General features: G+C 67.3%; 44 protein-coding genes and 1 tRNA gene. 26 read left to right on the top strand and 19 right to left on the bottom strand.

What is annotated here, in order from left to right:
* Positions 1–75: 75 nt before the first annotated feature.
* The 3 genes from INR38_RS25470 to gshA all read left to right on the top strand — a co-directional run bounded on the left by INR38_RS25470 (position 76) and on the right by gshA (position 3,785).
* Positions 76–501, top strand: a complete 426-nt coding sequence (locus INR38_RS25470) for a hypothetical protein (protein ID WP_207444193.1) — start codon at positions 76–78, stop codon at positions 499–501.
* 575 nt (positions 502–1,076) lie between these two features.
* Positions 1,077–1,985 (top strand): SDR family NAD(P)-dependent oxidoreductase, encoded by a 909-nt coding sequence (locus INR38_RS25465; RefSeq protein WP_013803405.1) that lies wholly within the window; start codon positions 1,077–1,079, stop codon positions 1,983–1,985.
* A gap of 270 nt (positions 1,986–2,255) precedes the next feature.
* Positions 2,256–3,785, top strand: coding sequence for a glutamate--cysteine ligase (gshA, locus tag INR38_RS25460; protein ID WP_043796415.1), 1,530 nt, complete (start codon positions 2,256–2,258; stop codon positions 3,783–3,785).
* Between the two features lie 7 nt (positions 3,786–3,792).
* Here the strand turns inward: gshA and INR38_RS25455 are convergent, their stop codons facing one another.
* Positions 3,793–4,005, bottom strand: a complete 213-nt coding sequence (locus INR38_RS25455) for an oxidoreductase-like domain-containing protein (protein ID WP_207444192.1) — start codon at positions 4,003–4,005, stop codon at positions 3,793–3,795.
* 2 nt (positions 4,006–4,007) lie between these two features.
* On the bottom strand, positions 4,008–4,250 hold the full coding sequence (locus tag INR38_RS25450; RefSeq protein ID WP_013803403.1) for a hypothetical protein: 243 nt from the start codon (positions 4,248–4,250) through the stop codon (positions 4,008–4,010).
* A gap of 167 nt (positions 4,251–4,417) precedes the next feature.
* On the opposite strand from INR38_RS25450, the gene ylqF reads away from it, so the two are divergent.
* Together ylqF and INR38_RS25440 are read left to right on the top strand one after the other, a co-directional pair.
* Entirely contained in the window at positions 4,418–5,371 is a 954-nt protein-coding gene (ylqF, locus tag INR38_RS25445) for a ribosome biogenesis GTPase YlqF (protein ID WP_012204393.1), read from the top strand.
* A 136-nt stretch (positions 5,372–5,507) separates the two neighbouring features.
* Positions 5,508–7,799 (top strand): GGDEF domain-containing phosphodiesterase, encoded by a 2,292-nt coding sequence (locus INR38_RS25440; protein ID WP_063326740.1) that lies wholly within the window; start codon positions 5,508–5,510, stop codon positions 7,797–7,799.
* A 70-nt stretch (positions 7,800–7,869) separates the two neighbouring features.
* On the opposite strand, the gene INR38_RS25435 is transcribed toward INR38_RS25440, so the two are convergent.
* On the bottom strand, positions 7,870–9,066 hold the full coding sequence (locus INR38_RS25435; protein ID WP_207444191.1) for a M20 aminoacylase family protein: 1,197 nt from the start codon (positions 9,064–9,066) through the stop codon (positions 7,870–7,872).
* A gap of 244 nt (positions 9,067–9,310) precedes the next feature.
* On the opposite strand from INR38_RS25435, the gene INR38_RS25430 reads away from it, so the two are divergent.
* The gene (locus INR38_RS25430; protein ID WP_207444190.1) at positions 9,311–10,303 is read left to right on the top strand and encodes a phosphoesterase; all 993 of its coding nucleotides are present in this window, start codon (positions 9,311–9,313) and stop codon (positions 10,301–10,303) included.
* Here INR38_RS25430 and INR38_RS25425 read toward each other — a convergent pair.
* Positions 10,243–11,112 (bottom strand): pseudouridine synthase, encoded by an 870-nt coding sequence (locus INR38_RS25425; protein WP_207444189.1) that lies wholly within the window; start codon positions 11,110–11,112, stop codon positions 10,243–10,245. The two genes, INR38_RS25430 and INR38_RS25425, sit on opposite strands and share 61 nt — an antisense overlap.
* Before the next feature lie 194 nt (positions 11,113–11,306).
* Between INR38_RS25425 and INR38_RS25420 the strand changes: the two genes are divergently transcribed.
* Positions 11,307–12,305, top strand: a complete 999-nt coding sequence (locus INR38_RS25420) for a diaminopimelate dehydrogenase (RefSeq protein WP_207444188.1) — start codon at positions 11,307–11,309, stop codon at positions 12,303–12,305.
* A 1-nt stretch (position 12,306) separates the two neighbouring features.
* On the opposite strand, the gene INR38_RS25415 is transcribed toward INR38_RS25420, so the two are convergent.
* A complete protein-coding gene (locus INR38_RS25415) occupies positions 12,307–13,680 on the bottom strand; it encodes an MFS transporter (RefSeq protein ID WP_013803397.1) in 1,374 nt (457 codons plus the stop codon).
* A 90-nt stretch (positions 13,681–13,770) separates the two neighbouring features.
* On the opposite strand from INR38_RS25415, the gene INR38_RS25410 reads away from it, so the two are divergent.
* On the top strand, positions 13,771–14,118 hold the full coding sequence (locus INR38_RS25410; protein ID WP_012204400.1) for a hypothetical protein: 348 nt from the start codon (positions 13,771–13,773) through the stop codon (positions 14,116–14,118).
* A 366-nt stretch (positions 14,119–14,484) separates the two neighbouring features.
* The gene (gene cls / locus INR38_RS25405) at positions 14,485–15,933 is read left to right on the top strand and encodes a cardiolipin synthase (RefSeq protein WP_099734231.1); all 1,449 of its coding nucleotides are present in this window, start codon (positions 14,485–14,487) and stop codon (positions 15,931–15,933) included.
* 61 nt (positions 15,934–15,994) lie between these two features.
* On the opposite strand, the gene INR38_RS25400 is transcribed toward cls, so the two are convergent.
* The gene (locus INR38_RS25400; RefSeq protein ID WP_207444187.1) at positions 15,995–16,837 is read right to left on the bottom strand and encodes an META and DUF4377 domain-containing protein; all 843 of its coding nucleotides are present in this window, start codon (positions 16,835–16,837) and stop codon (positions 15,995–15,997) included.
* Positions 16,838–17,169: 332 nt separating this feature from the next.
* Here INR38_RS25400 and INR38_RS25395 point away from each other — a divergent pair, with 332 nt between their 5' ends.
* Entirely contained in the window at positions 17,170–17,748 is a 579-nt protein-coding gene (locus INR38_RS25395) for a DUF2242 domain-containing protein (RefSeq protein ID WP_013803394.1), read from the top strand.
* 22 nt (positions 17,749–17,770) lie between these two features.
* On the opposite strand, the gene INR38_RS25390 is transcribed toward INR38_RS25395, so the two are convergent.
* The 5 genes from INR38_RS25390 to INR38_RS25370 form a co-directional block, all read right to left on the bottom strand.
* A complete protein-coding gene (locus INR38_RS25390; protein ID WP_225614333.1) occupies positions 17,771–18,568 on the bottom strand; it encodes a peptidoglycan DD-metalloendopeptidase family protein in 798 nt (265 codons plus the stop codon).
* Between the two features lie 194 nt (positions 18,569–18,762).
* Complete coding sequence (locus INR38_RS25385; protein ID WP_207444186.1) at positions 18,763–21,066, bottom strand: DUF3300 domain-containing protein; 2,304 nt, start codon at positions 21,064–21,066, stop codon at positions 18,763–18,765.
* 161 nt (positions 21,067–21,227) lie between these two features.
* Positions 21,228–21,545: a DUF2322 family protein gene (locus INR38_RS25380; protein ID WP_013803391.1), complete on the bottom strand. Its 318-nt coding sequence runs from the start codon at positions 21,543–21,545 to the stop codon at positions 21,228–21,230.
* A gap of 75 nt (positions 21,546–21,620) precedes the next feature.
* Positions 21,621–22,337: a class I SAM-dependent methyltransferase gene (locus INR38_RS25375; RefSeq protein ID WP_207444185.1), complete on the bottom strand. Its 717-nt coding sequence runs from the start codon at positions 22,335–22,337 to the stop codon at positions 21,621–21,623.
* Between the two features lie 129 nt (positions 22,338–22,466).
* Complete coding sequence (locus INR38_RS25370) at positions 22,467–24,275, bottom strand: glutamine--tRNA ligase/YqeY domain fusion protein (protein ID WP_207444184.1); 1,809 nt, start codon at positions 24,273–24,275, stop codon at positions 22,467–22,469.
* 230 nt (positions 24,276–24,505) lie between these two features.
* Between INR38_RS25370 and INR38_RS25365 the strand changes: the two genes are divergently transcribed.
* The 7 genes from INR38_RS25365 (at position 24,506) to INR38_RS25335 (ending at position 29,613) form a co-directional block, all read left to right on the top strand.
* The gene (locus INR38_RS25365; protein ID WP_065347359.1) at positions 24,506–24,871 is read left to right on the top strand and encodes a hypothetical protein; all 366 of its coding nucleotides are present in this window, start codon (positions 24,506–24,508) and stop codon (positions 24,869–24,871) included.
* Between the two features lie 130 nt (positions 24,872–25,001).
* Positions 25,002–25,445 (top strand): type II 3-dehydroquinate dehydratase, encoded by a 444-nt coding sequence (gene aroQ, locus INR38_RS25360; RefSeq protein ID WP_012204410.1) that lies wholly within the window; start codon positions 25,002–25,004, stop codon positions 25,443–25,445.
* Positions 25,442–26,326 (top strand): alpha/beta hydrolase, encoded by an 885-nt coding sequence (locus tag INR38_RS25355; RefSeq protein ID WP_207476004.1) that lies wholly within the window; start codon positions 25,442–25,444, stop codon positions 26,324–26,326. The genes aroQ and INR38_RS25355 overlap by 4 nt, the downstream gene beginning before the upstream one ends.
* Complete coding sequence (arfB, locus tag INR38_RS25350; RefSeq protein WP_017405644.1) at positions 26,319–26,729, top strand: alternative ribosome rescue aminoacyl-tRNA hydrolase ArfB; 411 nt, start codon at positions 26,319–26,321, stop codon at positions 26,727–26,729. The genes INR38_RS25355 and arfB overlap by 8 nt, the downstream gene beginning before the upstream one ends.
* 82 nt (positions 26,730–26,811) lie before the next feature.
* Complete coding sequence (locus INR38_RS25345; RefSeq protein WP_207444182.1) at positions 26,812–27,750, top strand: class III extradiol ring-cleavage dioxygenase; 939 nt, start codon at positions 26,812–26,814, stop codon at positions 27,748–27,750.
* Positions 27,751–27,845: 95 nt separating this feature from the next.
* The gene (locus tag INR38_RS25340; RefSeq protein ID WP_013803384.1) at positions 27,846–28,511 is read left to right on the top strand and encodes a phospholipase; all 666 of its coding nucleotides are present in this window, start codon (positions 27,846–27,848) and stop codon (positions 28,509–28,511) included.
* Between the two features lie 181 nt (positions 28,512–28,692).
* Complete coding sequence (locus INR38_RS25335) at positions 28,693–29,613, top strand: DUF3014 domain-containing protein (protein ID WP_207444181.1); 921 nt, start codon at positions 28,693–28,695, stop codon at positions 29,611–29,613.
* 13 nt (positions 29,614–29,626) lie between these two features.
* Here INR38_RS25335 and INR38_RS25330 read toward each other — a convergent pair whose 3' ends face one another.
* On the bottom strand, positions 29,627–30,097 hold the full coding sequence (locus tag INR38_RS25330) for an Lrp/AsnC family transcriptional regulator (RefSeq protein ID WP_207444180.1): 471 nt from the start codon (positions 30,095–30,097) through the stop codon (positions 29,627–29,629).
* A gap of 104 nt (positions 30,098–30,201) precedes the next feature.
* On the opposite strand from INR38_RS25330, the gene mdeB reads away from it, so the two are divergent.
* Positions 30,202–32,832, top strand: coding sequence for an alpha-ketoglutarate dehydrogenase (gene mdeB, locus INR38_RS25325; protein ID WP_207444179.1), 2,631 nt, complete (start codon positions 30,202–30,204; stop codon positions 32,830–32,832).
* 335 nt (positions 32,833–33,167) lie between these two features.
* Positions 33,168–35,348, top strand: a complete 2,181-nt coding sequence (locus tag INR38_RS25320; protein WP_207444178.1) for a c-type cytochrome — start codon at positions 33,168–33,170, stop codon at positions 35,346–35,348.
* A gap of 68 nt (positions 35,349–35,416) precedes the next feature.
* Here the strand turns inward: INR38_RS25320 and INR38_RS25315 are convergent, their stop codons facing one another.
* Complete coding sequence (locus tag INR38_RS25315) at positions 35,417–36,751, bottom strand: DUF2325 domain-containing protein (RefSeq protein WP_207444177.1); 1,335 nt, start codon at positions 36,749–36,751, stop codon at positions 35,417–35,419.
* A 123-nt stretch (positions 36,752–36,874) separates the two neighbouring features.
* Complete coding sequence (locus tag INR38_RS25310; RefSeq protein ID WP_242699187.1) at positions 36,875–37,630, bottom strand: sulfite exporter TauE/SafE family protein; 756 nt, start codon at positions 37,628–37,630, stop codon at positions 36,875–36,877.
* Positions 37,631–37,756: 126 nt separating this feature from the next.
* Here INR38_RS25310 and INR38_RS25305 point away from each other — a divergent pair, with 126 nt between their 5' ends.
* Positions 37,757–38,725 carry a LysR family transcriptional regulator gene (locus INR38_RS25305; RefSeq protein WP_043823792.1) on the top strand — a complete coding sequence of 323 codons (969 nt, stop codon included), beginning with the start codon at positions 37,757–37,759 and terminating at the stop codon, positions 38,723–38,725.
* On the opposite strand, the gene INR38_RS25300 is transcribed toward INR38_RS25305, so the two are convergent.
* The 5 genes from INR38_RS25300 to INR38_RS25280 all read right to left on the bottom strand — a co-directional run bounded on the left by INR38_RS25300 (position 38,716) and on the right by INR38_RS25280 (position 42,424).
* A complete protein-coding gene (locus INR38_RS25300) occupies positions 38,716–39,585 on the bottom strand; it encodes a M90 family metallopeptidase (RefSeq protein ID WP_207444175.1) in 870 nt (289 codons plus the stop codon). The two genes, INR38_RS25305 and INR38_RS25300, sit on opposite strands and share 10 nt — an antisense overlap.
* Positions 39,582–40,430 carry a UDP-2,3-diacylglucosamine diphosphatase gene (locus tag INR38_RS25295; RefSeq protein WP_207444174.1) on the bottom strand — a complete coding sequence of 283 codons (849 nt, stop codon included), beginning with the start codon at positions 40,428–40,430 and terminating at the stop codon, positions 39,582–39,584. The genes INR38_RS25300 and INR38_RS25295 overlap by 4 nt, the downstream gene beginning before the upstream one ends.
* A gap of 164 nt (positions 40,431–40,594) precedes the next feature.
* On the bottom strand, positions 40,595–41,101 hold the full coding sequence (locus INR38_RS25290; protein WP_063326722.1) for a peptidylprolyl isomerase: 507 nt from the start codon (positions 41,099–41,101) through the stop codon (positions 40,595–40,597).
* Positions 41,102–41,158: 57 nt separating this feature from the next.
* The gene (locus INR38_RS25285; RefSeq protein WP_013803375.1) at positions 41,159–41,746 is read right to left on the bottom strand and encodes a peptidylprolyl isomerase; all 588 of its coding nucleotides are present in this window, start codon (positions 41,744–41,746) and stop codon (positions 41,159–41,161) included.
* A gap of 144 nt (positions 41,747–41,890) precedes the next feature.
* Positions 41,891–42,424 carry a tetratricopeptide repeat protein gene (locus tag INR38_RS25280; RefSeq protein WP_013803374.1) on the bottom strand — a complete coding sequence of 178 codons (534 nt, stop codon included), beginning with the start codon at positions 42,422–42,424 and terminating at the stop codon, positions 41,891–41,893.
* A 204-nt stretch (positions 42,425–42,628) separates the two neighbouring features.
* On the opposite strand from INR38_RS25280, the gene cysS reads away from it, so the two are divergent.
* The 6 genes from cysS to INR38_RS25250 all read left to right on the top strand — a co-directional run bounded on the left by cysS (position 42,629) and on the right by INR38_RS25250 (position 48,670).
* Entirely contained in the window at positions 42,629–44,014 is a 1,386-nt protein-coding gene (gene cysS, locus INR38_RS25275) for a cysteine--tRNA ligase (RefSeq protein ID WP_013803373.1), read from the top strand.
* 49 nt (positions 44,015–44,063) lie between these two features.
* Positions 44,064–44,873 carry a DNA-3-methyladenine glycosylase gene (locus INR38_RS25270; protein WP_034391589.1) on the top strand — a complete coding sequence of 270 codons (810 nt, stop codon included), beginning with the start codon at positions 44,064–44,066 and terminating at the stop codon, positions 44,871–44,873.
* Between the two features lie 83 nt (positions 44,874–44,956).
* A complete protein-coding gene (locus INR38_RS25265; RefSeq protein WP_012204428.1) occupies positions 44,957–45,934 on the top strand; it encodes an acetyl-CoA carboxylase carboxyltransferase subunit alpha in 978 nt (325 codons plus the stop codon).
* A 186-nt stretch (positions 45,935–46,120) separates the two neighbouring features.
* Positions 46,121–47,080 carry a tRNA lysidine(34) synthetase TilS gene (tilS, locus tag INR38_RS25260; protein ID WP_207444173.1) on the top strand — a complete coding sequence of 320 codons (960 nt, stop codon included), beginning with the start codon at positions 46,121–46,123 and terminating at the stop codon, positions 47,078–47,080.
* A gap of 178 nt (positions 47,081–47,258) precedes the next feature.
* Complete coding sequence (locus INR38_RS25255; RefSeq protein ID WP_012204430.1) at positions 47,259–48,524, top strand: aspartate kinase; 1,266 nt, start codon at positions 47,259–47,261, stop codon at positions 48,522–48,524.
* A 53-nt stretch (positions 48,525–48,577) separates the two neighbouring features.
* Positions 48,578–48,670, top strand: a tRNA-Ser gene (locus tag INR38_RS25250).
* Positions 48,671–48,952 lie beyond the last annotated feature (282 nt).

Below are 48,952 nucleotides of genomic sequence, written 5' to 3'. Positions count from 1 at the left end.
TGGCGCCAGGGGGCTGGGTTGGGATGGGCCTCCCGGACAGCGGTCAGCGGTCGGCGGTGCGCTAGGCTTGGCGCCATGCATATCAAGCCCTACCTCCTGCCTGTGGTTGTTTTCCTGCTGGTCGGTCCCGGTGTGGGCGTGCTGACCGTGATGCTTCTGGGCGCGGACGGTGCGTCGATCCTGTCGGTGAACTGGCTGCTCGTCCTGTTTGGCTATGGCATCGGAGCTGTTCCTGCCGCTTTGGCGGGGGTGATCTATGTGGTCGGCTGGCCTCTCAGGGGCCTGCTCCAGGTACTGAGCACCAGGGAGTTCGGCGCCGTGCTGGGTGCGGTGAGCGGTGTCGCTGCGCTGGCGGCATGCTTTGCAGCGACCTCCGGCACGCCGTTTCCCAAATCCCTCAGCGTCTATGTCTTTCCCCTGGTTGCCGGTGCTGTCTGCGGGGCGCTTACAGCGCATGCGCGAGATGAGGCCTATGAGGGGAGCGGGTCGCAAGGCGTTTGAACGCGTCCGGGTGTGAAGCATAGGTTTGCCTGTTTTTTGAGCAATTGGCAGGCTTGTTTGACAAATCAATGACTTATGTTGCGAATTTGGCATTTTTGGCGGCTTGTCCACATGCTTGTCCAGTCCGAATGGGGGTAAATGCGTACATGCGGGTTGTGCGGTGGATAAGCGGGACACAGCCCGAAAATCCGGGGTCTTCTGCCTGTTTTTTAAGCGGATTGCATGTTTTCCTTTTGAATCAATGACTTGTGTGGCTTATCCCGCCCGATGTGAAAGTTGTTCACAAGATTGTTCAGGGTGAGACGGGATAAGTCGGGCAGACGACTTGTGGATTTGATTAAAAAATAGGCAAAAGAAAAAAATCCATTCAAAACAATCGCTTGGATCACCAGTCCCGGGCCAGCACATGGTTGTCCACAGGCTTGTCACGCAATGGTGGGGACAAGGCTGGCGGCCCTGGCACAGTCGCTTGGGCAACCGGAATGAAGGCGGCGTCCGTCTACATTGCTGGGTGACCGGCGCCTTGCCATCCGGCGGGCGGAGCCGGCATCCAATGCAACAAAGGGAGCATCTCCATGGCGATTGAGTTTGAGGGCCGCGTGGCCATCGTGACGGGGGCCGGCGGCGGCCTGGGGCGTCTGCATGCGCTGGCGCTGGCGGCGCGCGGCGCCAAGGTGCTGGTCAATGATCTGGGCGGCGCGGTGGATGGCAGCGGCGGCTCGGCCACGGCGGCCCAGGCCGTGGTGGACGAGATCCGCGCGGCAGGCGGCCAGGCGCTGGCCAACGGCGCATCGGTCACCGATTTCGCGGCCGTGCAGGCCATGGTGCAGCAGGCCGTCGATGCCTGGGGCCGCGTGGACATCCTGGTCAACAACGCCGGCATCCTGCGCGACAAGAGCTTCGCCAAGATGGACATGGATGATTTCCGCCTGGTGGTGGAAGTGCACCTGATGGGCGCCGCGCATTGCTGCAAGGCCGTGTGGCCGCACATGCAGGCGCAGAACTACGGGCGCATCGTGATGACCACCTCGTCCACGGGCCTGTACGGCAACTTCGGCCAGGCCAACTACGGCGCGGCCAAGCTGGCCCAGGTCGGCCTCATGCAGACGCTGGCGATCGAAGGCGCCAAGCACGGCATCCACGTGAATGCGCTGGCGCCCACGGCGGCCACCCGCATGACCGAAGGCCTGATGCCCGAGGCCGTGCTGGCCGCCCTCAAGCCCGAGGCCGTGGTGCCCGCCATGCTGGTGCTGGCCCACGAAAGTGCGCCCACACGTACCACGCTGTGCGCAGGCGCGGGCGGCTTCGAGGCGGCCTTCATCACGCTGACCGAAGGCGTGTATCTGGGCCAGGGCGATCAGGTGCCGGAGCAACTGGCTGCGCAACTGGCCCAGGTGCTGGACCGCAGCGGCGAACAGGTGCCCGCCAGCGGCGCCGCGCAGGGTACGCTGGAAGTGGGCAAGGCCATGGCCGCTGCCCGTTGATGAAGCGGGGGCCGGCAAGTGATTTCACCGCTGGCCGGCCAGCCCTTGCCCGGCGTCAAGGCAGGGCCGGCCGGGAGGGCGAAACTCTGACATATTCCTTTCGCTCGCGGCGGTGCCATGCGGGGCAACAGGCCAAAACGCGTGGTTAAGCGGACAGGCGCCATCGCGTTTCCTGCCGTTTCTCTATCATTCGGCGTCCGGGTCGGGTCCGCCGGGAATCCTGGTGGTTTCCGTGTGGGCCGGTGCCCATCAACGAATCGGTAAACAAGAATGAAAACATCGCAGGCATCCATGGCGGTTCCCGATCCCCAGCGGCTCAAGGGCATACGCCGTGGCATAGAAAAGGAGGGCCTGCGCGTGCTGCCTTCCGGCAGCCTGGCGCTGACGCCGCATCCCCTGGCACTGGGCTCGGCGCTCACGCATCCGCACATCACCACCGACTACAGCGAATCGCAGATCGAGCTGATCACGGGCGCGCGCCTGGGCGTGCAGGAATGCCTGGACGAGCTGGTGCAGATCCACCAGTTCGTGCTGCGCAGCCTGCGCGATGCGGGTGGCGAGATGCTGTGGTCGTCCAGCATGCCCTGCCAGCTGCCCACGGACGAGACGATTCCGCTGGCGCGCTATGGCTCCTCGCATTCGGGCCGATCCAAGAGCGTGTACCGCATGGGCCTGGGTCATCGCTATGGCCGGCGCATGCAGACGATTTCGGGCATCCACTACAACTGGTCGCTGCCCGGCGTGGCCAGCGAGCAGTATTTCTCGCTGATCCGCAATTTCCGGCGCCATGCCTTCGTGCTGCTGTATCTGTACGGCGCATCGCCCGCGCTGTGTCCCTGTTTCGTCGAGGGGCGCGAGCATGGCCTGAAGCCGCTGGGCAATACGGGCCAGGCGCTGTACCTGCCCCATGCCACCTCGCTGCGCATGGGCCGCCTGGGCTACCAGAGCGATGCGCAGGCCAGCATCAACGTCAGCTACAACGGCCTGGAAGGCTATGCGAATTCGCTGCATGAGGCGCTGACCCATCCCTACCCGGCCTACGAGATGCTGGGCGTGCGCAATCCGGGCGGCGACTACAACCAGCTGGGCACGGGTCTGCTGCAGATCGAGAACGAGTTCTACGGCACCATCCGCCCCAAGCGCACCGTCAGCCGTGGCGAGCGCCCGCTGCATGCCTTGCGCGAGCGCGGCGTGGAGTATGTGGAAGTGCGCCTGATGGACCTCGATCCCTTCGAGGATGTGGGCATTGCCGCCCCCACCATGCGCATGCTGGACGTGTTCCTGCTGCACTGCCTGAATGCCGACAGCCCGCCCGATACGCCGGCCGAGATCGCCGAACTCAAGCACAACCAGCACCTGACCGCCGAGCGTGGCCGCGAGCCCGGCCTGCAGCTGGTGCGCGCGGGCCGCGAGGTGCCGCTGCGCGACTGGGCCCATGAAGTGCTGGACCAGTGCCGCCCCTATGCCCAGGCGCTGGACAGCACGCACGGCACGCACGATTACAGTGCCGCGCTGGCCCAGGCGCTGGAGCGCCTGGAGCATCCCGAGCGCACGCCGTCGGCCCATGTGCTGGGCGAGCTGACGGGCGAGTACGGCAACAGCTTCTCGCGCTTCACGCTGGCCCGTTCCGAGCAGGCCCGCGATTCGCTGCTGGCCCTGCCCTGGAGCCAGGCGCAGCAGCAGCGCTTCGAGCAATGGTCGGCGCAGTCCGTGCAGGACCAGCGCGACATCGAGGCCGCGGACACGCTGTCCTTCGAGGAATGGCGCCTGCGCTACATGTCGCCCGAGAACCTGCGCTGACCGTGCCTCAGCCAGGTCCGCCGTTCAGGGCCTGGCCTGCATCCTCGCACCAGAACAGCACGGCGTCGTAGAAGCCTTCCCAGACGCAGCCGTTGCAGCCGCGGCCGCAGCAACTGGTGGGCTGGGGCGGCGCCGGGCGCAGTGCAATGCCTGCAGCCTGGGCGCGCTGCTGCCAAAGCCCGATCTGCGACAGCGCCTGCTCCAGCGGGCCCTGCACCATGCTCAGCGCCGCGCCTTGCTGCGGCGCACCGCAAACAGCACGATGAAGGCCGTGCCCAGCAGCAGGGCGAACCAGCCGACCAGGTACGACTGGGCCATCATCTGCACGATGCCCCCGGGTGCCATGAACTGCGGCGCCAGCAGAATCACCAGGCCGATCACGGCGCAGGTCACTCCCTTGATCAACAGTTCGATGTCGGCCTTGCGCGAGGCGGAGCGGGAAGAGGGGGTATCGGGCAAGGACATAGGCAGTGAGACGGGGCGTAAAAGCGGGGGACAATTGCGGCTTGCGCAAGAAAGAATGAAGCCTGCGGTTTGCGCTGGGGCGCAGCGCGCTGTTCCATCCTGTCTGCGCAAGCCATGAATTATCCTTGCGCCCCTGCCAGTTCCCCCGTTTCCCAGAAAGTAATCCCATGGCCATACAGTGGTTCCCCGGTCACATGAATCTCACGCGCAAGGTGATCACCGAGCGCGTCAAGGAAATCGATGTGGTCATCGAAGTGCTGGATGCGCGCCTGCCGGGGTCGAGCAGCAACCCTCTGCTGCAGGAGCTGACGGGCCACAAGCCGCGCCTGCAGGTGCTCAACAAGCAGGACCTGGCCGATGCCGCGCGCACGCCGCTGTGGCTGGACTGGTACAACGCCCAGAGCGACACGCGCGCCATTGCGCTGGACGCTTCCGAGCCCGCACCCACGCGCCGGCTGATCGAGGCCTGCAAGCTGCTGGCCCCCAACCGTGGCGGCATGGCCAAGCCCATGCGCGTGCTGATCTGCGGCATTCCCAACGTGGGCAAGTCCACGCTGATCAACTCCATGAGCGGCAAGCGGCAGGCCAAGACGGGGGACGAGGCCGGCATCACCAAGCTGGAGCAGCGCATCGTGCTGGCCGACGACTTCTACCTCTGGGACACGCCCGGCATGCTGTGGCCGCGCATCATCGTCGAGCAAAGCGGCTACAACCTGGCCGCCAGCGGCGCCGTGGGCCGCAACGCCTATGACGAGGAACTGGTGGCGCTGGAGCTGCTGGGCTATCTGCAGAAGAACTACGCGGACCTGCTGGAGGCGCGCTACAAGCTGGGCCTGGACAACGAACGCATTGCCGCCCTGCATGACGACGAGCTGCTGGACGCCATCGGCCGGCGCCGCGGCGCCATGATGAGCGGCGGACGTGTCAATCTGCAAAAAGCTGCCGAGCTGGTGCTCACGGATTTCCGCGGAGCGATCCTGGGCCGCATCACGCTGGAGACGCCCGACGAATACGCGCAGTGGCTGGCCGTGGGCCAGGAACGCGATGCCGAGCGCCAGGCGCGCAAGGACGCCAGCAAGGCGCGCAAGCGCCCCCCCCGCGAGCGCAAAAGCGCGCCCTGAGGCACCGCCGGCCGGCGTCGGCATACCCCGTTTGGTGCAAGAGGGCGTCCGACCGGGGCGGTGGCACAACCACCACAGCCGCAGGCGGCGCCGACCGCTAGCATGTTGAGTGTTCTTTCTCTGTTGGGGCTTTTTCATGCGGCGTCATCGAGTCGAGGCGGAAATCCATTTGTCCCTGCGCCGGGTCGTTCTGGTCGGCAGCCTATGGATCACCAGCCTCACCGTGCTCCTGGCCATGGCGCTGCTGACGCAGGACCCCGTTCCCTGGCCCAGCGTGCGGCTGAACCTGGTTGCCGCCGGCGTGAGCTTCGGCGCCGTGCTGCTGGGCTGGCGCCGGCACTGGAAGCTGGCCTCCAATCTTCTGGTCTGGGGCACCTGGGTGGCAGCCGTGACCGTGGTGGCTGCCACGGGCGGCGTGCAAAGCAGCTCGGTGCTGGCCTTTCCGGCCTTGCTCGTCATGTGCGCCTGGGTGCTGGGCGTGCGCACCACGCTGGCCATGCTGGTGCTGTCCGTGCTGGCCATGGCCGCGTTCTGGGTGGCGGGCCGCGAGGGGGTTGACTGGATAGGCCAGCGCGAGACCTCGCCCGTGTTCTCCATGCTGTACTTCGTGGGCATGCTGGGGCTGACGGGCACGGTCACGCTGATGGCAAGGCGCAGCCTGATCCGCCGTGCCCAGGAACTGCAGGACACGCTGGGCTCGCTGGAGCAGCACCAGGACGATCTGCGCAAGTTCTACCGCGCCGTGGAGCAGAACCCCGAAAGCATCGTCATCACCGACGTGCACCAGAACATCGTCTACGTGAACGAGGCCTTCTTGCAGCGAACCGGCTTTGCGCGCAACGAGGTCCTGGGCCAGCCCACGCACCGCTACTCCACCATGGGCCTGGACGCGCCTGCATGGGAAGAGGCCTTGCACCAGCTGGGCCGGGGCGCGCTGTGGCGCGGCCAGATGACCAACCGCACGCGCCAGGGCGAGGACCTGCCCGAGGCCGTGCTGGTGGCGCCCATACGCGCCTCGGACGGCAGCATCGTCAACTATGTGGAACTCAAGCAGGACCTGTCCGAGCGCATGCGCGCAGAACGCCAGATCCATGCACTGGCGCATTTCGACGCGCTCACCGGCCTGCCCAACCGCCTGTCGCTGACCCAGCGCCTGCGCGCGCTGGCGCGTGAATTCCGCGAGGGCGGCAAGGGCGGCGAGCCGCGCCACGGCCTGCTGCTGCTGGACATGGACCGCTTCACCGCCTTCAACGATGTGCGCGGCACGGTGCGTGGCGATGCGCTGCTGGGCGCGCTGGCGCTGCGCCTGGCCGATGCCCTGCCCGACGGCGTGCTGCTGGCCCGCATGGGCGCCGATGAATTTGCCGTGCTGCTGGAGAAGGCCGGCCAGGAGGCGGCCGAGGTCGATCAGCACATGCGCGCCCTGGCCCAGGTGCTGCAGGACGCGCTGGAGCGGCCGCTGTGGCTGGAGGAAACCGGCGAGGAAGTGCAGGCCAGCTGCAGCATTGGCGCGGCCAGCTTTGCCGCCTCGCGCACCGACAGCGGTGGCCACGATGTGCTGCGCCGCGCGGGCGTGGCCCTGCACCAGGCCAAGCAGGCCGGGCTGGGCCAGGTCGTCATCTTCCAGCCCGACATGGCCGAGGCCGTGGGCAAGCGCTTTCGCATCGAAAAGGACTTGCGCCGCGCCATTCCTGCCGGCGAGCTGCAGCCCTATCTGCAGTCCCAGGTGGACCACATGGGGCGCTGTGTGGGCGCCGAGGTGCTGGTGCGCTGGAATCATCCGCGCCTGGGCATGGTCGAGCCCGGTGATTTCATTCCCGTGGCCGAGGAATCTGACCTGATCGTGCAACTGGGCGACTGGATGCTGGAGCAGGCCTGCCGCATGCTGGTGCGGCCCGAGTTCGTGCAGCAGGGCTGGCGGCTGTCGGTCAACGTCAGCTGGCGGCAGTTCCGCCAGCCCGACGTGGTGGACAAGCTCAAGCGCACCCTGGCCGCAACCGGGGCCGACCCGCGCCGCCTCACGCTGGAGGTCACCGAAAGCGTGGTCATGCGCGATGTGGACGAGGCGCGCGAGCGCATGGCCGAGCTGCAGCTGCTGGGCGTGGAGATGGGGCTGGACGACTTCGGCACCGGCTATTCATCGCTGGCCTATCTGCAGCGGCTGCCGTTCCGTGAACTCAAGATCGACAAGTCCTTTGTGCAGGACTGCCATACCTCGCCAGGCAATGCCGCCATGGTCGAGGCCATCCTGCTGCTGGCCAGACGCCTGCGCCTGCGCGTGGTGGCCGAAGGAGTGGAGACCGAAGAGCAGGCCGGCACGCTGCGGGCCTGGAATCAGGACGTGCTGTTCCAGGGCTACCACTACGGCCGGCCCCTGCCGGCGGTCGAGTGGGTGGATCTGCAGTTGGGAGCGCCTGCCGGCGTGTGAAAGCCGGCGTGAGGGCAGGCACAAGGGCCTGCGTGTGAGGGCAGGCCCAAGAGCCTGCATGTGACGGCGTTCAGGTCCTGGACTGTTCCAGCCAGCGGCGCGCCAGCAGGTCCCAGAAGCGTGCGCCGCGCCCCAGGTTGTCGTCGTTGAAGTCGTAGCCGGGGTTGTGCAGGCCCACGCCGGGCTCGCCCGTGGCGGGGCCGTTGCCGATCCAGCCATAGGCGCCGGGCACGACCTCCAGCATGAAGCCGAAGTCCTCGGCCGTCATGGCCGGCAGGATGTCGGCGTGGGTGCGGTCCGCGCCCACCGCCTCGCGCATCACCTCGGCCATGAAGCGGGCCTCGTGCGCGTGGTTGGTGGTGTTGGGGTAGCCGGGCTTGAGAATGAACTCGGCGCGGCACAGATGGGCGGCCGCCACATGCTCGCTGATGCGCTGCATGCCTTCGATGAACATCTGCTGCGTCTCGGTCCTGAGGGCGCGCACCGTGCCGAAGATGCTGGCCTCGTCGGGAATGATGTTCTCCACCGTGCCGCTGGTGATCTTGCCCACGGTGAGCACGGCGCTGTCCAGCGGATCGGTGCTGCGCGACACCAGGGTCTGCAGCTGGCCGACGATGGCGCAGGCCACGGGAATCGGGTCCAGCGTGGTGTGGGGCATGGCCGCGTGGCCGCCCTTGCCATGCACGCGGATCTCGAAGCGCAGCGTGGAGGCCATGATGGGCCCCACGCGCACCGCCATCTCGCCGGCAGGCAGGGCAGGCCAGTTGTGCAGCGCGAACACGGCCTCGCAGGGGAAGCGGTCGAACAGGCCGTCCTCCATCATGGCCTTGGCGCCTGCGCCGCCTTCCTCGGCGGGCTGGAAGATCAGGTGCACCGATCCATCGAAATCCGGCTGCTGCGCCAGCAGCGTGGCCGCGCCCAGCAGCATGGTCGTGTGGCCGTCATGGCCGCAGGCATGCATGCAGCCCGGGTTCTGGCTGGCGTGGCCGAAGGCGTTGAGCTCCGTCACCGGCAGCGCATCCATGTCGGCCCGTATGCCGATGCTGCGGCCCGGGTTGGCGGCGCTGCGCCCCCGGCCGTGGATGCTTGCCACCACGCCGGTCCTGCCCAGCCCGCGGTGCACCTGCAGTCCCAGCGCCATCAGGTAGGCCGCCACCTTGTCGCCGGTGCGGTGCTCCTCGTAGCGCAACTCGGGGTTGGCATGCAGGTCGTGGCGGAACTTCAGCAGGGAGCCGAGGTGGGGGGTGATGTCGGGTGTGGATCGCATACAGGGGCCGCGGCGGCCTGCACGCCCAGCGGGTCCGCAGGCGGTCGCAGCAATTCAATGACAAGGCGGACATGATAGGTCCTGGGGTTTGCCTGCGGCGCCTGCTAGGGTGATAGGCCTTGTGCTGCCCAGGCTTTGCGCTACGCTTCTTGCGAGCAGCCCGCGCAATGCCCGGCTGCCCAGGGTGCCCGGGCGCTGGAGCAAGTGCAGGGGAATGGCGCCAGGACCGACAATCGCCCCCATCATGAAAAACACCATCCTGCCCTTGCAATTGTTCGTGCGCCCCGAGCATGACGATCCCCAGCCCCTGATCCTCTACCACGGCCGCCGCTGCCCGGACGGCTACGGCGCGGCGCTGGCGGCCTGGCTGTACTACGGCGGGCAGGCTGAATTCCGGGGCCTGGACCATGGCGAGATCCAGAAGGCCGACGACCTGGGCGAGCTGGCCGGCCGCGCCGTCTACGTGCTGGACTTCGCCTTCGAGCCCGAGCTCATGGCCGAGATCGAGTCGCGCGTGGCCAAGCTCGTGGTGCTGGACCACCACAAGAGCGCTGCCGAAAAGCTGAGCGGCTACCAGTGCCGCTGCGGCGTCGTGCACTTCGACATGAACAAGTCCGGCGCGCGCCTGGCCTGGGAGTTCTTCCAGGCCGACAAGCCCGTGCCCGGCCTGATCCGCTTCATCGAGGACCGCGACATCTGGAAGTGGGAATTCGCCGAGAGCGCGGGCTTTCTCGCGGCGCTGGACATGGAGCCGCGCAGCTTCGAGCGCTGGGCCGAGATCGCGGCCTTCACGCCCGAGCAGGAAGCCGCCTTCATGGCGCGCGGCGGCGCCATGGACGAAAAATTCCAGAAGCTGTGCGCCGACATTTCCGAGGCGGCCCAGCCCCTGGTCTTCAACGGCATGCAAGGGCTGATGGTCAACTGCCCCGGCATGTTCCACAGCCAGGTCGGCGACCTGCTGGCGCGCCAGAGCGGCAGCTTCGCGCTGATGTGGCATGCCAGCACCAAGGGCGTGAAGATCGGCCTGCGCTCGCGCTCGGATTTCAACTGCATTCCGCTGGCCGAGAGCTTTGGCGGCGGTGGCCATGCCCAGGCCTGCGGCTTCAAGATGGGCAACGAACGCCTGGTGGAGCTGCTGTCTGGCGTGCTCAAGGCCGATGCCTCGGCTGACTACGCCTACGTGGCAGCGCCGCTGATGGAGCAGCCTGAAACGGGCGCGCCTGCCGAAGCCGTCTGATCCGGCCGGGCCGTCGCCGGCAGGCCCGCACAGGCCTGCCAGCCGGGCAGGGCGCACAGCGCGCGCCAGTGCTGCACATCTGCCACATGGCCCAGTTGCTGCCAGTCGGCCTCGAAGCGCAGCGGCTCGCCCGTCATCGGGTGCGCCAGCTCCAGCGCATGGGCGTGCAGCCACAGCCGCTGCAGGCCCAGCCGCTCCGCCCACCAGCGGTTCAGCGGCCCCTTGCCATGCGTGGCGTCGCCAATGATGGGATGGGCCACATGCTTGAGATGGCGGCGTATCTGGTGGCGCCGGCCCGTGGCGGGCAGGGCCTCGACCAGCGAGACCCGCGTGGCCGCGTGGCGCGGGTCAAAGGCCTCGGGCCACTCCAGGCGCGCCAGGCAGCGCAGCGAAGTCTGTGCGGGCTGGGCTGGCGCGTCCTCGGGCGCATCGTCGGGCCTGAGCGCGTAGTCCACCTCCACCGCATCCGGCAGCCAGCCCCGCACCAGCGCCAGGTATTGCTTGCGCACTTCCTGCCCGGCAAAGGCCTGGCCCAGCCGCTGGGCGGCCTGGGCATGCAAGGCCATGACCAGCACGCCGCAGGTGCCCTTGTCCAGGCGGTGCGCGGGGTACACATGGCAGCCCAATTGGTCGCGCAGGGTCTGCAGCACAAAGCGCGTCTCGTGCGCGTCCAGTCCCGTGCGGTGCACCAGCCAGCCTGCGGGCTTGTAGACCGCCACCAGATGCTCGTCGCGCCAGAGGATGTGCAGCGGCGCGTCGTCGGGCTCTGGCGGCAGGGCCAGGGAGGGGATGGATGAAGGCTGGAACATGAGGGCGTGAGTGTAGGCTCTGTCCGCCCACCGCCAATGCAGGTCCCCGTGCACTACCCCCGTGCAGGGCAACGCAGTGCTGCCTGCCATTGCACGACTGGCGGCTTCAGGGCAATGCAAGATCGCGCCTGGTTCTGCGCCGCCGCGTGAACCGGAGTTTCTGAAACCCTCTCAAACGCAACGCACCACACCGCATGGACCATCGCAGCACCGCTCCCATCCGCATCGCCATCGTCGGCCACGGCAACCTGGGCCGTGGCGTGGAGGCGGCCATTGCCCGCAACCCCGACATGGTGCTGGCCGGCATCTACACCCGCCGTGATCCGGCACAGCTGTGTCCGCTGCAGCCCGGCACGCCCGTGCACGGCATGGACAGCCTGCTGGCCCATCGCGCCGGCATCGACGTGCTGGTGCTGTGCGGCGGCTCCAAGGACGACCTGCCGCAGCAGTCGCCCGCGCTGGCCGCGCATTTCAGCCTGGTGGACAGCTTCGACACCCATGCGCGCATTCCCGAGCATTTCGACCGGGTGGATGCCGCCGCCCGCGCAGCCGGCACCACGGCGCTGGTCTCGGCGGGCTGGGACCCGGGCATGTTCTCCCTGCAACGCCTCATGGGCGAGGCCCTGCTGCCCGATGGCGCCACCTACACCTTCTGGGGCAAGGGCCTGAGCCAGGGGCACTCGGACGCCATCCGCCGCATTCCCGGTGTGGCCGGCGGTGTGCAGTACACCATTCCCGTGGACGAGGCCGTGCAGCGCGTGCGCAGCGGCGTGCGGCCCGAACTGTCTGCGCGCGAGCGCCACCGGCGCGAGTGCTTTGTGGTGCTGGAGCAGGGGGCCGATGCCGATGGCGTGCGCCAGGCCATCGTCGGCATGCCGCATTACTTTGACGAATACGACACCACGGTGCATTTCATCAGCGCCGAGGAACTTGCCCGTGACCATGCGGCCATGCCGCATGGCGGATTCGTCATCCGCAGCGGCCGCAGCTCGCAGGGGCTGCACCACTCCATCGAATACCGCCTGCAGCTGGACAGCAATCCCGAATTCACGGCCAGCGTGCTCGTGGCCTATGCGCGCGCCGTGCACAGGCTGCAGCAGTCAGGGCAGACGGGCTGCAAGACCGTCTTTGACGTGGCGCCCGGCCTGCTGTCGCCCAGGAGTGCGGCCGAGCTGCGCGCCGCACTTCTCTAGCCTAGCCCTGGCCCACGCGGGCCGCGTCTTCCAGCCGGTCCACATCACGCAGCGGCTTGAACAGGGTCATCCAGCTGCCGACCACGCCCAGCGTGCACAGGCTGCCCACCACGGCAGCCGGCACGGCGCCCAGCCAGGCGGCGCTGGTGCCGGCGCGGAATTCGCCCAGCTCGTTGGACGAACCGATGAACAGCATGTTCACCGCATTCACGCGCCCGCGCATGGAGTCGGGCGTGGAAAACTGCACCAGGGCCGAGCGGATGTAGACACTCACCATGTCGGCCGCGCCGGCCAGCATCAGGGCGGCCATGGACAGCCAGAACCAGTGCGACAGCGCAAACACCAGGTTGGCCACGCCGAAGATGGCCACGGCGGCGAACATCACGCGGCCCACATGGCGCTGGATGGGACGGGCCGACAGCCACAGGCCCATGGCCACCTCGCCCACGGTCATGGACGAGCGCAGCAGGCCCAGGCCTTCGGGGCCGACCTTGAGCACCTCGTGCGCATACACGGGCAGCAGGGCCACCACGCCGCCCAGCAGCACGGCGAACAGGTCCAGCGAAATCGTGCCCAGGATGATGGGGCGCGTGCGGATGAAATGGATGCCTTCGCCAAAGCGCTGCCACAGCGAGCCGCCTGCCGGCGCCATGGCCCCGGCAAAGCGCACGGGCACCGTGCCCAGCAGCAGCACGGCCAGCACCAGGGAGACGCCGCAGACCGCATAGGTCAGCACGGCGCCTCCCCAGGCGTAGAGCACTCCGCCCAGCACAGGCGCCGCAATGGCGGCCGTGCGCATCAGCATGCTGTTGGTGGCCAGCGCCTGGGCCAGCTGCTCGCGCGGCACGATCTGCGGCAGCAGGCTTTGCAGGGCCGGCCCCGTGAAGGCGCGGCTGCAGCCGAACAGCACCAGCACGGCATAGATCCAGTGCACATCGTGCGCGGCCGCGCCCTCGTGCCAGGACAGCCACAGCAGCAGCAGGGAGCACAGGGCGGCCACGGTCCAGCTGCCCGACAGCAGGCGCTTGCGGCTCATGCGGTCGCTGAGGTCGCCCGCCGGAATCAGCAGCGCCAGCATGGGCAGGAACTGGGCCAGTCCCACGTAGGCCAGGGACATGGGGTCGCGCGTCAGGTCATACACCTGCCAGGCCACGACCACCGCCTGCATCTGCTGGGCGAACATGGACAGCATGCGCGCCATGACGAAGGGGACGAAGGCGCTGCTGCGCAGGCCGGCAGCGGGGCTGTCGGCCGATGAGGGGGGAAGCGGGGAGGAGGGCAAGATCGGATATCCGTGGAGGAGCACGCGCAGTATCTGCGAAATGCCGGCGCCTTGCTGGCCGTTGTGCCCGCTCCACGCTGCCGACGAAGGCATGCGGTCTGCTCCCACAAACACCCGCGGCGCGGCGCGAGAATATGCCATCACGGGTCAGGCCAGAACCCCGCATCAGAGGAGCAACACACCATGTCCATGTTGTCCATGCAATACGCCGGCACCTTGATCGGGCGCGAAGCGGTCATCGACTTCCCCGACAGCAAGGCTGATGTGCGGTACACGCCGCAAGGCCAGATGGTCTGGCATGTGGTCGATTCCCTGGGCCATGTATCCGATGGCTGCGAACGGCTCAGCTACCTGCAGGTCAGCGACAGCCTGCACTTCCTCAACTGGATCGAGAAAACGGGCTTCACCGTCAGCCAGGTCATCGACACGGCCCAGGGCACGGTGCAGGCTTTCTGGTCGTTTGCCGACCCGGCCAGCGAGGGCGGCCACCGCTCCTCCATGTTCGTCGAAGGCCGTTTCCGCTTCCGTTGAGGCGCCCGCCTGCACGGCGCAGCCCGGCCGCGTGAAACATTGCGGCAGCTGCGCGATCTGCCTGTTTTTTCAGCGCCTGCGGCAAACCCATGGCTGGCGCGGCAATGCAGGGTTGTCCCGAAGCTTGTCCACAGGCAGGCCCACAGTCGCTGGGCATAACCGTCACGCTGCGGTCATTTTCGTCATCCAGCGGAAAAGTTCCTGGAATGTGGGTGTGCACTATCGTTGAATCCCAGAATCGGCGGGTGCATGGAATTCCGGTTCATTGCCTGAGGCGAGGCCGGCTGTGCGCAGCTCGAGGTTTGCCGCCGTGAAACATCCCTTCCGCCCAATCCCGTCCGCAGGGCCCCCGGCTATGCTGGCTGCATGACCTGGCTGTTTCTTGCATTGCATCTGCTGCTCATTGCAGGCTTTGGCCTGCGCATCCTGCTGCGCGACGATGTGCGGCCCGACGTGCGCATGGGCTGGCTCACCGTCATCGTGCTGCTCCCCTATGCGAGCTGCGCGCTGTACTACCTGTTTGGCGAGGTGACGCTGCGCCGCCGAGGCCGGGCCCGGTACCGCAAGGTGCAGGACTTTGCGCCCGGCGCCCCGGTCACGGGCAGCGGCGTGCCGGTGGCGGGTATCGCGCCGCAATGGCAGGCGGCCTTTGGTTATGCGGCGTCCATCAACCGCTTTCCCGTACAGCCGGGCCATGCCGCGCAGCTCATGGCCGATGGTGCCCAGGCCCGCGCCCGCATGCTGGCCGACATGGAGGCCGCCCGTCACGAGATCAACGTGCTCTACTACATCTGGCTGGCCGATGACACGGGAACGGCCGTGGCCCAGGCGCTGGTGCGCGCGGCCCGGCGTGGCGTGGTCTGCCGCGCCATGGTGGACGGGCTGGGCTCGCGCGCGCTGCTGCGCTCCGACCTCTGGCAGCAGATGGCGCAGGCCGGCGTGCAACTGGCCGTTGCCCTGCCGGCCAGCCACCCGTTCAGGGTGATGTTCACCAGCCGGCTGGACCTGCGCAACCACCGCAAGATCACCGTGATCGATGGTGCCATCACCTATTGCGGCAGCCAGAACTGCGCGGACGAGGCCTTCGCCGTGAAGGCCCGCTACGCGCCCTGGGTCGATATCATGCTGCGCCTGCAAGGCCCGGTGGTGGCGCAGATGCAGCAGGTCTTTGCCAGCGACTGGGCGCAGGCGCGCAGCGCAGACCATGGACTGTCCATGCCCCTGGCCGCCCAACCCGAAGCGGGGCCGGCCGACATGCCCGCCGAAGGCTTTGCCGCCGTCGTCATTGCCGAAGGCCCGGCCGAGCGGCCGCGCTCCACCTCGCAGCTGGTGTCCACCCTGCTGGCCAGTGCGCGGCGCGAAGTGGTGATCTCCACACCCTATTTCATCCCCGATGCCACGGTGCTGGAGGCCCTGTGCGCCGCCGCCTGGCGCGGCGTGCAGGTCACGCTCATCCTGCCCGCGCGCAACGATTCCTGGATCGTGGGCGCGGCCAGCCGCAGCACCTACCGCTACCTGCTGCGGGCCGGCGTCATCCTCCATGAATTCCGCCCCGGCCTGCTGCATGCCAAGACCCTGTGCGTGGACGGGCAGGTGGCCCTTGTGGGCTCCACCAACCTGGACCTGCGCAGCTTCGACCTGAATTTCGAGAACAACGTGCTGCTGCAGGACGAGGCCGTGACCCGCGCCATCCGCCAGCGCCAGGGCGAGTACATCCGCCAGTCCGACCGCATCACCGCCGCCCAGGTCCACGCCTGGCACTGGGGCCGGCGCATCTGGAACAACCTGCTGGCAATGCTGAGCCCGGTGCTGTGAGCCTGCAAAGAAAAAGGCCTGCGCGATGCAGGCCTTCAGGGCTGTTGGGAGGCAGACGCGCTCAGCGGCCCACGCGCTCGCTCTCGACCACCATGTCCAGCACATAGGCATAGGCCGATGCGTCGGCGGGCACGTTCTGGCGCTTGTAGCGCTGGATGCGCAGCACGTTGCGGATGCCGGGTTCGTGCTTGTAGCCCTCGATCTCGCTGTAGAAGTTCTCCCACTCGCCTGTGGAGGTCTTCACGCCGTTGTCGCCGTAGCGGATCTCGCGCACGCGCAGGCACTGGAAGTCCTTGATCAGCGGGTGATTGCAGGCCGTGCGCTGGGGTGCCACTTCCAGGAAGATGCGCTCGCCGGCGCTGCCGTACTGGGTCTGGGCCGTGGGCGAGCCGTCGAACTGCCAGCGCGTGCCGTCGATGAAGGTGAGCGTCAGGCGCGCAGGCTGCTTGCCTTCGCCCAGTTGCACGGACCATTGCTTGGCCGTGGGCAGGATGCGGGCCACCTTTTGCTCCAGCGCCATCAGTTGGTCGTCATCGCAGGCCATCAGCGTGCTGGCGGCGCGTTGGGTGGCGATGCGGTTGCCTTCGGTGCGGTAGCCCGTGGTCACCACGTTGCACAGGTTCTTGACGGCCAGGCGCTGGTCGGCGAAATCCAGTTGCAGGGGCCGCTTGCGCGAGGCGGCGGTCAGGAACCAGCTCTGGTCTTCGGTGCCCTGGGGCGTGAAGGCCTGGCGAAGATTCCAGTGGTAGGCGGTCAGCGATTGGGCATCGCCGGGTGGGCCGGCAGGGGCCGACGCCTGGGTCTTGGCGCCTTCTTCGGCATTGCCACCCTTGTCGATATGGCTGCAGGCGCCGAGCCCCATGGTGACGATCACGGGCAGGCACCAGGTCCAGCTTGGCTTCATGTTGAATTCCTTGGTTGATGGGTACGGAGACAGGCTCAGGCGCGGCGGGCTGGTGGCAGCCCTGGCGCGGCATGTGCCGCGCCGGCCCTGGCCGAACCGGGGCACCATAACGCAGATGCGCGGCGGCGCCTGTCAGAACGGGGCGCTATTCACATTCCTTTGCATCTATTTGATGCAGGCGGAAAAAACGGATTGCTGCAAAGTTGCCGGCCGATGCGTTGCGCTCAGGTGAGAATAGGCGGCCAGCCGCCATGCCATCCGCAGGCTGCGGCGCCGGAGCAAGGAGCAGGTTCGTGTATCGACGTTGGAGTGCAGCAAACAGGGTGCGTGGCATGCGCTACGCGGGAGCTTTGGCCATCATTGCAATGCTTGCGGGCTGCGGCTCGACCATTCCCCAGCATGTGCCCGTGCAGGAGAGCTTCGGCTCCACCGAGACCTTCTCGCGCATGTTCGATGCCTCGCCGGCCCAGACCTGCGAGGCCGCGCGCCGTGCGCTGCTGAGCCAGGGCTACATCGCCATGGCGCGCACGGCCGAACTCATAGAGGGCAGCAAGAGCTTCCAGCCCGACCCCGAACTGAACCTGCAGATGAACATCCGCGTGGTCTGCGTGCCCGAGACGGCCGATGGCCAGGTCAGCATCGGCTTTGTCACGGCGCTGCAGGACCGCTATACCCTGAAGAAGAGCGCCAACTCGGCCAGCCTGGGCGTGGGTGCGCTGGGGTCGGTGTCGCTGCCGTTCTCCTCGGGCAGCGACTCCATGGTCAAGGTGGGCAGCGAGACGATTGCCAAGAGCGGTTTCTACGACAGTTTCTTCGAGCTGGTGTCGCGCTACCTGGCGCAGGACCGTGAATCCATCGCCGTGCCCACGCCCGTGGCGCCGCAGAACACCATTCCCTCAGCCAACCACTGACGCCGGCGGGCGCCGGCCCGGTTCACGCCGCCAGGAACAGCGCCGGGTCCACCATGGTGCGGTTGAGCATCACGCCCCAGTGCAGGTGCGGGCCGGTGACACGGCCCGTGGCGCCCACCTTGCAGAAGGCATCTCCCGTGTCCAGCTGATCGCCCAGCTTGCACTGCACGCTGCTCAGATGGCAGTACATGCTCAGCAGGCCGCCGCCGTGGTCCAGCCACACGGTGCCGCCGTTGAAGAAATAGTCGCCCACATCCACCACCTTGCCCGGCAGCGGCGCGACGACGTTGGTGCCCGTGGCTGCCGCGATGTCCATGCCGCTGTGCGGATTGCGTGGCTGGCCGTTGAACACGCGGCGCAGGCCGAAGCTGCTGCTGCGGCGGCCCGGCACGGGCTGGCGCATGCGCAGGTCGCCAGGGCGTGCAGGCGGCTCGGTGAACAGCGCCATGATGGTCTGCTGGTGGGCGCGCTCACGCTGGTAGCGGGCATCGTCCTCGGGTGACAGGTCCACGGTCTTGGGCGAGACCTTCAGGCGCTGCTCGGTGTATTTCTTGTCGCGCACTTCGTAGGGCAGGGTGCGCGGTGTGCCTTCGCCCTTCACCGTCACGCCATGCGTGCCGGGCGCCACCGACAGCGCAATGCCGACCACGGCCGTCCATTCGATCATGTCGCCCACCACCAGCACGGGCACGTCGCCGGCCAGCACCTGGGGCCGCTGGGCCGATGGCCCCAGCGACAGGCGGGCCACGCCACCGGGCACGCGGCTGTCATGCGGCCAGGGGGATTCCCCGGAGGCCGCAGCGGCCCAGGCCGGGACCATCAGGCCGGCGCCCGAGGCGCACAGGGATTGCACAAACAGTCGGCGGGAGCGGGAATTCGTCGTCGGTATCTGCATGAGGGAAGCGGGGGCTGTGGTCGAGCGCCCCATTGTCCGCCATGCCGGCCGCCAGCTTGCCATCGCCTCAACGCCATGACGCCATGACGCCATGGCATTCAAATGCGCTTGCGCGCCGCTCAACGGTCCCGGCGCTCGTCGCGCCCGCCGCGCCGCTCCTGTGGGCGGGCCGCGTTGGCCATGCGCTGCTGTTGCTGGCGTTGCTCCTGCTGCGCGCGGGCCTGCTGCTGCTGGGCACGCGCCTGTGCCTGGGCCTGCTGTGCTTGCTGGGCCTGCATGCGTTGCTGCTGGGCAGCCTCGAACTGCTGCTGTCTTTGCTGCTGCGCCTGCCGCTCCTGCATCTGGGCCTGTCTTTGCGCCTGCTGCTGGGCCTGTCTTTGCGCCTGCTGCTGGGCCTGTTGCTGGGCCTGCATCCTGGCCTGCATCTGCTCCTGTGCGCGTGCCTGCTGCTGCTGTTGTTGTTGCTGCATTTGCTGCTGGCGCGCCTGGTCCTGGGAGCGCTGCTGCAAGGCCTGGCGATCGCGCTCGGCCTGTTGGCGGGCCTGGGCTTGCGCCTGAACCTGGGCCTGGTCGCGGGCCTGATCCCGCATCTGCGCCTGGGCCTGCATCTGGGCCTGGCGCTGCTGTTGCTGGCGCGCCTGTTCCTCGCCGCGAAGGCGGGCGGCCTGCGTCTCCATTTGCTGCTGTTGCTGCTGGCGCTGGCGCGCTGCATCGGCTATGGAGCGGTCGCGGTCCTGCCTGTCCTGTGGCCTCATGCCCTGCTGCGTGGCTGCGGAAGACCAGGAAGGCACGCGGGAGTCGCGGCCCCTGTCACCCTGCATGGCTGCCGCAGGCAGTGCGGGCGCAGGTCGCTGCGCGGCGCCCGGTGGTGATGAGGGGGCCGATTGCGCAGACTGAGGGGACTGCGGCCACTTGCCGAACTGGCCCGGCTGCGAGGCCGGCACCGGGTTCATACGGGGCTGCAATGAGGCCTGGGGCCGGTCATCGGGCCTGAGGCCCGGGCGTCCGCGATCGGCGCCATCGTGCCGGGCAAAGCCCTGGGCGCCGCCGGGCGGCACCATGCCTTGGGCGGACGGGGGCGGGCCGCCCTGCGGCGGCCTCAGGCCCAGGCGTTGGGGCATGCCGGAGTGCGCTGCTGCGGCGGCGCCGGCCATGCCTGCGGCACCGGCCAGGGCCGCAGCGGCCATGCCGCCTGAACGTGGGTCACCAGAACGAGGGTCACCAGAACGAGGGTCACCGGAGCGCGGGTCGCCCGAGCGAGGATCACCGCCCTGCTGCGGGAAGTCAGGGCGGCGCGGCTCGAAGTGCGGGTTGTTCGCGATGTGGGTGACGTTGCCAACGTTGTTGATGTGCGTGTTGTGGATGTTCTGCACCACCGTGGTCGAGCGCGAGACGTAGGTGTTGTTGTTGTAGATCACGGCCGGGCGGCGCGAGGGCGGTGGCGGCGGTTCGTTGCGGTGCCAGCGGTAGCCGGGCTCGCCCCAGCGCATGCCCCAGGAGTTCCAGCCCCAGGGGCGGCGGTCCACGGACTCGGCCAGGATCACGCCTGCGCCGAAGCCGATCAGCCCCGCCACCACGGGCGCGGCCGAACTGCCCACATACACGGGTTGCGGCGCCACGATGGGGCGGTATCCGCCGTACATCGGCACCGGCTCGCCATAGACCACGCCCGGGTCGTACTGCGGCACATAGACGGTGTCAGGCTGGGCAGGTGCGATCTCGATGAGCTGCGGCGGCGTGTCGATCACCGGCACGGGCAGCATGGACGACAGCGGCTCGCCCACGGCTTGCGGTGCGGGCTGGGGCACGGGGGGCGGAGCATCGGCCGTGGCCACGGCCACCTTGAGCCGGCTGGAGTCCTTGAGCGTGCCGGCCTTGTAGGCGCGCTGACGCATCACCTGGATGGCGTTCATCACATCGGCCGGATCGTTGTAGTAGGCCTTGCCCAGGGCCGTGGTCCAGGGAACGTTGGATGACAGCTGTGCCAGCACATTGGGAAACTGCGCCAGCGACTTGACCGAAGGGTCCCAGTCCTGGCTGTTGACGGCGTTTTGCAGTTCCTCGGGCTTGAGGCCCGGGTTCTGTCCCATCCACACCTCGGCGGCGCCGACCTGGTCGGGATAGGTAGAGGCGGCCAGCACCTGGGCCACGAGCTTGTCGGGGTACAGCGCAATGGGCGCCACCATCTGGTAGAGCGTCTCGGCCGAAGGCGGCACATAGGCCACGGGCGTGGCGACGGGCTGGGCGCTTTCGGTGGCAGGCGGCAGCGGCGCGCTGGCGGCCTGCGGGGGCTTGTCCTGGGATTCGTTGCAGGCGCTCAGCGCCAGGGCGGCGGCCAGGCCCAGCACGCTCAGGCGCAGGGCGCCAGCGTGGGAAGTTGAGCGGGCCGTGGTGCGTGCTGTGGGCACGGCGGATTGCAGCATTGCGTTCTCCTGGACAGGAACGCCTTGCGCGCCGAAGCGGCAAGGCACATGTCATTTGAACGCCAAAGTGCGCGCTGCGTTGACACCGGCGTGTCAGCCGATGCCCCCAGTCCGCGCAACTTCTGTGACGCGGTGTTTACCCAGGCTGAATCAGGACGCGATCAGGCCGCGATCAGGCGGGCCTGGTAGCTCTCGGCACCCTTGGACCAGGCCAGCAGGCGGTCGATGTTGGGGTGCTTGCCAGGGAAGGCGATGGCGTCCTGCGTGTGCTCGGCATACCACTCCAGGCCCAGCTCGGCGGCGGCCGGCGTGATGCTGCCACCGTACAGCGCGGCCAGCGCGTGGTACACGGCCAGCGAGCCGGTCTGGCCGGGCTTGTTCTCGATGGTGGCCACGACCTGGCCCTGGGCATCGGCCAGCTGCAGCGCGGCGAGGTGGGTGACGGTGGGCAGTTGCTGAAGGCGTGCGGAGAAGTTCATGCTGAAAGGCAAATCAAAGGGGAAAGGGAGAAAGGGACGGGTCCACCGGCGCCGGGCGTTCTGGTGTTTCAGTGGTCAGGCCTTGAAGGCAATCCAGGCACACCAGAACAGGCTGGAGAAAAAGCGCTTGGGCTGCACGAAACCGGCCTGGGCCAGCATCTGCTCCACCACCTCCTCCGAGGCCGGTGGAACTGCGCCCTGCCGGATTTTGCCGAGTTTCGCATGGACAGCGGCCTCGTCCACGCCCGCCATGCGCCAGCGCATGGCCCAGGCTTCAAGGAACAGCGGCTCGCTGTCATATCGGTGGCGGTTGCAGGCCAGGATGAAGGGCGCCCCCGGCGCCAGTCGCGCCGACAGGGCCTGCAGCAGCTGCAGCTTGTCCGCGTCGTCAGGGACGTGGTGCAGCACGCCGATCAGCGTGGCCGCGTCGAACACCGTGCCGGCCGGCAGGTCCTGCACGGCGCAGGCAGCGGCCTGCACCTGGGCCGACAGCCCCGCCGCGGCGATGCGGTCCATGGTCTGGTCCAGCATGGGGGCCGAGGGGTCGGCAGCCGTGAATTTCCACTGCGGCCTGAGCCGCGCCGTGGCCAGGATTTCCTGGCCCGTGCCACCGGCGCCGCCAATCAGCACGGACTTCGGGCCGGCATCCAGGCTGGCGGCCAGCAGGCAGGCGGCCAGCTCGTGGCAGGCGTCGTAGCCGGCCAGTGCGATGCGGCTTTGCGTTTCGTACTCGGCCGCGCGGGAGGTGTCGAACTTGGCGGCGGAAGCCGCCTGTGGCAAGGCTTGGTTCATGGCCTGGCATTGTGCTGAGGCCACGGCCCCCGCAAAAGCGCCGATGTGCGATGGCCCACCCCTGCAAAGCAGGATGGTGGGCCATCTTCGGGGAGGAGCGGTGCAGGTGCCCGTCAGCGGGCCATGCGCCTACTTGCCCCAGGAGTCCTTGAGACCCGTTGCGCGGTTGAACACGGGCTTGCCCGGTGTGTGGTCCTTGCGGTCGGCCACGAAGTAGCCGAAGCGCTCGAACTGGAACTTGTCATCAGGCTGAGCGTTGGCCAGCGAAGGCTCCACATAGGCGGTCACCACCTTGAGGCTGTCCGGGTTGAGCAGCGTCAGGAAGTCCTTGCCGCCCGCATCGGGCTGCGGGTCGGTGAACAGGCGGTCGTACAGGCGCACCTCGGCCTGCACGCCGTCGGCCACGCCCACCCAGGTGATGGCGGCCTTGACCTTGACACTGTCCGCACCCGGCGTGCCGCTCTTGGTGTCGGGCACCACGGTGGCCAGCACCTTGGTGACGTTGCCCTCGGCATCCTTCTCGCAGCCCGTGCACTCGATCACGTAGCCGCCCTTCAGGCGCACCTTGTTGCCGGGGAACAGGCGCTTGTAGCCCTTGGGCGGCACTTCGGCGAAGTCCTCGCGCTCGATCCACACCTCGCGGCCCAGCGTGAAGCGGCGCACCGGCACCTGCTGGCCTTCGGCGGCGTGGGGCAGGGCGGGCAGCTCGCAGGCTTCCAGGTGCTCGGCGCTGCCGAAGACCTCAGCCCAGTTGGTCAGCTCCAGCTTGAGCGGGTCCAGGGCCACCATGCCGCGATGGGCCTGATTCTCCAGGTCCTCGCGCAGGCAGCCTTCCAGCGTGGAGTAGTCGATCCAGGCGTAGTCCTTGGTCACGCCGATGCGCTCGCAGAAGGCCTGGATGCTCTGGGGCGTGTAGCCACGGCGGCGCAGGCCGACGATGGTGGGCATGCGCGGATCGTCCCAGCCGCTGACGATGCCGTTGTCCACCAGATGCTTGAGCTTGCGCTTGCTGGTGATCACATAGGTCAGGTGCAGGCGCGAGAACTCGTACTGGCGCGGCTGCGGCGCGGCGATCAGGCCGCCTTCGCGCAGATGGTCCAGCAGCCAGTCGTAGAACGGGCGCTGGTCCTCGAACTCCAGCGTGCAGATGCTGTGGGTGATGTGCTCCAGCGCGTCCTCGATGGGATGGGCGAAGGTGTACATCGGGTAGATGCACCACTGGTTGCCGGTGTTGTGGTGCTCGGCATGGCGCACGCGGTAGATGGCGGGATCGCGCAGGTTGATGTTGGGCGATGCCATGTCGATCTTTGCGCGCAGCACGGCAGCGCCATCGGGCAGCATGCCGTCGCGCATTTCGCGAAAGCGCGCCAGGTTCTCGGCCACCGTGCGGCTGCGGAACGGGCTGTCCACGCCGGGGCGCGAGAAATCGCCGCGGTTGGCCTTCATGTCGTCGGCGCTTTGCTCGTCCACATAGGCCAGGCCCTGCTCGATCAGGTACTCGGCTGCGCGGTACATGAAGTCGAAGTAGTTGCTGGCGAAGTACAGGTTCTCGTGACCGTCGGCTTCCTTCCAGCCGAAGCCCAGCCAATGGACGGCATCGATGATGCTGTCCACGTACTCCTGGTCTTCCTTCTCGGGATTGGTGTCGTCGAAACGCAGGTGGCAGGCACCTTCGTAGTCGCGCGCCAGGCCGAAGTTCAGGCAGATGGCCTTGGCGTGACCCACGTGCAGGTAGCCGTTGGGCTCGGGCGGGAAGCGTGTGCGGATCTTCGCCACGTCCACCTGGCCCTGGTTGTGGTGGTCGCCATCACCGGGGCTTCCACCCCAGCGGCGCTGGGCGTGGGTACCGTTGGCCAGGTCGGCCTCGATGATTTGGCGCAAAAAGTTACTCGGTTTGACCGGATCTTTGGAGATGGGGGAGGCGTCAGCAGAGCTCATCGCAGCATTGTAGGCGCCCGCCTGCGGACCCGCTCCGGACGGCTTTCGGACAGCCGCGCCAGCCAAGGGTTGAGGCATTTGGAAACAAACTTGTAGAAAAGCCTGCCATCCGTTGACCCCTCTCGCGCGTTGAGAATGCAGGGCGTATGCCGTCCCCCTGTGCCAAAGTGCGGGAAGGCGGCACCAGCGGCAATGCCTGCCACGCCTGTCCAACTTCGAGGAGAGACACCATGACAACGACAGCTTCCCCGTGGGTTGCAAAAGCAGCAGCAGCCGGCCTGGCCCTGGCCGCCCTCATGGCTTCGGGCGCCGCCCAGGCCCGGGGCGATGTGCACTGGTCCATCAGCCTCAATTCGCCTGGCATGTATGGCCCGCCCGTCTATGTCGCGCCTGCCCCCGTCTATGTGGCACCGCCCCAGCCCATCTACTACGCTCCCCCGCCGCCGGTCTACTACGCGCCGCGCGCCGTCTACCGTGCTCCGCCCGTCGTGGTCGTTCCCGGCTACGGATACGGCTATGGTGGCGGCTACCGGGGTGGATACCGTGGCGAGTACCGCCATGGCCATGGCCACGGGCATGGCCACTGGCGCCGTTGATCTGAGCTGAACCGCGCTGAACCGACTCTTGCCGCCTCTTGGGGCGGCTTTTTCCGTGGCGCCTGCGCCAAGACCGGGCCGGGGATGGCCCGCATAATCCAGCCCGTTGGAAACCTGGAGTGTCCCCGCCGTGAAAACCGTCTATGTCCTCAATGGCCCGAACCTGAACCTGCTGGGCCTGCGTGAACCCGCCATATATGGCTCCCAGACCCTGGCCGATGTGCGTGCGCTGTGCGAAGCTGCCTGCGCGCGCTACGGGCTGGGGCTGGAGTTCCGCCAGAGCAACCACGAAGGCGAACTGGTGGACTGGGTCCACGAAGCCGGCCGCGTGCACGCCGAAGGCCGCCTGGCCGGCCTGATCTTCAACGCCGCCGCCTACACCCACACCAGCGTGGCCTTGCTGGATGCCGTCAAGGGCACGGGCGTGCCGCTGGTGGAGCTGCACATCAGCAACGTGCATGCGCGCGAGAGCTTCCGCCACCACTCCTACCTGTCGGCCGCCGCGCGCGCCGTGATGTGCGGCTTTGGCGTGGCCGGCTACGGCCTGGCCATTGACGCCGTGGCCCAGTGGTGAATACGCCCGCCGCCATTGAGCGCCTGCGCGCCCAGGCGCGGCGCCTGACCACGCCGCTGTCTGCCGCGCAGCCCGAAGACGGGTACATGGTCTGGCATGTCTGGGGCGAGGCACGCGCGGGCGAGCTGCCCATCGTCATGCTGCACGGCGGCAGCGGCAGCTGGACGCACTGGCTGCTCTGCATGGACGCGCTGCTGGCCCAGGGTCGCCAGCTGTGGATACCCGACCTGCCAGGCTTCGGCGATTCCGACGGCGTGCCGGGCGGCCAGGATGCCGACACCCTGGTCGAGCCGCTGCGCCAGGGCCTGCGGCAGCTGCTGGCCGATGGCGTTGCGCCCGCCGCCCCGCTGTGCGATCTGGTCGGCTTCTCTTTTGGCGGCATGACGGCCGGCATGCTGGCCGCCGCCGACGGCACGCTGGCCCGGCGCCTGGTGCTGGCCGGGGCGCCCGGCATGGGCGTGGGCAAGGGCCTGGCCGTGCGGCTCAAGGGCTGGCGCCACCTGGCCACGCCCGAGGCGCAGGCCGTGGCCCACCGCTACAACCTGCAGGCGCTGATGTTGCATGACGCCAGCCTCATCGACGAGGACACGCTGGCCCTGCATGTGCTCAACGTGGAGCGTGACCGCCTTCCGCGCCGCCGCCTCTCGCACACCGATGTGCTGGCGCGTGCCCTGCAGGCCGTGGACGGCCCTGTATGGGCCATCTATGGCGAGCACGACGCGCTCTACCCGGGCCCGATGATGCAGGAGCTGGCCCAGGCCTTTGCACGCCATGCGCGCGACTTCCGCGGCCTGGCGCTGGTGCCCGGCGCAGGCCACTGGGTCATGCATGAGCGTCCCGATGCCTTTGTGGCGGCATTGACCGCTGCGCTGGATGCCTGAGCGCATGCGGCCCATCGAGCTGCACGAGGTGCAGTGGACCGCCATGCGCGCCCAGGGCGCGGGCGGCCAGAACGTGAACAAGGTCTCCAGCGCCGTGCACCTGCGCTTTGACGTACGCGCCTCGCGCCTGCCCGAGGCCGTGCAGCAGCGCCTGCTGGCCCTGCGCGACGGCCGCATCACCAACGAGGGCGTGGTCGTCATCAAGGCACAGCAACACCGCACGCAGGAGCAGAACCTGCGCGCCGCGCTGCAGCGGCTCAACGTGCTGGTGGCTGCCGCCTATCCCGAGCCCATCCTGCGCCGCGCCACCCGGCCCACGCTGGGATCGCAGCGGCGCCGCCTGGAAAGCAAGAGCCGGCACGGCGCCACCAAGGCCCTGCGCGGGCGCCCGCGCGACGATTGATCCAGATTGACCCGGCCAGCGCAACAATGTGTGCTGCCGCTGGCGGCTTGGCGCGGCGCCCGGGCGTCCCTACATTAGGGGAATGCAAGACTCCCACGCTCCCCACTCTTCCCGGGTTTCCTCCGCTGCCGGTGCCCGGCTGCCCGTGCTCTATGTCTCCCACGGCTCGCCCATGTTCGCGCTGGAGCCGGGTGAAACCGGCCCTGTGCTCGCGCAATGGGGCAGGGCGCTGCGCCAGGCCCACGGCCGGCTGCGCGGCGTGGTCGTCATGTCGCCGCACTGGATGTCGCACGGCGTGGAAGTCATGACCGGCGCCACGCCCTCCACCTGGCATGACTTCGGCGGCTTTCCGCCCGCGCTCTACGAACTGCAGTACCCGGCCCCCGGCGCGCCGCAGCTGGCGCAGGAAGTCATGGACAGCCTGCAGGCCGCAGGCATTGCCGCCAGCGCCAACGCGCAGCGGCCCTTCGACCACGGCGCCTGGGTGCCGCTGATGCATTTGCTGCCGGATGCCGACCTGCCCGTGGTGCAGCTGTCCCTGCCCGCCTCGGCCGGGCCGGCCGAAACCCATGCGCTGGGCGCGGCCCTGGCGGGGCTGCGCGATGAGGGTGTGCTCATCGTTGGCTCCGGCAGCATGACGCACAACCTGGGCGAATTCCGGGGCGGCACGGGCGAGGCCACGGTGCGGGTGGACGACGCCGTGCAGGCCCTGCGCAGCCAGGATGGCCTGCAGGACGACCATGCCGTCGGCGGCTCCAGCGCCTCTTCGCCCTACGTGCAGGACTTCAGCCGCTGGATCGAATCGCGCCTGCAGGCGCAGGACCTGCCTGCGCTGCTGGACTACCGCGCCCGCGCGCCTTCGGCCCGGCGCGCCCATCCCAGCGAGGAGCACTTCATGCCGCTGTACTTCGCGCTGGGCGCGGCCGGCGCGACTGCGCGGCCACGGTATCTGAGCCGCGAGGTCATGTATTCCATCCTGGCCATGGATGCGATGGCCTTCGAGGACGCGCAGGCGGCATAACCTCCTGCTGCCGCGGACTTGGCGAGGCGCCACAATGGCGCGTTGCCCGGGACCACCCCGGTCCTGGAAATCGCTAAAAAACCAAGGAGTCCGTGATGATCGACCTGCCTCTGGTGGCGCTGGAGCGCCCCGCACAACCCGCACCGGGGCAGCAGCCCTGGCTGCTGGTGCTCATGCATGGCGTTGGCAGCAATGAGCAGGATCTGTTCGGCCTCGCATCGTTCGTGCCGCCGCAGTTCCACGTGCTCAGCCTGCGCGCTCCGTTTTCCATGGGTCCCTCAGCCCATGCCTGGTTCCAGTTCACGGTGGATGCCAACGGCACGCGCCACATCCACGCATCGCAGGAAGAGCACAGCCGCGCCCTGGTGGCCCAGACCGTGCAGCAGGCCGGAGCGCGGCTGGACATTCCTGCCCAGCGAACCGTGGCGGGCGGCTTCAGCCAGGGCGGCATCATGGCGCTCAGCCTGCTGCTGACCCAGCCCGCGCTGCTGCGCGCCGCCATGTGCTGGCACAGCCGCCTGCTGCCCGAGGCCTTGCCGCACCAGGCCCCTGATGCGGCCTTTGACGGCAAGTCGCTCTGGGTCAGCCACGGCACCTACGACAACGTCATTCCGCTGACCAGCGCCCACGCCATTCGCAGCCACGTGCAGCGCCTGCCGCTGCAACTGAGCTACCACGAGTACCCGAGCATGCACGAAATCCGCCCCGACGAGCTGCAGGCCGCCATGGCCTGGCTCCAGGATCTGGGCACGCAGGGCTGAGACGGCCGGGTAACGCCTTGTTGCCAGGCGCGCCCGGTGGCCTGCGCAGGCAGCGGGGCGGCTTATAAACACAAGGCAGGGGCCGGTGTCAGCAAAGCCGGGGAACCCTGGGTGTGCTTTGCTGTCGCACGTCCTGCGGCAACTGAGCTGCCAGCCCCCGCCCAAGCCAAAGGACCCATCCATGCCAGAACGCGATCCCCAAGACTTCCGCCCCCGCGCCAGATCCTCCGGCCCATCGGCTTTTGGCATCGCCGCAGTGGTGCTGGCGGCTGCTGCCCTGGGGGGCGCGGCCTGGTGGTACTGGTGGCGTCCCGCCCCCGTGCCCGAGGCGCCGCCGGAAGTGGCGCAGGCGCCCGCCCAGTCCACCCAGCCCTCCGAACCTGAACCCGTCCCCGCGCCCGAGCTGACCGAGCCCCAGAACCCTGTCGATGCGCTGGAGCAGCCCGCCTCCGGCCTGCCCGCGCTGCAGGACTCCGACGCCCATGTCACCCAGGCCCTCAACGGCCTGCTGGGCCGTGACAAGGCAGGCAGCTTTCTGCAGATGGACGGCTTTGTGCGCCGCGCCGTGGCCACCGTGGACAACCTGACCCGTTCCCAGGCCCCTGCACGGCTTTGGCCCGTGCACCCGGCGCCTCAGCGTTTCACGGTGGAGGGCGCGGCAGACGCTGGTGAGGCGCAGGCCATCGCCCCCGCCAACGCCGCACGCTACAAGGCCTTCGTGGCCTTTGCCGAGTCCATTCCCATGGACGGGGCCGTCAAGCTCTATGCCCGGCTGTATCCCCTGTTCCAGACCGCCTATGAAGACCTGGGCTATCCCAGCCGCTATTTCAACGATCGCCTCATTGCCGTCATAGACCACCTGCGCGCCGCGCCCGAGCCCGCAGGCCCGGTGCAGGTACGGCTGACCAAGGTGGAGGGCGAGGTGCCCTCCATCCAGCCCTGGGTGCGCTACGAATACGCCGACCCTGAGCTGCAGGCCCTGTCCAGCGGCCAGAAGATGCTGGTGCGCGTGGGCCTGGACAACGAGCGCCGCCTCAAGGCCGTGCTGGGCGAGCTGCGCCGCCGCATCGCCACCGGCGAGATGGCCAAGCCTGCGGGCTGAGTCGGGGTCCGGATCAACCCGCCGCAGGCAGGGGCAGGGCGGTCTTGTACCGCACCTGCTTGAGCGTGAAGCTGGAGCGGATCTTCTCTATTCCCGGAATCGGAGTGAGCTGCTCCACGATGAAGCGCTCCAGCGCGCCGATGTCGGCCAGCGCCACGCGGATCAGGTAGTCGGCGTCGCCGCTCATCAGGTAGCACTCCATGACCTCGTCGTGCTCGGCAATGCGGCGCTCGAAGTCGGCCAGCGATTCCTTGGCCTGGGACTTCAGGCTGATGTTGATGAACACATTCAGCCCCAGCCCCAGCGCCGACGCATTGGCCAGCGCCACATAGCGCGCGATCACGCCGGCCTTCTCCAGTGCCTTGACGCGCGACAGGCATGGCGAAGGCGACAGATGCACGCGCCGCGCCAGTTCCACGTTGGACAGCGAGCCGTCCGTTTGCAACTCGGCCAGAATGCGCAAGTCGATGGTGTCCAGTTTCATGTGCCGGATTTTATGTAGATACCGGCATGAAATGCTGGAATATGGCGTTTTCCTTATCCATGAACGGCTGCTCATGCCGGCCTGTCAGTCCTAAAGTGGCGGACATGAACGCACCCACGCCACTGGCCGCGCTGGCCGATATCGATACCGATCCCCAGGAAACCGCCGAATGGCGCGAGGCCTTTCTGGCCCTGGTCGCCACAGAAGGTCCGCAGCGCGCGCGCTTCGTGCTGGAAGAGCTGGCGCGCATGGCGCGCGAGCAGCGCCTGGGCTGGCAGCCTGACCTGAACACGCCCTATGTGAACAGCGTGGCGGCGCAGCAGCAGCCGGTGTTTCCGGGCGACCTGGCCATCGAGGAGCGGCTGGCGTCCATCATGCGCTGGAACGCGCTGGCCATGGTGGTGCGCGCCAACCAGGCCTATGGCGAGCTGGGCGGCCATATTGCCAGCTATGCCAGCGCGGCCGACCTGTTCGAGACCGGGTTCAATCATTTCTTCCATGCCCGGGAGGGACTTGAGCCGGGCCAGCACCGGGGCGACCTGGTGTTCTTCCAGCCGCACAGCGCGCCCGGCGTGTATGCGCGGGCCTTCCTGGAAGGGCGGCTGACCGAGCAGGACCTGCAGCACTACCGGCAGGAGATCAGCGCGCCGGCTGCAGGCGCGCAGGGCCTGTCCAGCTATCCGCATCCCTGGCTGATGCCCGATTTCTGGCAGTTCCCGACGGGCTCCATGGGCATTGGCCCCATCAGCAGCATCTACCACGCGCGCTTCATGCGCTATCTCACCCACCGCCGCCTGCTGGACTGCCAGGAGCGCAAGGTCTGGGGCGTGTTTGGCGACGGCGAGATGGACGAGCCCGAAAGCATGAGCGCCCTCACGCTGGCCGCGCGCGAGGGGCTGGACAACCTGGTCTGGGTGGTCAACTGCAATCTGCAGCGTCTGGACGGCCCGGTGCGCGGCAACGGCCGCATCGTCGATGAGCTGGAGCGGCTGTTTGCCGGCGCGGGCTGGAACGTGGTCAAGCTGCTGTGGGGCAGCGACTGGGACGGGCTGTTTGCGCGCGACCTCACCGGCACCCTGGCACGCACGCTGGGCGGCACGGTGGACGGGCAGATGCAGACCTTCGCCGCCAAGGACGGACGCTACAACCGCGAGCATTTCTTCGGACAGAACCCCGAGCTTGCCGCCCTGGCCCAGGGTCTGACGGACGAGCAGATCGACCGCTTGAAGCGCGGCGGCCATGACCTGGTGAAGATCCATGCGGCCTATGCAGCGGCTGCCGCCCATCGCGGCCAGCCCACGGTGATCCTTGCCCATACCAAGAAGGGCTACGGCATGGGATCGGCCGGGCAGGGCAAGATGACCACGCACAGCCAGAAGAAGCTGGACGAGTCCGACCTGATCGAGTTTCGCAACCGCTTCAACCTGCCGCTCAGTGACGAGCAGGCCAAGGGCCTGGCCTTCCACAAGCCTGCCGATGACAGCGCCGAGATGCAGTACCTGCGCGAGCGCCGAACGGCCCTGGGCGGCGCACTGCCGCGCCGTGAAACCGTGTGCGACCGCGTGCCCGTGCCCGCCCTGGAGCAGTACGCGCAGTTCGCGCTGGCGCCTGCCGGCAAGGAGATGAGCACCACCATGGCCTTCGTGCGCATGCTGGGCGGCCTGCTCAAGGACGCGCAGCTGGGTCCGCGCATCGTGCCCATCGTGGCGGACGAGGCGCGCACCTTCGGCATGGCCAACCTGTTCAAGCAGGTGGGCATCTACAGCAGCCTGGGGCAGCGCTACGCGCCCGAAGACATCGGCTCGGTGCTGTCCTACCGCGAGGCGCTGGACGGCCAGATCCTGGAGGAGGGCATCAGCGAGGCCGGCGCCATCGCCAGCTGGACGGCGGCGGCCACCAGCTACAGCGTGCACGGCCTGGCCATGCTGCCGTTCTACATCTACTACTCCATGTTCGGCTTCCAGCGCGTGGGCGACGCCATCTGGGCGGCGGCCGACCAGCGGGCGCGCGGCTTTCTGCTGGGCGCCACCTCGGGCCGCACCACGCTGGGCGGAGAAGGCCTGCAGCACCAGGACGGCTCCAGCCATCTGGTGGCGGCCACCATTCCCAACTGCAAGGCCTGGGACCCCGCGCATGCGGGCGAACTGGCCGTGATCCTGGATGCCGGCATGCGCGAGATGCTGGTCGAGCAGCGCGACGTTTTCTACTACATCACCCTGATGAACGAGAACTACGCCCAGCCCGACCTGCCACCGGGCGCGGCCGAAGGCGTGCTGCGCGGCGGCTATGTGTTCAGCCGCTTTGGCGATGCGGGCCGTGCCACGCAGCATGTCACCTTGCTGGGATCGGGCGCCATCCTCACCGAAGTGCTCAAGGCCGCCGAGCAATTGGCCAGCGAGGGCATGGCCGCCACCGTGGTCAGCGTGACCAGCTGGAGCGAACTGGCGCGCGATGGCGTGGCCTGCGAGCAGCGCATGCTGGCAGGTGAGGCGCCTGGCCAGCCCTGGATCGCCCAACTGCTGGACGGCACGCAGGGCCCGGTGATTGCCGCCACCGACTATGTGCGCGCCGTGCCCGAGACCGTGCGCGCCTTCCTGCCCGCAGGCAGGCGATTCCTCACCCTGGGCACGGACGGCTTTGGCCGAAGTGACACGCGTGCCGCTTTGCGCGGCCACTTTGGCGTGGATGCGCACAGCGTGGCGCAGGCGGCGCGCCGCTGCAGCCAGGCAGCCTGAGCCCGGCGGGCGAGCCGCCACCCCATACACTGACGGATACACCGACGGTGAAATCAGCGGCCCCTTGCGGGCCGCTTTTTCGTGCGCACCCGAGAAGGCTGCGCGCGCTTTTTCCCTGCATTGATTAAGCCCGCGTTAAATGCGCTATTGGCTTATCGTTTTCGTCGGCTTGCATGGAAAAAATAGGGAGATACCACTAGAATTCGTATATATAAGAAGATATTGCGCAAAGAGATGATCATTTGCTGCAATGGCTGCAGGCATTGGGTTGAATATCTCGTCAATATCCATTTTTGCCTCTTTCAATAATAATTCATTTCAGTGGATCGAAGACGATGAAACTCTCGCTCAAGCAAGGCCTGCTGTGCGTGGCCGCGCTCTCGGCCGCCGCCTGGCAACTGGCCATTTCGGCGCCGGCGCCCGGAGTGGACCATGCGCTAATGCCACAAATCATTGACGACCTGCCTGCCGATTACGCAGCGGACCTGACGGCGGAGCAAAGAACCCTGGTCGATCGCGGCCGATATATCGCACGCCTGGGCGATTGCGTTGCCTGCCACACCGGCAATAAATCCCAGCCCATGGGTGGTGGGCTGGCGCTGGAGACGCCATTCGGCAAGATCTATTCCACCAATATCTCGCCCGACGCCGATACGGGCATGGGCAAATACAGCTTCGAGCAGTTCGACCGCGCCATGCGCAAGGGCGTGGCAGTCGATGGCCGCAACATGTACCCGGCCATGCCCTATCCCTCCTACGCCAAGATGACAGCCGAGGACATGCAGGCCCTGTACGCCTATCTGCTGCAGGGCGTGGCGCCCGTGAAGGCGGCCAACAAGGAGTCCGACCTGGGCTTTCCCTTCAACCAGCGCTGGGGCCTGGCGCTGTGGAACTGGGTGTTTCTGGATGACACGCCCTTCCAGCCCCAACCGCAGCAAACTGCCCAGTGGAACCGGGGTGCCTACCTGGTACAGGGCCTGGGCCACTGCGGCGCCTGCCATACGCCGCGCGGCGTGGGCTTCCAGGAAAAGACCATGACCGGCGAGGGCAGCAAGGGCGAGTATTTCCTGGCCGGCGAGACCGTGGAGAACTGGCGCGCGCTGAGCCTGCGCAATCTGTGGACACCCGAGGAAACCGCCCAGTTGCTCAAGACCGGGCGCAACAGCCACGGCACGGTCTCCGGCAACATGGTCGATGTGGTGCAGCACAGCACGCAGTACATGAGCGATGAGGACCTGCTGGCCATTGGCACCTATCTAAAGTCACTGCCCGCAGGCAAGAACGATCTGCCCATGCAGGTGGCCCAGGGGCCGGGGCCGGTCATTGCTCCGCATACGGCGCCGCAGGCCTCCGGGCATGCGCCGTCCCCCGCCTCGGCGGTGTCTTCCGACGTGCCTGCCGATCTCTACGCCAGCCGGGGCGGCCTGGGCTATCTGCAGTTCTGCGCCGACTGCCACCGTGCCGATGGCGGTGGCGTGAAGGACGTGTTCCCGCCACTGGCCGGCAATTTCTCGCTGCAGTCGCAGGACCCGTCCACGCTGATCCATCTGATGCTGGTGGGCTGGAAGGCTCCCGTCACGCAAAGCCATGCGCGGCCGCTGACCATGCCGGCCTTCGCACAGCTCAAGGATGCGGAGATTGCCGACATCCTCAACTTCGCCCGCAAGAGCTGGGGCCGTGCCGATGCGCGCGAGATCCATGCCAGGGAGGTGCAATCCATGCGCAAGCAGCTCGATGCCAAGGGCGAAAGCGCACGCCCCTTCGAGACGCCGCGCCTGGCCGCCATGCTGGACGAATCCAACGCGAAGCAACTGGTCTACGGCGCCCGCCTGAACATAGAGACGCGTGACCTGCTGCCCAGGAATGTGGGCAATGCGCTGAACTGCGCCAGCTGCCACCTGAACGCGGGCACGGTGGCCGATGGTTCGCCCTACATCGGTGTCTCGGCCTTCTTCCCCGGCTATGCGCCGCGCGCGGGCCGCGTCATCACGCTGGAGGACCGCATCAATGGCTGCTTCCTGCGCTCCATGAACGGCAAGCCTCTGCCGCTGGAGTCCGACGAGATCAAGGCCATGGTGGCCTACTTCGACTGGATGCGCCGCGAAACCAAACCCGAAGACAAGGTCGAAGGCCGGGGCGTGGGCAAGATCAGCCAGTCCATCGTGCCCAACGTGGACAACGGCAAGAAGGTCTATGCGGCCCAGTGCGCGGTCTGCCATGGCGGCGAGGGCGAGGGCGTGAAGAATGCCAAGGGCCAGTGGGTCTATCCGCCGCTGTGGGGTGATGAGTCCTTCAACATCGGCGCGGGCATGGCGCGCACCTACACGGCAGCGGCCTTCGTCAAGCGCAACATGCCCATCGCCTTCCATGGCAACTTCCCGCTGGGCCAGGGCGGCCTCAGCGACCAGGAGGCCGTGGACGTGGCCGAGTACTTCAGCCACCAGCCGCGCCCGGACTTTGCCAACAAGCACAAGGACTGGCCCAAGGACAAGAAGCCGGCCGATGCGCGGTACTGAGGTGCTGAGGTACTGATGGAATCCTGAAAACACAAGGCCCGGCGCTGGGCCCGCGCCACCCGGCGCCATCAACCGTGGCGCAGGCAAAAGTGTGATGCGCTGGCGGTGCGGGTTCCCGCGTTGGGCGGTGCCAACTCGCGCGCCACGGTGGCCGCGAAGCTGGCCAGGCTGGCCGTGCGCAGCGCGATGAAGGGCACGCCATGCCGCTCGCTGAGGCGCTTGAGGTTGACCACGGAATCATGGTCCACGCAGTCCACGGGGAACACCACCAGGTCGACGCGGGGCAGCTGCGCGGCCAGCAGGCCCTTGCGCGTCTCCAGTCCGCCGTCGTGGTGCAGGAATTCGCCGCCATGGCGTTGCACATGGTCGCGTATGGCAGGGGTGGAGCTGGGGCGCCCGCCCACGTAGAGCAGCTTGCGGCCCTGCAGCGCCTGCTGCTGCGCGGCATCAGGGGCCTGGGGCCGGGTGGCGGCGCGATGCAGTTCCTTTTCGGCGGCGGCCAGTTCCTCGGCCAGCCATTGCACGCGCTGCTGCAATTGCTCGGCCATCTGCTGCAGGCGGCCAGCCTCGGCCCAGGCCTGTTCGGCAGCGCGTTCTGCACGCTCGCGCCGTTCGGTGTGCATGCCCACCAGGGCGCCGGCATCGGCGGGGCGGGTCTCGCCTCCAGGGGCTGTCCCTGCCCTGAGTTGCGACAGGCGGGCTTCGAAGTCCAGGGACTGCTGGCGCAGCTGGCCGGCCAGCGCATCACGTTCGAGCTGGGATTGGTGGTGGCGCTGGCGTTCGCGTTCCAGCTTGTCCTGCAGTTCCAGGTTTTCCTTTTCCAGTGCCACGAAGCGCTTGAGTTCATGCCGGTTGGCCGATCCCATCAGGTGCGACAGCATGTGCACCTCGCCAAAGGCCATTTGCCGCAGCGCAAAGCTGGTGCACTTGTGCGTGAGCAGGGCCCAGTAGGCGCCCGGAATCTCGCCCTGCTGCCAGGCCTGCTTCCACGCGGCCTCCAGTGCAGCCTCGTCCTGGGCGGCGGCAAAGCCCTTGATCACTGCGGCATGGCGCTGGTCCAGCGCCTTGTGGATGGCCTTGGACAGGTCGCCGTTCTCATGCACCAGGCCCACGGCCTGATGGTGCAGTTCCAGGTCGGTCTTGCCCTTGATATCCATGTGCCGGCCCATCAGCTTGCGCAGCTCGGCCGGGCTCAGGCAGGTGCCTATCACCGAGCAGTGCAGGTGCGTGTCCAGCTGGTAGAGCCGGGTGCGCGCCTGGGCGGGCGCTGCGCCGCCATGCTCTTCGTGGACACGGTCGTGCCCGCAGCACTGGCCGTCCCCGGACTGCAACGCGCCTGCCGACACGGCGGCGCCCAGGGCGGCCATGCCGCCTGCGCTGAGTTTGAAGGGGGGCGTCAACATCGGAAGGCCTCTCATGGAAGGGCTGGTGCAGTTCGTAATATACGATGAAGCATAGCGAAGCGTGTGCCAGAGGTTCACATAGTTGACTGCCGTTGGCCGATGGAGTGTGGGCGCGCGGCGCGCTCAGGCCGCGCGCTGCAAGAGTACGGGCACGGAAGACGCCAGCAGCGCCACGCCGGACAGGCACAGCAGGCCCAGCACGATCTGCCGGAACCGTGCCTCGCTGATACCGATATAGAGCCTGGAGCCCAGCAGCGATGGAATGAGCATGGCCGGCGCCACGATGGCGAACAGCGGCAGCATGCTGCGCGTGACCATGCCGGTGCCCAGGTAGGTGGCCATGGTCACGGCCAGCATGGACAGGTTGAAGTTCTGGATGACGGAGCGCTGCTCATCCTTGGGGTAGCCGCGCAGCGTGCACCACAGCGTGGGCAGCGTGCCCGTGAAGCCGCCCAGTCCGCCCATCACGCCGCCCGCCAGGCCCACGGCACCATCGGCCAGGCGGCCGCCGCGCGCCAGCCTGGGCAGCCGGGCCGACAGCAGCATCACCGGGCACCACAGCACCAGCATGCCGCCCAGCAGGGCCTTGAACCAGGCCATGTCCAGGTGCGGCAGCAGCAAGACGCCCAGCGGAATGCCGGCAAGACCGCCCAGGATGAAGGGCAGCAGCTTTGCCAGCGCAAACCCGCGCCGCACGGTGATGGCCGACAGCACCTGGCCCAGCAGCGAGCCGAAGACGGTGAGCACGGCCGCATCGCGCGGCTCCAGCACCCAGGCCCAGAACGACATGGCCACCATGCCGAAGGCAAAGCCCGACAGGCCCTGCACGAATCCGGCCGCCGCCGCGCCCAGCGCGATGATGAAAAACATGCCATCCATGGTCTGCCTGGTCCTTTCGTTTTGGGTGTGCAAGACGCAGGAATTCTGGAACGCATGCATAAGCAGAAATTCGTTTGTTTTTATTGTTCAATATGGTTTTGCTTATGACGCGCCACGCCTGAATCCATGCCGCAAAACCGCACTGCATCGTCCGCTGCCCAACTGGCCCACCGCATGGCCACGCGCCTGAAGATGAAGCATTTGCTGCTGCTGCGCTCCATCAGCGAGCTGGGCACGCTGACCCGCGTGGCCGAGCGCATGGCCACCAGCCAGCCCGCCGTGACCCAGGCCCTGGCCGAGCTGGAGTCATTGTTCGGCGCGCCGCTGTTCCTGCGTTCTGCGCGCGGCATGGAGCCTACGGAGCTGGGCGCGCTGGTGCTGGCGCGCGCCCGGGGCATGCTGGCCGATCTGGACCATTGGGCACACGATATCGAGGCCGTGGGGCAGCAGCGTGCGGCGCACCTGCAGGTGGGTGTCATCCCCTTTCTGCCGGCGCGCATGCTGGCCGATGCCATCGGCAGGACGCGGCCACAAGGCCGGCGCATCACGGTCACGCTGCATGAGGACACCAGCGACCGCCTGCTGCAAAAGTTGCGTGCACATGAGCTGGACTGCGTGATTGGCCGCGCCTCGGCCGTGCTGGACATGAGCGGCATACGGCACAGCGTGCTTTATGAGCAGGAGCCTCGCCTGATCGCCCACCGCAGCCTGGCCACGCGGCTGGGGCGCCGGCCTCTGCAGTGGGCCGAGCTCACGGGGCTTGACTGGGTGCTGGGCCAGCGCCGCACGCCCATGCGCGAGCAGATCACCGACTTTTTTCTGCGCGCGGGCGTGGAGCCGCCGCCGCCGTTTGTGGAAACACTCTCGGCCAAGGTGATCGGCGAGCTGGTGGCGGCCAATGAGCGGGCCGTGTCCATCGTGCCGGCCGACATTGCCGAGGAACTGGTGCGCATCGCGGGCGTGGGCATTGTGCGCCACCGTTTTGGCTGGACCCTTCCGCCCATCACCCTGTTCGAGCGCAAGGCGGGCGGGCAGTACGAGGAGCAGCGCCTGTTCGCCCAGGCCCTGAAGGAGGTTTGCTCCGATCAGGATTGACTGGTGGCCGGCTTGAAGAGCGCAGCCAGCAGCGGCGCCAACGTGGGAAATTCCAGGGCAAAGCGGGCGCGGTCCACGAAGAAGGCCTCGCAGGCCACGGCGAAGAATTCGGCGGGCGCCGTGGCGCCATAGCCGTCCAGCCAGGGCCATTCGCCACCAAAGCGCTCGGCGATGGTGATCTGCTCACGGAAGGCGTCGTAGGCCGGTGCCCAGGCGGCCTGCCATATCTCGCGGGCCTGGCGCGCGGAGCTGCTGCCCATGAAGCCCGGCGGCAGGGGCGGGCAGCCGTCGGCACCGCCGTTGCGCATGTCGATCTTGTGGGCGAATTCATGGATCACCACGTTGGCTACCTGGCCGCCGTGACCGTGGTGGCTGGCATGCGGCCCGCGGCCTGCGCCAATGGCCTGCCAACTGAGCATGACGGGGCCGCCATGCATGGCCTCGCCCATGATCACTTCGTCGTAGTCGTGGATGACGCCGGCCTCGTCCATGCTCTGGCGCCGCGCCACGGCATCGCCCGGGTGCACCACGATGCCGACAAAGTCGTCATACCAGGACAGCGCGCCCTGCGGCTCGCCCCAGTGCAGCAGGGGCAGGCAGGCCTGGGCGGCAATCTCCAGCGCCATGGCATCGCTCACTTGCAGGCCGTGCGCGCCGTGGAAGCGCTTGCGCTGCAGGAAGACGGAGGCCAGGGCGCGCAGCTTGGATTGCTCCTCCAGCGTCAGCGACGCGAGAAAAGGGTAGGCGGCCAGCGTGGACAGCCACAGCGGCGCGGGAATCTCGGGCACCGGCGACACCGTGGAGCGTGCGCGGCGGCCCAGTCTGCGGACCCAGCGGCCCAGGTGTTGCCAAAGGCTCATGGCGGGCTGGCCTGTTCAAGAACATCGGCCAGCGGCAGGCGCTGCAGGCCCATGCCGCGCTCCCAGCGCAGCACCTCGGCGCGGGGTACGGGCGCCGCCAGATCCCAGTCGCTGAGCACGATACGCCGCAGGCCATCGCCCAGGTCATGGTCGGCCGGGCGGTGCGTGTGGCCGTGGATCAGGGTGGCGGCACCTGCGGCATGCAGCCAGCTGCGCGTGGCCTGCGCGTCAAGGTCAGCATAGGTGGGCATGGCGGCGCCATGGCCGTCCGATTCCCGCTTGCGCGATTCGCTCTCCTGCCGAATGCCGCGTGCCTGGTCGCGGCGCACCTGCAGCGGCTGGGCCAGGAAGCCGGCCTGCCAGGCCGCCGAGCGGGCCATGGCGCGAAAGCGCTGGTAGTCCACATCGTCCAGGCACAGGGCATCGCCATGGCTGAGCAGGATGCGCTGGTCGCCGCAGTCAAGCACGGTGGGATCGGTCAGCGTGGTCGTGCCGCACAGCGCATCGAACTGCGCGCCGGTCAGGAAGTCGCGGTTGCCCTGCATGAAGAACAGCGGCGTGCGGGTGGCCGCCGCGCGCATGGCGGTGGCGCATTCGGCCTCGAAGCTGCCCGGCTCCAGCAGGGCGTCGTCACCGACCCAGACCTCGAACAGGTCGCCCAGCAGAAAGACGGCATCGGCCCGCGTGGCGGCCAGGTAGTTCCGGAAGGCCTGCACGGTGGCGGGCTCGCTGACCTGCAGGTGCAGGTCCGAGATGAACTCCAGCGTGCGCCAGCCCGCAGGCAGTGTCCACTCGGCCGCAATGGGCGGCTCGGGAAGAGGGCGGGGCGCGGCGGTCTGGGCCATGGGACGGGGCACCCGGCAAGGGCGCTGCATGAAGGGCTGTAGGAGCCTTGGGACGGCTCTGAAGCGGGTCTGTTGTCCATGCGCACGGCCTGGTGCCATGCGCATGGACAACAGGGCGGCCGGACCCGAAAGGGCACGGCCGCCTCGTGTGCGCAAGCGCCTGATTACAGGGCCACGGCCTTTTCGATGATCACGTCATCCTTGGGCACGTCCTGGTGACCGCCGTTGCGGCCGGTCTTCACGCCACGCAGCTTGTCCACGATCTCGGTGCCCTTGATCACCTTGCCGAACACGGCATAGCCCCAGCCCTGTGCGCTGGGCGAGGTGTGGTTCAGGAAGCCGTTGTCGGCCACGTTGATGAAGAACTGGGCGGTGGCCGAGTGCGGGTCGCCGGTACGGGCCATGGCCAGGGTGTACTTATCGTTCTTCAGGCCGTTCTTGGCCTCGTTCTCGATGGGAGCGTCCGTTTCCTTTTGCTTCATGCCGGGCTCGAAGCCGCCGCCCTGGATCATGAAGCCATCGATGATGCGATGGAAGATGGTGTTGTTGTAGTGGCCCTTGTTCACATAGGCCAGGAAGTTCTCTGCGCTCTTCGGGGCCTTGGCGGCGTCGAGTTCGATGGTGATGACGCCGTGGCCGGCGATGTGGAGTTCGACTTGGGGATTGCTCATGGCGATTCCTTGTTGGATGGAGGGGAAGGGCGTGCCACGCAAGGCGCGGCGCGCGGTTTACTTGACTTCGGTGGCCGAGAGGATGGTCACCGGCTTGGTGGGTACATTCTGGTGCATGCCCTGGTTGCCCGTGGCCACCGTGCGGATTTTGTCCACCACATCCATGCCCTGGACCACGCGGCCGAAGACGGCGTAGCCATGTCCGTCAGGCTTGGGCGCGTTGAGCATGTCGTTGTTCACCACGTTGATGAAGAACTGCGAGGTGGCCGAGTTGGGATTGCCCGTGCGCGCCATGGCGATGGTGCCCCGGTCATTCTTGAGGCCGTTGTCCGCTTCCAGCGGAATCGGCGCGCGCGTGGGCTTTTCCTTGAGGCTGGCGTCCATGCCGCCGCCCTGGATCATGAAGCCGTCCATCACGCGGTGGAACACCGTGCCGTCATAGTGCTTGTCGCGCACGTACTGCATGAAGTTGGCCACGGTCTTGGGTGCCTTGGCTTCGTTCAGCTCCAGCACGATGTCGCCCATGCTGGTCTTGATCTGCACCTTGGGCGTGGCGTTCTGCGCCATGGCGGGCAGGGCGGTGAAAAGGGAAGCGGCCAGGGCCATGCCGGCCAGGGAAAGCGACGCGATGCGGCGTGTGGTCATGCGAATCTCCTGTGAAAGCCAAAGGGCTGGGGGATGGAGTGGGGAAAACCGGGCAGGTTCCTGCGGGTACGCGCCAGGCATGGCAAGACCCGATCGACCGCCGCACGCGCGCTGGCACAAGGGCTGCGCGCGTGGGCCGGGGGCCTACTTGGCGGCGGTGACGGGCGCCAGCAGGTCGCGCAGCAGCTTGAGCTTGGGGCGCACGCTGGCCGCGCGGCCATCCAGGCCTTGCGCCTTGGAGTAGGCCTCGTAGGCCAGGCGGGCATGAATGTCGCCCAGGTTCTCGTAGGCGACGCCGTAGTTGGGGTTGTTGCGCACGGCGGATTCGAGCGCGGAGCGCGCCTTGTCAAGCTGGTTCTGGCCGGCATAGATGACCGCCAGATTGTTGTAGGGCTCGGGCAGCTCGGGGTAGTCCTCGATGAGCTGATTCAGCGCGGCGATGGCCTCGTCTGTCTTGCCGCTGTCGGTCAGTGCAACCGCCTTGAGAAAGCGCATCTGCGGGTCGCGTGCGTTCTTGGCCAGATAGGCATCGGCGCGTGCCAGCGCCTGGGTGCTCTTGCCGTTGCGCAGCAACTGATTCACTTCCGTATAGTCGTCGGCGTGGGCGTGGCCTGTTGCGAGCAGGGCCGCCAGTGCCGCGAGGCGCAGGGCGGAGCGAAACGAGTTGCGTAGAGGCATGTAGGTGCTTTCGGGGCCTCGGGGGAATGCCCCGCGGCGCGGGCTTATACTGCGGTCAATTGTAGCTGAGGGGTGTGCTGGGTCACACGGGCTCTGCGCCTGCCGCTCCTGCTCCCTGCTGAGCATGCCTGCATCGGCGCCAAGGGTCCGGCGGCGCGTGGGACGCGCCCCCTACAGCGACCCTTTCTCCCCTGATAAACATCCATGAGTTTGCGTATCTACAACACGCTGTCGCGTGCATTGGAAGCGTTTTCGCCAATCGAACCGGGCCATGTGCGCATGTATGTGTGCGGCATGACCGTGTACGACCTGTGTCACCTGGGACACGCACGCTCCATGGTCGCTTTCGATGTGGTGCAGCGCTGGCTGCGTGCCAGCGGCCATCGCGTGACCTATGTGCGCAACATCACCGACATCGATGACAAGATCATCCGTCGCGCCGTCGAGAACGGCGAGACCATCCGCTCGCTGACCGACCGCATGATCGACGCCCTGCACCAGGACGCCGACGCCCTGGGCATCGAGCGCCCCACGCATGAGCCGCGCGCCACCGAATACGTGCCGCAGATGCTGTCCATGATCGGCCGCCTGCAGGACAAGGGCCTGGCCTATCAGGGCACGGATGGCGACGTGAACTTCGCCGTGCGCAAATTCCCCGGCTACGGCAAGCTGTCGGGCAAGTCGCTGGACGAATTGCAGGCCGGCGAACGCGTGGCCGTGCAGGACGGCAAGCAGGATCCGCTGGACTTCGTGCTGTGGAAAAGCGCCAAGCCCGCCGAGCCGGAAGAGGTCAAGTGGGCCAGCCCCTGGGGCGTGGGCCGTCCCGGCTGGCACATCGAGTGCTCGGCCATGGGCTGCGAGATGCTGGGCGAGAGCTTCGACATCCACGGCGGCGGTGCCGACCTGCAGTTCCCGCACCACGAAAACGAGATCGCCCAGAGCGAAGGCGCGACCGGCAAGCCGTTCTCGCAGGTCTGGATGCACAACGGCTTCATCAACGTGGACAACGAGAAGATGTCCAAGTCGCTGGGCAACTTCTTCACCATCCGCGACGTGCTCAAGGAGTACGACGCCGAGACCGTGCGCTTCTTCGTCGTGCGCAGCCACTACCGCAGCCCGCTGAACTACAGCGACGTGCACCTGAACGACGCACGCGGCGCGCTCAAGCGCCTGTACACGGCGCTGAGCCTGGTCGCGCCCGCCGAGGTTGCCATCGACTGGAATCATCCCGCTGCCGCACGCTTCAAGGCGGCCATGGACGAGGACTTCGGCACGCCCGAGGCCGTGGCCGTGCTGTTCGAGCTGGCTGCCGAAGTCAACCGCAGCAAGAGTGCCGAGACGGCGGGCCTGCTCAAGGCATTGGCCGGCTGCCTGGGGCTGCTGCAGGGCGACCCGCAGGCTTTCCTGCAGGCGGGCACTTCGGAGATGGATGCCGGCGCCATCGAGGCACAGATTGCCGCGCGCGCAGCCGCCAAGGCGGCCAAGGACTGGGCCGAGGCCGACCGCATCCGCAAGGCGCTGCTGGAACAGGGCATCGTGCTCAAGGACTCCCCCGCTGGCACGACCTGGGAGGCAGCCGCAAAGGGCTGATCCGTATGCCTTGCCAGATGTGCCGCGCCAGGTGCGGGGAGGTGCTTTGATGGCCTCCGCCAAACCCCTGGACACCATGGATTTCGAGCAGTTGCCGTTGGTGGCCGATCTGCCCGTGCCCGAACAGCAACCGGCCCCGCTGCCGATGGTGACGCTGGGCGCGCGCGCAGGTTCGGCGCCTGCGGCAGCCGCTGCCGCTGCCTCCGCTCCCAAGGCCAAGATATCCCTGCCCGCACCGCCCGAGGGCGCCCCGGCTTACTGGGCCGAGGCCTGTCGCCAGCTGGTGCGGCGCGATCGCGTGATGAAGCGCCTGATCCCGCGCTTTGCCCACCTGGCCTTGCAGCCCGGCGGCGATGCCTTCGCCACGCTGGCGCGCTCCATCGTGGGCCAGCAGATCTCGATGAAGGCTGCGCAGACGCTGTGGAACAAGTTCGCGCGCCTGCCCGCCCGCATGGCGCCTGACCTGGTGCTCAAGCTCAAGGTGGACGACATGCGCGCCGTGGGCCTGTCTGCCCGCAAGGTGGACTACCTGGTGGACCTGGCCATGCACTTCACCGAGCACCGCCTGCACCAGGACGACTGGCAGGGCATGAGTGACGAAGCCATCGTGGCCGAGCTCATGTCCATCCGCGGCGTGGGCCGCTGGACCGCCGAGATGTTCCTCATCTTCTACCTGCAGCGGCCCAATGTGCTGCCGCTGGACGATGCAGGCCTGATCTCGGGCATCAGCCAGAACTATTTTTCAGGCGACCCCGTCAGCCGCAGCGAGGCGCGTGAGGTTGCCGAGGCCTGGAAGCCGTGGTGCACCGTGGCGACTTGGTATATTTGGCGCTCGCTCGAACCGCAGCCTGCAGCCTGAAGACAAACCGATCACACCCGATCAACCCCCGTTTTCCGGCCGGAACGCATGCACCGTGCCTGGCTGGGACAAGGAGAAACAAGTTGGCGAAAAAGAACTTTCTGGATTTTGAGCAGCCCATCGCCGAGCTCGAATCCAAAATCGAGGAACTGCGCTACGTGCAGACCGAAAGCGCAGTCGATATCTCGGAAGAGATCGAGCAGCTCAGCAAAAAAAGCCTGCAGCTGACCAAGGACATCTACAGCGACCTCTCGCCCTGGCAGATCACCAAGATCGCGCGCCATACCGAGCGTCCCTACACGCTGGACTATGTGCGCGACTGCTTCACCGACTTCATCGAGATGCACGGCGACCGGCACTTCGCCGACGACCAGTCCATCGTGGGCGGGCTGGCGCGCTTCAATGGCATTTCCTGCATGGTCATCGGCCACCAGAAGGGCCGCGACACCAAGGAGCGCACGCTGCGCAACTTCGGCATGACGCGCCCCGAGGGCTACCGCAAGGCCCTGCGCCTCATGAAGACGGCCGAAAAGTTCGGCCTGCCGGTCTTCACCTTCGTGGACACGCCTGGCGCCTTCCCCGGCATCGAAGCCGAAGAGCGCGGCCAGTCCGAAGCCATCGGCCGCAACATCTACGAAATGGCCCAGCTGCAGACCCCCATCATCACCACCGTCATCGGTGAAGGTGGATCGGGCGGCGCCCTGGCCATTGCTGTCGCCGACCAGGTGCTGATGCTGCAGTACGCCGTCTACTCCGTGATCAGCCCGGAAGGCTGCGCCTCCATCCTCTGGAAGACCGGCGAAAAGGCCCAGGACGCGGCCGATGCCATGGGCATCACGGCTCACCGCCTCAAGGCCCTGGGCCTGGTGGACAAGATCGTCAACGAGCCCGTGGGCGGCGCCCACCGCGACCCCAAGCAAATGGCCGCCTTCCTCAAGCGCGCGCTGGGCGATGCCTATCGCCAGCTGGCGGACCTCAAGCCCAAGGAACTGCAGGACCGCCGTTACGAGCGCCTGCAAAGCTACGGACGCTTCGCCGATACCAAGGCCGACAACCGCTGAAGGTCTGCGCCACGCTCTGGCACACTGAACGGCTCCCCCTGGGAGCCGTTTTCTTTTTGCGCCGGGACTCGGCCTGAGTCCTGACATACCTGATCCAAGCCTGTGGAAATTCCGATCACCGACCCGCTGCGCAATGTTCCGGAAGCCGCGCCAGATGGTGCACCAGGTGCTGCACCGAGTGCCGCTTTGGACGCCGCCATCCATCGCTTTGCGCCGCAACTGCCGCTGGCCGTGGCCTTCAGCGGCGGTGCGGACTCCACGGCGCTGCTGCTGGCCTGCGCCGAGCGCTGGCCGGGCCAGGTCGTGGCCATCCATGTGCACCACGGTCTGCAGTCGGCGGCCGATGCCTTTGTCGGCCAGTGCGAGAAAGTCTGCGCGCAGCATGCCGTTCCTTTGAAGATTCGCCGCGTGGACGCACGCCACGCGCCGGGCCAGAGTCCTGAGGACGCCGCACGCCAGCTGCGTTACGCAACGCTGATAGAGGCCGCCCGCGAACCCTGGCCTGTGCAGGGCGCCAGCGGAGAGCCCTTGCCGCCCGTTCGCAGCATGGCGCTGGCGCAACATGCGGACGACCAGGTCGAGACGCTGCTGCTGGCCCTGTCTCGCGGCGCCGGTGTGGCCGGGTTGGCTGCCATGCCGGCGCAGTGGAGCAGGGCGGATCTCGAATGGCATCGTCCGCTGCTTGATCTGCCCGGCCAAGTCCTGCGTGACTGGCTTGCGGCGCGTGGCAAGGCGTGGGTGGAAGACCCGACCAATGCCGACGCACGCTATACGCGCAATCGCATCCGCGCCCAGTTGCTGCCCGCGCTGCAGCAGGCCTTTCCCCAGTTTCGCGCCACGTTCGCGCGCAGCAGCCGGCATTGCGCCGAGGCGGCCGAGCTTCTGCAGGAGATGGCGCAGGCCGATCTGGCGGCCATCGGCACCCCCCCCGGCATCACCGCCTTGCAGGCGCTGAGCCCCGCGCGCCAGGCCAATGTGCTGCGCCACTGGCTGCGCAGTGTGCATGCCACCACGCCCAGTGCCGCGCAGCTCGATCAGCTGCTCGCGCAGATCGGCGTTTGCCTTACGCGAGGCCACCGCATCCATCTCAAGATGGGGCGGGGTTTTGTGCGGCGCCTGGGGTCGGTGCTCGATTGGTACAATTGACGAGTTTTGGTCCAACTTTGTACGAAAACCGGCGGCGCGCCAAAACCAAACGGCTTGCGCAAGACGGATCCGGGCGGACATTTCGCTTCATGCGCAGTCCTCTCGAACATCCTGGCTTGCACAGGCATCCCTCTGTCGTACAGCGCCGTGGCAAGCAGTTTCGTCACCCTGATATCCAATGGCACTGATCGTTCATAAATACGGCGGCACCTCGATGGGCTCGACAGAGCGCATCCGCAACGTTGCCAAGCGCGTGGCCAAGTGGGCTCGTGCCGGTCACCAGATGGTGGTCGTCCCCAGCGCCATGAGTGGCGAAACCAACCGTCTGCTGGGTCTGGCCAGCGAGCTGGCTCCCGGCTCGGCCAAAACGGCGTACTACCGTGAACTCGACATGCTGGCCTCCACGGGCGAGCAGGCGTCGTCGGCACTGCTGGCCATTGCGCTGCAGGCCGAAGGCGTGGAAGCCATCAGCTTCTCGGGCTGGCAAGTTCCCGTGCGCACCGACAGCAGCTTCACCAAGGCACGTATCGAGTCCATCGACGACAAGCGCGTTCGCGCCGAACTCGACGCTGGCCGCGTGGTCATCATCACGGGCTTCCAGGGCATCGATCCCAACGGACATGTCACCACGCTGGGCCGTGGCGGCTCCGACACTTCGGCCGTGGCAGTGGCTGCGGCGCTGAAGGCGGCCGAGTGCCTTATCTATACCGACGTGGACGGCGTCTACACCACCGACCCGCGCGTGGTGCAGGCCGCCAAGCGCCTGAACACCGTGAGCTTCGAGGAAATGCTGGAGATGGCCAGCCTCGGCTCCAAGGTGCTGCAGATCCGCTCGGTGGAATTTGCCGGCAAGTACAAGGTGCCCATGCGCGTGCTCTCCAGCTTCACGCCCTGGGACATCGACCTGGAGGAGGAATCCACCTCCGGCACGCTGATTACTTTTGAGGAAGACGAAAAAATGGAAAAGGCCGTCGTATCCGGCATCGCATTCAACCGCGGCGAAGCCAAGATCTCCGTTCTCGGCGTGCCCGACACCCCCGGCATCGCCTACGGCATCCTGGGCCCGGTGGCTGATGCCAACATCGAAGTCGATGTGATCATCCAGAACATCAGCAAGGAAGGCAAAACCGACTTCAGCTTCACCGTCAGCCAGGGCGACTACCAGCGCGCCATGGAGCTGCTGCGCGACAAGGTCGTGCCCGCCCTGGGTGCCACCGAAGTCGTCGGCAACCCCAACATCGCCAAGGTCAGCATTGTCGGCATCGGCATGCGCAGCCATGTGGGCGTGGCATCCACCATGTTCCGTGCACTGAGCCAAGAGGGCGTGAACATCCAGATGATCTCCACCTCCGAGATCAAGACCTCCGTCGTCATCGACGAGAAGTACCTGGAGCTGGCCGTGCGCGCCCTGCACACCGCCTTCGGTCTCGATAAGCCGGAATAAAATTATCGTTTTGCCGAAACCGGCAAAAAAGCACGTTACAATAACGTCATTCCGGAAACGTGACCGAGTGGCCGAAGGTGCTCCCCTGCTAAGGGAGTATGGGGTGTAGAGCCTCATCGAGGGTTCGAATCCCTCCGTTTCCGCCAGGATAGAAAAAAGCCACCCGCAAGGGTGGCTTTTTTTATGAGAGGGTTGCTTCGGTGGCCTGATCCTGTGGTTGGAGCTGATGCTCTGGTTGCTGCGGTAGGGTTCTTGTTGTTGGCGGGTTGAAAAAACGTGCTACAATGCAAGGCTCTGCTGAAGAGAAGCGATGCAGATCGCTGGTGTTGAAAAGATCGAAGAAATTTGATTGCAACGACGCTAAAAACTGTGCTAGAATTCAAGGCTTCGCTGATCGCAGCGAGTCAGAAGTAAAGAAGAAATTCTTC

Origin of the sequence: Delftia sp. SD018 (genome assembly GCF_017355445.1) — a bacterium.
GTDB lineage: Bacteria > Pseudomonadota > Gammaproteobacteria > Burkholderiales > Burkholderiaceae_C > Comamonas > Comamonas acidovorans.
This window is presented reverse-complemented; position numbering and strand designations above follow the sequence as displayed.

Bases quoted from the DNA above. Each gene is read 5' to 3' on its own strand.
- cls (WP_099734231.1), top strand. From the start codon at position 14,485: ATGACCTGGCTGTTTCTTGCATTGCATCTGCTGCTCATTGCAGGCTTT.
- INR38_RS25270 (WP_034391589.1), top strand. From the start codon at position 44,064: ATGGCCTCCGCCAAACCCCTGGACACCATGGATTTCGAGCAGTTGCCG.
- INR38_RS25345 (WP_207444182.1), top strand. From the start codon at position 26,812: ATGCAAGACTCCCACGCTCCCCACTCTTCCCGGGTTTCCTCCGCTGCC.
- INR38_RS25295 (WP_207444174.1), bottom strand. From the start codon at position 40,430: ATGGCCCAGACCGCCGCGCCCCGCCCTCTTCCCGAGCCGCCCATTGCG.
- INR38_RS25365 (WP_065347359.1), top strand. From the start codon at position 24,506: ATGACAACGACAGCTTCCCCGTGGGTTGCAAAAGCAGCAGCAGCCGGC.
- INR38_RS25390 (WP_225614333.1), bottom strand. From the start codon at position 18,568: ATGGTCCCGGCCTGGGCCGCTGCGGCCTCCGGGGAATCCCCCTGGCCG.
- INR38_RS25435 (WP_207444191.1), bottom strand. From the start codon at position 9,066: ATGCGATCCACACCCGACATCACCCCCCACCTCGGCTCCCTGCTGAAG.
- INR38_RS25255 (WP_012204430.1), top strand. From the start codon at position 47,259: ATGGCACTGATCGTTCATAAATACGGCGGCACCTCGATGGGCTCGACA.
- INR38_RS25415 (WP_013803397.1), bottom strand. From the start codon at position 13,680: ATGCCTTCGTCGGCAGCGTGGAGCGGGCACAACGGCCAGCAAGGCGCC.
- INR38_RS25300 (WP_207444175.1), bottom strand. From the start codon at position 39,585: ATGAGCCTTTGGCAACACCTGGGCCGCTGGGTCCGCAGACTGGGCCGC.
- INR38_RS25315 (WP_207444177.1), bottom strand. From the start codon at position 36,751: ATGTTGACGCCCCCCTTCAAACTCAGCGCAGGCGGCATGGCCGCCCTG.
- INR38_RS25400 (WP_207444187.1), bottom strand. From the start codon at position 16,837: ATGAAGCCAAGCTGGACCTGGTGCCTGCCCGTGATCGTCACCATGGGG.
- INR38_RS25320 (WP_207444178.1), top strand. From the start codon at position 33,168: ATGAAACTCTCGCTCAAGCAAGGCCTGCTGTGCGTGGCCGCGCTCTCG.
- cysS (WP_013803373.1), top strand. From the start codon at position 42,629: ATGAGTTTGCGTATCTACAACACGCTGTCGCGTGCATTGGAAGCGTTT.
- INR38_RS25340 (WP_013803384.1), top strand. From the start codon at position 27,846: ATGATCGACCTGCCTCTGGTGGCGCTGGAGCGCCCCGCACAACCCGCA.
- INR38_RS25380 (WP_013803391.1), bottom strand. From the start codon at position 21,545: ATGAACTTCTCCGCACGCCTTCAGCAACTGCCCACCGTCACCCACCTC.
- INR38_RS25280 (WP_013803374.1), bottom strand. From the start codon at position 42,424: ATGCCTCTACGCAACTCGTTTCGCTCCGCCCTGCGCCTCGCGGCACTG.
- ylqF (WP_012204393.1), top strand. From the start codon at position 4,418: ATGGCCATACAGTGGTTCCCCGGTCACATGAATCTCACGCGCAAGGTG.
- INR38_RS25310 (WP_242699187.1), bottom strand. From the start codon at position 37,630: ATGGATGGCATGTTTTTCATCATCGCGCTGGGCGCGGCGGCGGCCGGA.
- INR38_RS25290 (WP_063326722.1), bottom strand. From the start codon at position 41,101: ATGAGCAATCCCCAAGTCGAACTCCACATCGCCGGCCACGGCGTCATC.
- INR38_RS25470 (WP_207444193.1), top strand. From the start codon at position 76: ATGCATATCAAGCCCTACCTCCTGCCTGTGGTTGTTTTCCTGCTGGTC.
- INR38_RS25465 (WP_013803405.1), top strand. From the start codon at position 1,077: ATGGCGATTGAGTTTGAGGGCCGCGTGGCCATCGTGACGGGGGCCGGC.
- INR38_RS25450 (WP_013803403.1), bottom strand. From the start codon at position 4,250: ATGTCCTTGCCCGATACCCCCTCTTCCCGCTCCGCCTCGCGCAAGGCC.
- gshA (WP_043796415.1), top strand. From the start codon at position 2,256: ATGAAAACATCGCAGGCATCCATGGCGGTTCCCGATCCCCAGCGGCTC.
- INR38_RS25395 (WP_013803394.1), top strand. From the start codon at position 17,170: ATGCGCTACGCGGGAGCTTTGGCCATCATTGCAATGCTTGCGGGCTGC.
- INR38_RS25455 (WP_207444192.1), bottom strand. From the start codon at position 4,005: ATGGTGCAGGGCCCGCTGGAGCAGGCGCTGTCGCAGATCGGGCTTTGG.
- INR38_RS25440 (WP_063326740.1), top strand. From the start codon at position 5,508: ATGCGGCGTCATCGAGTCGAGGCGGAAATCCATTTGTCCCTGCGCCGG.
- INR38_RS25335 (WP_207444181.1), top strand. From the start codon at position 28,693: ATGCCAGAACGCGATCCCCAAGACTTCCGCCCCCGCGCCAGATCCTCC.
- INR38_RS25385 (WP_207444186.1), bottom strand. From the start codon at position 21,066: ATGCTGCAATCCGCCGTGCCCACAGCACGCACCACGGCCCGCTCAACT.
- INR38_RS25330 (WP_207444180.1), bottom strand. From the start codon at position 30,097: ATGAAACTGGACACCATCGACTTGCGCATTCTGGCCGAGTTGCAAACG.
- INR38_RS25305 (WP_043823792.1), top strand. From the start codon at position 37,757: ATGCCGCAAAACCGCACTGCATCGTCCGCTGCCCAACTGGCCCACCGC.
- mdeB (WP_207444179.1), top strand. From the start codon at position 30,202: ATGAACGCACCCACGCCACTGGCCGCGCTGGCCGATATCGATACCGAT.
- INR38_RS25430 (WP_207444190.1), top strand. From the start codon at position 9,311: ATGAAAAACACCATCCTGCCCTTGCAATTGTTCGTGCGCCCCGAGCAT.
- INR38_RS25285 (WP_013803375.1), bottom strand. From the start codon at position 41,746: ATGACCACACGCCGCATCGCGTCGCTTTCCCTGGCCGGCATGGCCCTG.
- INR38_RS25410 (WP_012204400.1), top strand. From the start codon at position 13,771: ATGTCCATGTTGTCCATGCAATACGCCGGCACCTTGATCGGGCGCGAA.
- INR38_RS25375 (WP_207444185.1), bottom strand. From the start codon at position 22,337: ATGAACCAAGCCTTGCCACAGGCGGCTTCCGCCGCCAAGTTCGACACC.
- INR38_RS25425 (WP_207444189.1), bottom strand. From the start codon at position 11,112: ATGTTCCAGCCTTCATCCATCCCCTCCCTGGCCCTGCCGCCAGAGCCC.
- INR38_RS25420 (WP_207444188.1), top strand. From the start codon at position 11,307: ATGGACCATCGCAGCACCGCTCCCATCCGCATCGCCATCGTCGGCCAC.
- INR38_RS25370 (WP_207444184.1), bottom strand. From the start codon at position 24,275: ATGAGCTCTGCTGACGCCTCCCCCATCTCCAAAGATCCGGTCAAACCG.
- arfB (WP_017405644.1), top strand. From the start codon at position 26,319: ATGCCTGAGCGCATGCGGCCCATCGAGCTGCACGAGGTGCAGTGGACC.